The 57,671-nt window shown below is 34.4% G+C and carries 41 protein-coding genes (1 of these 41 running past the window's edge); 31 read left to right on the top strand and 10 right to left on the bottom strand.

Annotated features, from left to right (window positions below; all coding sequences use genetic code 11):
- Positions 1-143 carry the start of a helix-turn-helix domain-containing protein gene (locus DOK76_RS03485; protein ID WP_206965020.1) on the bottom strand. It extends 1,195 nt beyond the left edge of the window, so the window shows 143 of its 1,338 coding nt (coding positions 1-143); the start codon lies at positions 141-143; its stop codon lies beyond the left edge, outside the window.
- Between the two features lie 341 nt (positions 144-484).
- On the opposite strand from DOK76_RS03485, the gene DOK76_RS03480 reads away from it, so the two are divergent.
- The 5 genes from DOK76_RS03480 to DOK76_RS03460 all read left to right on the top strand — a co-directional run bounded on the left by DOK76_RS03480 (position 485) and on the right by DOK76_RS03460 (position 8,220).
- Positions 485-3,232, top strand: a complete 2,748-nt coding sequence (locus DOK76_RS03480; RefSeq protein WP_206965019.1) for a SpaA isopeptide-forming pilin-related protein — start codon at positions 485-487, stop codon at positions 3,230-3,232.
- On the top strand, positions 3,233-4,294 hold the full coding sequence (locus DOK76_RS03475) for a SpaA isopeptide-forming pilin-related protein (RefSeq protein WP_206965148.1): 1,062 nt from the start codon (positions 3,233-3,235) through the stop codon (positions 4,292-4,294).
- Positions 4,287-5,792: a SpaH/EbpB family LPXTG-anchored major pilin gene (locus DOK76_RS03470; RefSeq protein ID WP_206965018.1), complete on the top strand. Its 1,506-nt coding sequence runs from the start codon at positions 4,287-4,289 to the stop codon at positions 5,790-5,792. Before DOK76_RS03475 ends, DOK76_RS03470 begins: the two co-directional genes overlap by 8 nt.
- Positions 5,793-5,863: 71 nt before the next feature.
- Positions 5,864-7,036, top strand: coding sequence for a class C sortase (locus tag DOK76_RS03465; protein ID WP_206965017.1), 1,173 nt, complete (start codon positions 5,864-5,866; stop codon positions 7,034-7,036).
- Complete coding sequence (locus DOK76_RS03460; protein ID WP_206965016.1) at positions 7,033-8,220, top strand: class C sortase; 1,188 nt, start codon at positions 7,033-7,035, stop codon at positions 8,218-8,220. Before DOK76_RS03465 ends, DOK76_RS03460 begins: the two co-directional genes overlap by 4 nt.
- A 222-nt stretch (positions 8,221-8,442) precedes the next feature.
- On the opposite strand, the gene DOK76_RS03455 is transcribed toward DOK76_RS03460, so the two are convergent.
- Positions 8,443-9,168: an epoxyqueuosine reductase QueH gene (locus DOK76_RS03455; protein ID WP_206965015.1), complete on the bottom strand. Its 726-nt coding sequence runs from the start codon at positions 9,166-9,168 to the stop codon at positions 8,443-8,445.
- Positions 9,169-9,479: 311 nt separating this feature from the next.
- On the opposite strand from DOK76_RS03455, the gene guaD reads away from it, so the two are divergent.
- The 5 genes from guaD to DOK76_RS03430 all read left to right on the top strand — a co-directional run bounded on the left by guaD (position 9,480) and on the right by DOK76_RS03430 (position 17,745).
- Positions 9,480-10,832, top strand: coding sequence for a guanine deaminase (gene guaD / locus DOK76_RS03450; protein ID WP_206965014.1), 1,353 nt, complete (start codon positions 9,480-9,482; stop codon positions 10,830-10,832).
- A gap of 17 nt (positions 10,833-10,849) precedes the next feature.
- A complete protein-coding gene (locus DOK76_RS03445) occupies positions 10,850-12,169 on the top strand; it encodes a uracil-xanthine permease family protein (RefSeq protein WP_206965013.1) in 1,320 nt (439 codons plus the stop codon).
- A 331-nt stretch (positions 12,170-12,500) separates the two neighbouring features.
- The gene (locus DOK76_RS03440; RefSeq protein ID WP_206965012.1) at positions 12,501-15,152 is read left to right on the top strand and encodes a SpaA isopeptide-forming pilin-related protein; all 2,652 of its coding nucleotides are present in this window, start codon (positions 12,501-12,503) and stop codon (positions 15,150-15,152) included.
- A gap of 3 nt (positions 15,153-15,155) precedes the next feature.
- On the top strand, positions 15,156-16,244 hold the full coding sequence (locus tag DOK76_RS03435) for a SpaA isopeptide-forming pilin-related protein (protein WP_206965011.1): 1,089 nt from the start codon (positions 15,156-15,158) through the stop codon (positions 16,242-16,244).
- Positions 16,225-17,745: a SpaH/EbpB family LPXTG-anchored major pilin gene (locus tag DOK76_RS03430; protein ID WP_206965010.1), complete on the top strand. Its 1,521-nt coding sequence runs from the start codon at positions 16,225-16,227 to the stop codon at positions 17,743-17,745. Before DOK76_RS03435 ends, DOK76_RS03430 begins: the two co-directional genes overlap by 20 nt.
- A 63-nt stretch (positions 17,746-17,808) precedes the next feature.
- On the opposite strand, the gene DOK76_RS03425 is transcribed toward DOK76_RS03430, so the two are convergent.
- Together DOK76_RS03425 and DOK76_RS03420 are read right to left on the bottom strand one after the other, a co-directional pair.
- Complete coding sequence (locus DOK76_RS03425; RefSeq protein WP_206965009.1) at positions 17,809-19,233, bottom strand: AcpB/EbpR/MafR family transcriptional regulator; 1,425 nt, start codon at positions 19,231-19,233, stop codon at positions 17,809-17,811.
- Positions 19,234-19,276: 43 nt separating this feature from the next.
- On the bottom strand, positions 19,277-20,614 hold the full coding sequence (locus tag DOK76_RS03420) for a helix-turn-helix domain-containing protein (RefSeq protein ID WP_206965008.1): 1,338 nt from the start codon (positions 20,612-20,614) through the stop codon (positions 19,277-19,279).
- A gap of 306 nt (positions 20,615-20,920) precedes the next feature.
- On the opposite strand from DOK76_RS03420, the gene DOK76_RS03415 reads away from it, so the two are divergent.
- From DOK76_RS03415 to DOK76_RS03405, 3 genes are all read left to right on the top strand, one after another.
- Positions 20,921-21,568 carry a trimeric intracellular cation channel family protein gene (locus tag DOK76_RS03415; RefSeq protein WP_206965007.1) on the top strand — a complete coding sequence of 216 codons (648 nt, stop codon included), beginning with the start codon at positions 20,921-20,923 and terminating at the stop codon, positions 21,566-21,568.
- 96 nt (positions 21,569-21,664) lie between these two features.
- Complete coding sequence (gene recQ, locus DOK76_RS03410) at positions 21,665-23,428, top strand: DNA helicase RecQ (protein ID WP_206965006.1); 1,764 nt, start codon at positions 21,665-21,667, stop codon at positions 23,426-23,428.
- A gap of 97 nt (positions 23,429-23,525) precedes the next feature.
- Positions 23,526-24,704, top strand: coding sequence for an iron-containing alcohol dehydrogenase (locus DOK76_RS03405; protein ID WP_206965005.1), 1,179 nt, complete (start codon positions 23,526-23,528; stop codon positions 24,702-24,704).
- Between the two features lie 62 nt (positions 24,705-24,766).
- Here DOK76_RS03405 and DOK76_RS03400 read toward each other — a convergent pair whose 3' ends face one another.
- Entirely contained in the window at positions 24,767-26,149 is a 1,383-nt protein-coding gene (locus tag DOK76_RS03400) for a pyridoxal phosphate-dependent decarboxylase family protein (protein WP_206965004.1), read from the bottom strand.
- 123 nt (positions 26,150-26,272) lie between these two features.
- Between DOK76_RS03400 and DOK76_RS03395 the strand changes: the two genes are divergently transcribed.
- Positions 26,273-27,169, top strand: a complete 897-nt coding sequence (locus DOK76_RS03395) for a LysR family transcriptional regulator (protein WP_206965003.1) — start codon at positions 26,273-26,275, stop codon at positions 27,167-27,169.
- A gap of 23 nt (positions 27,170-27,192) precedes the next feature.
- On the opposite strand, the gene DOK76_RS03390 is transcribed toward DOK76_RS03395, so the two are convergent.
- On the bottom strand, positions 27,193-28,533 hold the full coding sequence (locus tag DOK76_RS03390) for an LPXTG cell wall anchor domain-containing protein (protein WP_206965001.1): 1,341 nt from the start codon (positions 28,531-28,533) through the stop codon (positions 27,193-27,195).
- A 95-nt stretch (positions 28,534-28,628) separates the two neighbouring features.
- A complete protein-coding gene (locus DOK76_RS03385; RefSeq protein WP_206965000.1) occupies positions 28,629-29,522 on the bottom strand; it encodes a LysR family transcriptional regulator in 894 nt (297 codons plus the stop codon).
- Positions 29,523-29,641: 119 nt separating this feature from the next.
- On the opposite strand from DOK76_RS03385, the gene DOK76_RS03380 reads away from it, so the two are divergent.
- Positions 29,642-30,832, top strand: a complete 1,191-nt coding sequence (locus DOK76_RS03380; protein ID WP_206964998.1) for a coenzyme F420-0:L-glutamate ligase — start codon at positions 29,642-29,644, stop codon at positions 30,830-30,832.
- Between the two features lie 238 nt (positions 30,833-31,070).
- Complete coding sequence (gene yjeM, locus DOK76_RS03375) at positions 31,071-32,576, top strand: glutamate/gamma-aminobutyrate family transporter YjeM (protein WP_206964997.1); 1,506 nt, start codon at positions 31,071-31,073, stop codon at positions 32,574-32,576.
- 77 nt (positions 32,577-32,653) lie between these two features.
- On the opposite strand, the gene DOK76_RS03370 is transcribed toward yjeM, so the two are convergent.
- Positions 32,654-33,280: a FusB/FusC family EF-G-binding protein gene (locus DOK76_RS03370; protein ID WP_206964996.1), complete on the bottom strand. Its 627-nt coding sequence runs from the start codon at positions 33,278-33,280 to the stop codon at positions 32,654-32,656.
- A 219-nt stretch (positions 33,281-33,499) separates the two neighbouring features.
- Between DOK76_RS03370 and DOK76_RS03365 the strand changes: the two genes are divergently transcribed.
- Complete coding sequence (locus tag DOK76_RS03365; RefSeq protein ID WP_206964995.1) at positions 33,500-34,009, top strand: GNAT family N-acetyltransferase; 510 nt, start codon at positions 33,500-33,502, stop codon at positions 34,007-34,009.
- 45 nt (positions 34,010-34,054) lie between these two features.
- Here DOK76_RS03365 and DOK76_RS03360 read toward each other — a convergent pair whose 3' ends face one another.
- Positions 34,055-34,753, bottom strand: coding sequence for a DsbA family oxidoreductase (locus tag DOK76_RS03360; protein ID WP_206964994.1), 699 nt, complete (start codon positions 34,751-34,753; stop codon positions 34,055-34,057).
- Between the two features lie 319 nt (positions 34,754-35,072).
- On the opposite strand from DOK76_RS03360, the gene DOK76_RS03355 reads away from it, so the two are divergent.
- The 5 genes from DOK76_RS03355 (at position 35,073) to DOK76_RS03335 (ending at position 45,428) form a co-directional block, all read left to right on the top strand.
- A complete protein-coding gene (locus DOK76_RS03355) occupies positions 35,073-41,261 on the top strand; it encodes a 5'-nucleotidase C-terminal domain-containing protein (RefSeq protein WP_206964993.1) in 6,189 nt (2,062 codons plus the stop codon).
- A 335-nt stretch (positions 41,262-41,596) separates the two neighbouring features.
- On the top strand, positions 41,597-42,190 hold the full coding sequence (locus DOK76_RS03350; RefSeq protein WP_206964992.1) for an MptD family putative ECF transporter S component: 594 nt from the start codon (positions 41,597-41,599) through the stop codon (positions 42,188-42,190).
- 4 nt (positions 42,191-42,194) lie between these two features.
- The gene (locus DOK76_RS03345; RefSeq protein ID WP_206964990.1) at positions 42,195-42,890 is read left to right on the top strand and encodes an energy-coupling factor transporter transmembrane component T; all 696 of its coding nucleotides are present in this window, start codon (positions 42,195-42,197) and stop codon (positions 42,888-42,890) included.
- Positions 42,890-44,284: an ABC transporter ATP-binding protein gene (locus DOK76_RS03340; RefSeq protein WP_206964989.1), complete on the top strand. Its 1,395-nt coding sequence runs from the start codon at positions 42,890-42,892 to the stop codon at positions 44,282-44,284. The genes DOK76_RS03345 and DOK76_RS03340 overlap by 1 nt, the downstream gene beginning before the upstream one ends.
- A gap of 79 nt (positions 44,285-44,363) precedes the next feature.
- Positions 44,364-45,428, top strand: a complete 1,065-nt coding sequence (locus tag DOK76_RS03335; RefSeq protein WP_206964988.1) for a YdcF family protein — start codon at positions 44,364-44,366, stop codon at positions 45,426-45,428.
- A 40-nt stretch (positions 45,429-45,468) separates the two neighbouring features.
- Here the strand turns inward: DOK76_RS03335 and DOK76_RS03330 are convergent, their stop codons facing one another.
- A complete protein-coding gene (locus DOK76_RS03330) occupies positions 45,469-46,251 on the bottom strand; it encodes a PHP domain-containing protein (protein WP_206964987.1) in 783 nt (260 codons plus the stop codon).
- 166 nt (positions 46,252-46,417) lie between these two features.
- On the opposite strand from DOK76_RS03330, the gene DOK76_RS03325 reads away from it, so the two are divergent.
- The 9 genes from DOK76_RS03325 to fic all read left to right on the top strand — a co-directional run bounded on the left by DOK76_RS03325 (position 46,418) and on the right by fic (position 57,609).
- Entirely contained in the window at positions 46,418-47,854 is a 1,437-nt protein-coding gene (locus tag DOK76_RS03325; RefSeq protein WP_206964986.1) for a DUF1958 domain-containing protein, read from the top strand.
- 14 nt (positions 47,855-47,868) lie between these two features.
- The gene (locus tag DOK76_RS03320) at positions 47,869-48,714 is read left to right on the top strand and encodes an aldo/keto reductase (protein ID WP_370590089.1); all 846 of its coding nucleotides are present in this window, start codon (positions 47,869-47,871) and stop codon (positions 48,712-48,714) included.
- 104 nt (positions 48,715-48,818) lie between these two features.
- Positions 48,819-50,351, top strand: coding sequence for a cardiolipin synthase (gene cls / locus DOK76_RS03315; protein ID WP_206964985.1), 1,533 nt, complete (start codon positions 48,819-48,821; stop codon positions 50,349-50,351).
- Positions 50,352-50,468: 117 nt separating this feature from the next.
- Positions 50,469-51,617, top strand: coding sequence for a cysteine desulfurase family protein (locus tag DOK76_RS03310; protein ID WP_206964984.1), 1,149 nt, complete (start codon positions 50,469-50,471; stop codon positions 51,615-51,617).
- Positions 51,618-51,678: 61 nt separating this feature from the next.
- Positions 51,679-52,023, top strand: a complete 345-nt coding sequence (locus DOK76_RS03305; RefSeq protein ID WP_206964983.1) for a cysteine desulfurase — start codon at positions 51,679-51,681, stop codon at positions 52,021-52,023.
- Between the two features lie 72 nt (positions 52,024-52,095).
- Positions 52,096-54,624 carry a DEAD/DEAH box helicase gene (locus DOK76_RS03300; protein ID WP_370590086.1) on the top strand — a complete coding sequence of 843 codons (2,529 nt, stop codon included), beginning with the start codon at positions 52,096-52,098 and terminating at the stop codon, positions 54,622-54,624.
- Positions 54,625-54,626: 2 nt separating this feature from the next.
- On the top strand, positions 54,627-55,208 hold the full coding sequence (locus DOK76_RS03295; RefSeq protein WP_206964981.1) for an SWIM zinc finger family protein: 582 nt from the start codon (positions 54,627-54,629) through the stop codon (positions 55,206-55,208).
- Between the two features lie 149 nt (positions 55,209-55,357).
- Positions 55,358-56,950 (top strand): type I restriction-modification system subunit M, encoded by a 1,593-nt coding sequence (locus DOK76_RS03290; RefSeq protein ID WP_206964979.1) that lies wholly within the window; start codon positions 55,358-55,360, stop codon positions 56,948-56,950.
- Between the two features lie 20 nt (positions 56,951-56,970).
- The gene (gene fic / locus DOK76_RS03285; protein ID WP_206964977.1) at positions 56,971-57,609 is read left to right on the top strand and encodes a protein adenylyltransferase Fic; all 639 of its coding nucleotides are present in this window, start codon (positions 56,971-56,973) and stop codon (positions 57,607-57,609) included.
- Positions 57,610-57,671 lie beyond the last annotated feature (62 nt).

Here is a 57,671-nt window from a genome sequence, read left to right as displayed (position 1 = left end):
AGCTCAATATCACGTTGAAGAGTAGACTTAGAAATGTCTAAAAACTTGGTTAGGTCATCAAGTGATAGGGAGTCATCTGAATGGAGCAAACTATCAACTAATTGTATTTTACGACGGATACTATCTTCAATAATAGGCATCATAATAAAAAAACCCCTTTCATAACATAGTGAATAATAAATAGTTTAAAGGAAAAAAAATCATACGTCAATTTTCTCATGAAATCAAAATAAAAACAAAAAAAATTAAAAACTAAGGTTATTTGAAAATGCTATTCTCATAATTAATCATAGAAACAACGATTCTCCTTAATTTTCAAGTTTTTTCAGAAAATTTCACAATTTCCTTTAAAATTTAAAATGATTTTTTTTATTTATTATGACATGAGTAATGAAAATCAATAGCGTATAGAATACAGTTATTGACATGAAAAAAGAATACAAATTTGTATTCTTTTTTAACTTTGTGAAAAGGTGGGGAGAAGATGAATCGTAAAAGAATAGTTAGCTTGATTAGTGTATTAGGGTTGTTAGTTTACTTTTGTTATCCTTCTGTTTCCTTCGCACCTGAGAGTGCTTATCAAGATCCTTTTGATTACTCAGAAGACGGTACACCTGGTTCATCGTATCCAACGAATTGGACTAATTACTTTAGTAATCGAAACGATAAACAAAGTGTTAAAAACTTTAATTTTAGTGTGCCACAAAATGGAGGGACAGACGTTGTTACAGGTGCAACTTTACCTAAAACAAGTCAAATTCTTAGATCAAGCTCTTTTGAAGGTGGGTATCATGAATATCGTGATGACAATCGAAAATCTAGTGTATATACGAAAAAAATTGTTAAGCCAACTCAAAATCCAAATGTCTTTGATGTTCAATTAGACGTGATTGGTGGCAAAAAAGAAACGAAAGAAAAAATAGATGTAGCTTTTGTTTTTGATAAATCAGGCAGTATGAATTTTGGTATTAATAAACATATTGACCGATATGGACGAGTTAGTTATAGCGGACCTTCTAGATGGGCTGTGTTAAATGACTCATTTGATTATTTTACAAGTAGTTTTTTAGAGAATCCTAATTATGATGTGAACTTTGCCTTATCATCGTTCTCTTCAACACCGGAATTAAATCGATGGGGTCGACCAACTGGTAAACATTTACCAATTTTAGATTTTGCTCAATATAGAGATGGTACTTATTTTACTAATAATCAGTCATTAATGACAACGCACCCGATTCTTAGGAATTCTCCCGATGGTGGGACACCAACCTTTCTTGGTGTGGAAGCTGGTATGGAGCTTCTAACGAATCAAAAGTATCAATCGCGTCCTGATGCGAATAAATTTATTATTTTCATCACCGATGGTTCACCAAGTTTTGATTTAGTGAATAATTGGAATCAGCGATTTAACGGAATAGGTGATATGAATTTAACTGCTCAACAAGTTGGTGGACTTCATCAATATGAATTAAGTAATAAGGCGAAATTTGAAGGGACTGGGGTAGAAGGTAGTACAAGGTATCCTAACCTTAATGGCTTTACAGAGTCTAAATACAACCAAGATCCTAAAATAAAAAAATATGCAATCGGTATTGGTGATCAAGTGGACAGCTATGAAAATGTGTTAAAAACAGTTGGTCCTAATGGCCCTTATAAAGTGAAAGATAATGTTGAAGCTGAACTGAACCAGGTAATGATGGAAATACAATCACAAATTAAAGATTCGGTTTCTTCCATTAGTAATGGAACAATTGTTGATGAGATGAGTGAGTATGTCACCTTAAAACCTGACTCAGTTAAAAATTATCAATTGAAACTTTCTAATAATAATTTAGTAAGTACGGCAGTTAGTAGTGGCGCAGTAGATGATTACGCCAAAAAAGCGCAAATAGATACAAGCAATAATCAAGTACGTGTTAGCAATTTAAGTTTAGCTGGTGATCAATATACTAGTAATGGTTACCGAGTGACCTATCAGGTTGAATTAAAGCCGCAATACAGAGATGGTCATTTTTACCCAGCTAACAAACCAACTTATATAGTTGATGCGAATAATCCAGAGGGAATAGGTTTTGCAGTTCCTTCTATTAAAAGTAATAGTCGAGACATTCCTGTAGAGAAAGTTTGGTTAGGAGATGAAGCTCAAAAACCAGATATTACGTTTAGCTTACTTGCTAATGGCAAAAAAGTAGATGAATTGACTTTAAAAGATCCTCAAAGAGAAGCTTCTTTTAAAGCAAAACCTGTTTTAGATGAGGCAGGTAAAACGATTGACTACAAAATAGAAGAAACCATTCATTACCGAGAGACACCACCTAATTATCAGTATGAAACAATCATTGAGGGTGATGCATTTAATGGATTTAAGGTAACTAATACCCCTAAGGGAGATTTTAAGGCAACAAAAAAGGCAAGTAAAACAGATTTGAAACCTGGGGAAACCTTTAGTTATGAGATTAATGTGACGAATACTGTAAAGGACAGTCTGATTAAAGAAATCGATGTATCAGATACGATGCCTGAAGGAATTGATATCGTAGGTAATCTTCGTTTGAATGACAAGCCGGCAGGGACGATTAAAGGAAATTCATTCTCTTTAAAAATTCCCAACTTAAAAAGTGGAGAACAAGGAAAGATAACTATTGATGTCAAAGTAAATGAAAAAGCTGGTGAAGGTAAGAAAATTAATAAAGCTCTTGTGACTAATCCAGAAGAGCCAGATAAACCTCAAGAGCCGACTGCAGAAGTAACTGTGAGACGGGAAACTAAATTGTTAGTCTCAAAAATTGATGGTTCTGATCGAACGGGGCTACAAGATGTCGAGTTTGAATTAAGAAGAATAGATAAAACACCTCAGCAAAAAAGAACAATAACAAGTAATACTCAAGGAAAAATTCCGTTGACATTTACAGAGGCAGGGAAATATGAGTTGGAAGAAATAACTCCTCCTGCGGGGTATAAAAAATTACACGGGATCATAGAGTTTGAAATCTCGCCAAAAGGTGATATGACGCTAAAAGATTCTCTTGATAATATGGTCAGTTTATCTGAAGGATCTTCTGGCTATCAGTTCCATTTGATTATTAAGAATCAACCTCAAGGAGGTCTGTTACCTGAAACAGGTGGTTTTGGATCTGGTAAAACATTCTTAATCGGTACAATTTTCATTAGCTGCTCTCTTTTACTAAGTGGGTATTATCTCCTTCAACGTCGAAGGGGGTGGAAGTAGATGAAACGAGCATGTCTGTTTTTTATCAGTCTTTGTATTGGGCTGCTTTACTTTATACCAGTGGAGACTCAGGCAATTTCACCAAATGAAGTCAAGGTACAATTAACCCATGAGAGCCACTCACAAGAAGGAACAGCCTTTTCAATTTATGGTATTTCTCGGAGTGATTACGAAAAAGCCTTGAATTTAGGAATAGAGCTATCCATTGAAAAGACTAAAGAATGGCTTTCGACAAAGAAAACCCCCAAAGTAAAGCAAGTTATTGTTGATGCAAGTCAAAAGGCTGAATTTACATTACCAAGACATAATGCTTTAGGTGAACAGATGTATTATGTATTGGTTCAAAATCAACCAGATAGAGAAGGTGTGAATGGTAAAGATATTTATCAAGTCTCACCAAGCTTTATTTCGTTTGATGATTTAGAAGAGCCTACATTAGATATTTATACGAAACGTGTTTTCATGGCTCAACTACCTTACTTTTTCAAATACAGTGAAAAAGAGGCAAAACCCTTAGCTAACGCTGAATTTGCTTTCTATCAATTTAATGAGTCACATGAAAAAGTTTACTTAACTAATTTAGACCCACTTGAATGGCAAGTTCTAAGAGATGGGAGTCAGGCTTATTCATTTAAATCAGATGATCAAGGGCTTGTTATGATGCCTGACATTGGTTTAGAAGAAGGAACCTATTATTTTGAAGAGACGAAGGCACCAGTTGGCTACAAAATTTCAAAAGAGTCGACTCAAATTACTCTAGTTATTCAAGATAATGAAGAGGGAAGAGTTATGACCCTAAATAATCACATTCTACATGCAACGGAGGCTGGTGTCTTACCTGAAGATATTATCAAAAAAGGTGAGCCTCGAGTTATTAATGAGTTAGAAACAGATCCACCTGAAACATCAACACCTAAGACACAAACAACGATAAAAGAAACACCGAAAGGTTCTAGCTTTTTACCCAAAACAGGTGAGAAGGTCTGGTCCTATGGATTAGTTGGTTTGGTTTTAATGAGCGTTGCTATTCTATTATTAAAGAGGAGAAAAGAAAATGAATAAAAAAATCTATCAATTATTATCAGTATTAGTATTAATGTTCCCATTATTAATTAGTTTATTACCAGCAGAAGTATCTGCAGAAGAGGCGTCAACTGTCTCAGTTAATTTACACAAACGAGTATTCGATGAAGGACAACGCCCTGAAGATAAACAAAATACAGGAGAAGAAATGTCAGATTTTGGTGGTAAAGCATTAGCTAACGTTACCTTTGAAGTGTATGATGTTTCTGAGCAATATTTAGAAAACTTAAAAGATCAATCAGCTGAAGATGCTACTCAAATGATTATTGATGATACAGTAGCTTCTTCAAAAGTACCAGGCTACGCTGTAGAAGTACCAAATAACAAACAAGTAACAAATGAAGATGGCTTAGCAACTTTTTCAAACTTACCAATTAAACATGGTGATAAATATGCAACTTATTTATTTGTTGAAACAAATTCACCTGCTAATATTAAAGAAAAAGCAGCACCAATTGTTTTAACAATGCCAATATACAAAGAAAATACAAATGAAATTAATACATCTATCCATATTTACCCTAAAAATGAACAACAAACAATGTTAACAAAAGACTTAACAGAAAAAGCTAAAAAAGACTTAGCAGTTACAATTAATGGTCAAACAATCTATAATGTAGAAAAAGGACAACGTTTTGATTACACAGTTTCAGCTTCATTACCTTGGAACATTCAAGACAAAGATTTCTTCCGAGTAATTGATACACCAAACATTGGTATGAAAGCATTTGCCGATACAATCAAAATTGAAGGCTTAGCTCTTAACACAGACTATACAGTCAAAGAAGATTCATCTGGTCGAGGTTTTGTAGTTGAATTTAATACAAAATCTGATAAAGTAAAGGCATTAGCAAAACAAAAAGTAACAATTACCTATGAAGCAATGCTAACAGAAGATGCGCCATTAGATACTGGTATTGGAAATGAAGCTAAAATAGAAGTGGGTAACGGTGTAACACCTGAACCATCTGATCCAAGCATTGAAGGACCTAAAGTGTATACTGGTGGAAAGAAATTCAAAAAAGTAGATGATAAAAGTGGAAAAGATTTAGCAGGTGCTAAATTCCATTTAGTTAAATTAGATGCAGCTGGTAAAGTGTCAGAGTATGCAACTTATAAAAATGGTGCTTATACTTGGACAGCTAATAAAACAGAAGCAACTTCTTATGAATCAAATGCAAAAGGTGAGTTTGAGGTATTAGGATTAACTTATTCAGAAAAATTACCAACTGGTTTCTCATATGCAGTAGAAGAGTATGAAGCTCCAGAAGGATATGCGTTATTAAATGAGCCGGTTAAATTTAATGTGACTAAAGGTGAATTTGAAGACGTTGTATTATCCATTACAAATATTAAAAAAGGGTTATTACCTTCAACAGGTGGTAACGGAATTTATATGTTCTTAGTAGTAGGTAGTGTGTTAATGATGGGTGCTCTAGTTTGGTACCGTCGCACAAAAGTAGACGCTGAAGTTTAGAACAAGTGAAAAGGCTGGAGCAATAGTTTCAGTCTTTTTGACTATTTAGTTGATTAAAAGGAGGTGGCAACATGAAATCAGATAAAACAGGTATTTGGCTAAAAATTGCTATTACACTAACGTTTGTATTAGGAGCATTAATCTTTTTGTATCCCTTTGTAGCCAATATTATCAATACACAAGTTGATAAGCACCGAATTGAAGCACTGCAACAACAGACGAAACAAGAGGAAGAGGTACAACTCGCAGAGAAAAAAAGACGAGAGGAAGAGATCAAAAAGAATCCTCATTTAGGTATGAAACTAGAAGAAGATTTGTTTGATGAGGTGGATCAAAGTAGCCAACTAGGTTTGGCAGAGATTAAGAAACATTTAATTGGCTCAATCAGTATTCCTAAAATCAATAGTGAATTACCTATTTTTGATGTGACAACACCCTCTTTTCTTCAAGAAGGTGTCACTCTGTTGCCAGGAGCCTCCTATCCATCTGGTGGTAAAGGTACTCATGCTGTCCTAACGGGACATACGGGGTTACCTAATAAAAAGCTATTTACTGATTTAAAAGATGTTGTTGAAGGGGATAAAATCTATCTTAAAGTCTTAGGTGAGACCCTTGCTTATGAAGTAGATCAGATTAAAGTGGTATTACCTGATCAATTAGATGATTTGAATGTGGAGAAAGATAAGGATTATTTAACATTAGTGACGTGTACACCTTATATGGTAAATACTCACCGCTTACTGGTGAGAGGAAAGCGAGTGCCGATTAACCTACAAGAAGTCAAGAGAGCAGATAAGCAAATTGATCAAAAGAATAAACGCCTCCTTGCGTTTTATGGTTTACTTATTGCCTTATTGATTGGCTTATTAATCGCAGTTATGTATCGTCAATACTTGAACTATATGATAATGAGAAAGAGGTATCGTATTAGCTTTACTTGCTACAAAAATGGTAAGCCTCTAAAGAATAAAACCTTTGTTTTAATGGATCGTTCAAAACGTCATAAGGTAAAAAGAGGAAAACGACGTATTAAAGGAACGAGTAATAGTCGAGGTAAAGTAGTCATGAAGGGGATTCGTGGCGGACATTACTGGTTAGTAGCGACTGACTCAGGCAAGAAAGAGCCGATTGTTATTAAATGTTGGGTGAAACGACCAACTGATCGACGTTTCCGAGTGAAACTTAGTCCAAAATCATCAACTATGGTAAGTATTAAAGAAAGTCAGGGGAAAAGAAGAATATGACAAAAAGAACTGGACAACAGATTTTTTTAACCCTAATCTTTATTATTGGTGGTTTAATTTTTACTTATCCATTTTACAGTAATGGAATAAACTATTTGGTGGATCAATATCGAATGAAAGATATGGCTCAAAAGATGGCTGATGACCAAGAAAAACTCGAAGAAAAAATGAAACAAAGCAATGAAAAACTCCGAGTTAATGGTATTGTCATTGAGCATGATCCTTTTGATGCCAAACAACAAGCAACAGCTCCTGTGGCACTGAATAACCATCTGATTGGTTCTGTGACGATTCCTAAAATTAACATGACGACTCCATTATATGACACGATAACGAATCAAATCTTAGAAAATGGAGCAGGAGTTTTACCAGGGACATCTATGCCTACAGGTGAGGTAGGTAGTCATTCTGTTATTTCAGCTCATAGAGGACTAGCAGAACGACAACTATTTCGTAACCTTGATAAATTAGCCATTGGGGACGTCTTTGTCGTTGATTCTCTAGGAAAGACTTATGCTTATGAAGTTATTGACACAAAAACGCTCAAACCAGAAGAAACAGACATCATTAAGTTACAACCGGAAGAAGATCTGGTTTCTTTATTAACTTGTACGCCTTATATGATTAACAGTCATCGTTTAATAGTGACTGGAAAGCGAACAGAGATGACCAAAGTGATTAACGATCAAGTTAAAAAAAGTGAAAAAACTCGTCAGTGGCAACAAATCGGAACCCTTGTTTTAATTATCTTAGGTTTGATAGCTTCCCTGTATCTACTATACCGATTAATCAAGAGATTTTTACTACAAAGAAGGCGTTATGACTTTACTTTCTATTTAAGGGATAAGAAAAATCAACCTATTATAGGTCAATCATTTTTAGTTTATCGTAAAGGTAAAAAACAACCTTTAAGAAGAGATGGACAGTTACTAATACCAGTTAGTTCAGAAAAAGGTAAGGTAGTGATTACTAACTTACCAGGTGATGTATATGATATTGCTCTTGAAGAACAGTCGATACAAAAATTAGGTCAATTTGGTATTAAGAAAGTAACTAACGATAAAATGGAATGGCTAAAATCAAATGATGCAGTTGCAAGCTCACGCTATCGTAAAAAACGAATTTATGTGAAATTAATTAAAAAGTCGAGTAAAAGAGGAGAAGTTAAAAGTCAGCATTCTTAGCGCAACTAATCTTCTCTGTTGATATAGTTTTATGTATTAATCAATATAGTAGCGATTTTGATTGATTATTGCTTTTTCTATTTGTTTTATCAAAATTTGAGTCATAAATAAAATAAAAACACCCCGATTATCCTATAGCGACCTCTAAAAGTTAGACCGAAAAATCTAGCTTTTGGGGGTTGCTATACAATTAAGTGGGTGTTTTTTTTATAATCATTTACATTAGCTTTCCTCTTTTAAAAACTGACGAGCTTTTTTAGTCACTTGTTTCAAGTCAACACCTTGTTGCTTGGCAGCAAAAATACAGCCACAGTAACATTGACGATAAATATTATATTCTTTACACATCTCAATAGAACGCTCGTAACCTTTATTCTTTTTGAAATCACTAGGTAGATAGTTTACATCATAAAATTTTTGGATATCCATCCCTATCTGATTGATTAACTGACTATTTTTTTTAGGTGAAATCGTTAGAGCACTGCCAAAATAATCAAATCCTAGTTCTTGAGCTTTTTCTGCTACTAAATCTAGTCGCATATTGAAGCATGCACTACAGCGTTTACCACCTTCTCTTTCTTCTGTAAGTTCTTTTTCCTTCACCATACGAACGAATTTACTTGGCTCGTATTCTCCAGCTAAAAAACCAACTTGTTGATTAGTTAGTTCATTAAAATCCGCTACAAATTTTTGTTGTACTAATAAACGTCTTTGATATTCTTCTCTTGGATGAATATTGGAGTTAGCAAAATAAATGGTGATATCAGCAAATTTTGTCATGTACTCTAACGTATAAGTGCTACAAGGGGCACAACAACTATGTAATAAGATCGTAGGTTTGGTAGCTGATTTCTCCCATTCTTCAATCATTTTACTCAAGGTTTTATCATAATTTACTTTTTGATTAGGTGATAACCTACTCAATATATCATTTACATTTATTGCCATCGGTAACTCCTCAACTCCCCAAAAATTTCTATACTTTCTTTATACACCTTAATTTTATTATAGAGTATTTACCTGCTCATTATCAACAAAGGATGAATTGATAGATAGCTACATTGGTCCTGTCAGCTATTTGTGCTTGAGCACAAATAAAGTAGAGTTATTCAAAAAAGGTGATGCTATAGGAGCTACTTACCATCGGAGAAAAAATGATATGGAACTAGGCTTTTTATTTTGAAAAAAAGGAAATAGGACTAGAAACATCAGATGAAAACTGGTATTATATGCGTACGATGAAGAAAGAAGGTTTTTTAATGTTCGGTTTTTACAAAGTTGTGAAAGGGACAGCTTTTACAAGTCAATCCATAACTGAGGTTGCCATACTTGAAGATTATCTCTTTTGTTTAAATCAAGAAGGGTTAATTGAAAAGCTTATTGCACCAACAGATGATATATATGAGGCTACTTTGGTTGAGTATCAAGAAACAACTCATTACACTGAAATTCCTAAAGGGCACTTTATTTTACCTGGATTTATAGATTTACATGTTCATGCTCCTCAATGGCCACAATCAGGTTTGGCTTTAGACAAACCCTTATATGACTGGTTAAATACTTATACATTTCCTTTAGAAGCAAAATATGGAGATGTGACGTTTGCTAAACAAGTGTATGAACATTTAGTCGATGAGCTTTTATCCTTAGGAACAACGACTGTTCTTTACTTTGGAACGATTCATAAAAAGGCTAATTTAGTACTAGCTGAAGTATGTGCAACTAAGGGACAACGAGGCTTAGTGGGGAAAGTGGTGATGGACGACCCAGAGGCCAATCCTGATTATTACCGCGATAGTTCAACGGAAAAGGCTTTAAAAGATACAGAAGATTTTATTAAAGAGATTAAAGAATTATCAAAACACACGAAACAAGGTGTTTATCCAGTTGTCACACCGCGTTTTATTCCAAGTTGTACAGAAGAGGGACTACGTGGGTTAGGAGACTTAGCTCAAAAGTACGATGTTCATGTGCAATCTCATTGTAGTGAGAGTGATTGGGCTCATCAATTTGTCTATGATAAATTTGGTCAAAGTGACACGCATAGCTTAAAGGAGTTTGGTCTATTAACAGATAAGTCGGTCATGGCTCACTGTGGCTTTTTATCTGATGACGACGCGACTACTTTTAGAGAAACAGGAACTGCAGTTGCTCATTGTCCTATTTCAAATGCTTATTTTGGAAATACAGTTACGCGAGTTAAACAATTACTCCATGATTTTCAAGTTGATGTTGGCTTAGGGACAGATATTTCAGGTGGTTTTTCACCGAGTCTTTATGACAATATGAAACAAGCAGTCATGTCATCTCGAATGTTAAATGATGGTGTTGATTTTGAACAAGCGCCTGAAAATAGAGGTGTATCGGGAAGTAATATCACGTTAAATGAAGCCTTCTACTTAGCAACAAGTGGTGGAGGAAAAGCATTATCATTACCAATTGGTGAATTAAAAGAAGGATATTCTTGGGACATTCAAGTAGTCTCAACGGAGCATTTACCTATTTTCGGTATAGAAACATTAGAAGAAACATTTCAAAAGTTGATCTATTTAATGAAACCTGAGCAAATTAGAGAAGTTTGGGTGCAAGATCAATTAGTTTATAAACAATAAGGGGAGAACGACAAACAATGAGTCAAAAAAGTCACTTAACAGTTGGCGTGGACGAGCCACTTTCACTGTCACAATCAATTTTATTAGGAATTCAACATGTTTTAGCCATGGATGTTTACGTGGTGCCATTTATTATTGCTTCAGCCATCGGATTAACTACAGAAGCTAGTGCTGGGTTAATCCAAGCGACCTTTTTAGCAGCAGGTATTGGAACAATTATTCAAACCTTTATTTTCATGAAGATTCCTATTGCTCAAGGACCTTCATTTATTCCTATTGGAGCTATCGCAGGTATTTACTTTGCTAATGAAGCAGGGGGAAATGGTTGGAGTACAGTCCTAGGAGCTAGTTTAATCGGTGCGATTGTTGTGATTCTACTTGGTTTAACGGGAACATTTCATAAGTTAGTGAATTATTTAGTCCCACCTATAGTAGGTGGAACGATTATCTATGTGGTTGGTTTATCGTTAATGCCAACAGCTTTAACAAGTAATGTATTTGGTGCTCCAGGTGAGATTACTGATAATTTATTACTTGCCACAGTGACATCGGTGACTTTAATTGCCTGTACAATGATTGGTTCTAAATTTCCTAATAAAGGACGTTGGTTCAGAGTTTCTTCAGTCATTATGGCTTTATTAGTTGGCTGTATCACAGCACAGTTCATTGGAGTTCTGGATTTAAGTGCTGTTAAGAACGCGTCGTTGTTCACTCTACCTAAATTAGCGATTACAGGTGGTGGACTACATTTTGAACTTTCTTCTATTATTACGATGATTATTATTTATATGGTTCTTTTAGCTGAAACAACAGGTACTTGGTTTGCTATTAGTAACGTGACTGAGACTCCTTTAACAGATGAAACAATCAACAAAGGCGTTATTGGAGAAGGTATTAGCTGTTTGATTTCTGCTTTAGTGGGCTCAACACCAGTAACAGGATACTCAACTAATGCAGGTATTATTACTATTACAGGAGTTGCGAGTCGTCGTGTTTTTGCAGCTGCCGGTGTTTGGTTTATCGTTTTTGGTTTTTCAGGAAAATTAGCGACATTAATTTCCTCAATTCCATCTGCAGTTATTGGTGGTGTGTTTGTAGTTGTTTGTGGTATTATCGCAATCAGTGGGATGCAAGTGATTAAGGAAGTACCTATTGGTGAAAAAGAGATGTACGTTATCTCTATTCCGATGATTATTGCTTTAGGACTTATTTTAATTCCAAAAGAATTCATTCAAACATTACCGAACTTTTTACAATATTTATTCAGTTCACCGATTGCTACAGCTTCTATTGCAGCAATGGTATTAAATAAAATACTTCCAAGTGAAGCTAAATAACAAATTACAGCCAGTTAACTTATTACAAGTTAGCTGGTTTTTTTGTGTTTTCATGGGTTTATTGTCACGTATTATTTAGAGAAAGTTTTATTTAAAGATAAAAAAAGAAATATTTTATTTTTAATAAAGGATATTATTTGAAACGAGAACGATAAAAAATGTGAAAAGTCTAATAAAAAGATCAAAAAGAACTTATAAAATTATCTTTATTGTCTAGAAAATGGAAAAACAGAAACATTTCAAACCATGCGAACGTTGTAAAATATAGATAAGAATAAGTCTTAAGTAAGAATCGATGTTTTTTGAAAATTTATTTGGAAAGGAGATTGTTATGAAAGATAAGAAGAAGTTTGGGATAGTCCTGATTTTAGTTGTCATCATAAATCTCTTTACCTCTGTTATAGCTAGCGCCAATACCTCTTTAATGGAGGAACGCACACTTTTTGAATATACCCAAGATGGTAATCGTGGTGGTCTATATCCAACTAATGGGACACATATTTATCAAGGAGTGACAGAAAAGGACACGGTAAAGAATTTTGATTTCACAAATACAAGGTATCCTTACTATCCTTATACGAAAAGTGTGGCATCTTCAATGGAAGTGTTTGACTCAGGCTATCATGCGTACCGAGATAAGACAGGGCAAATGGACGTTTATGCAAAAAAAATAGTAAAACCAACAGATGATCCGACTAAATTTGAAGTAACTTTAGATGTCCTCAGTGGTTTTAGGGAAACAAAGAGTCCAATCGATATTGCTTTTGTAATCGATAAATCAGGAAGTATGAATGAATGGATTAACTCAACGGATACAAGATGGACAGCTTTAAAAAAATCTATTTCCTATTTTGTTGATAATTTTCCTCAAACTATCTATGATACTCGTTATGCGTTGAGTTCGTTTGCTTCTTACTCACAATGGGGAGGTAATTATCCTTATTTTGATCTAGGCCAGCATCAAGATGGTAGTTTCTTTACTGGTAATACACAATACGTTAAGAATAATCAATTGTTATCAGTGAATCCAGCAGGTGGAACCCCAACATTTGTTGGGGTGGAAGCAGGAGTTGTTCTTTTGACTCAACCTAGTCTTGGTGTTCGAGCCGATGCTAATAAGTATTTGATTTACATCACAGATGGTGGTCCAACATTTGATGGTGTTTATGAGCCAGCATTTAATAAAAGAGTTTATACAGGAATTGAAAATCACACTCAAAATGGAATAAGATTTTCTCTTCCTCAATCGTACTATTATGGTAACGGGACGCAACCACCAAGTAGTGTAACTGGATTAGAAAACTTTATTGGAAGAAAATATAACTCGGTACCTTCAGCTTACAAGTATTCAATTGGAATTGGTTCTGATTTAGTTGGTTTTCCAAATAATCGAGTTCTTCAAGCATTAGGACCTGATGGACGTTACACAGTTGTTAATAATGTTGAAGCTGACTTGAAAGAAGCGCTTCAAAGTATTCAAGATCATATCATGAATTCTCTCTCATCCATAACAGAAGCAACAATTGTTGATCCTATGAGTGATTTTGTTGAGTTAGATCAAGATTCTGTTAAGACTTATCAATTAACTTTAGATAAAAATACGATTCATTCATTAAGTACAACAGATCAAAATGCTGAGAAGTATGCTAAAGAAGCTCTTGTAGACATTTATGATAATGAAATAAATGTTAAAAATTTAACACTAAAAGGAGATTTTGATAAAGCTCAAGGTTACCGGGTGACTTATCAAGTGACATTAAAAGAGCCATATCAAGAAGGACGTTTCTATCCAACTAATAACCGAACTTATTTATTAGATAAGGATCCAAATTATGCAATTGATTTTGCAGTTCCAGCTGTTAAACACCGTAAGACAACAGAAGTTAAAGTCGATAAGATTTGGAAGGGTGACAATGAGAATCACCCAGCTATTAAGATTGCCTTATTAGCCAACAACCAAGAAGTATCAACGGTCACATTAAATAAAGGAGAGCTGTCTCATGTATTTAAAGAGCTGCCTTTTTATGATGATGATGGGAAAAAGATAGAGTATACAATCAAGGAGTATCCAGTTGAGGGATATGAGTCAACACTTAAGAGAGATACAGATGGCTCCTTTATCTTAACGAACTATCCTAAAGGAAAATTTGAAGCAAACAAGCTTTCTGATAAAGACAAACTTAAACCAGGGGAAGAATTTACCTACACCATAAAGGTTGATAATATAGTGACAGACAGTACAATCAAACAACTTAGAGTAGTAGATGATATACCAAATGAGTTAGAAACCATAGGGGACGTTTTTCTAAATGGGGTAAATTTAGGAGGAATTGTCAATAACAAACTAGATGTTACAATTCCGACATTAAAAGGCAATGAAAGTGCATTAATCACCTTTAAAGTAAGAGTCAAAGTAAAAGCGCCAGAAGGAAAAATTCTGAATACGGCGATTGTCACAGATCCTGAAAAACCAGATGAGCCTGAGAAGCCGACAACAGAGGTTGAGGTAATCAGAAAAACGCCTATTAAATTAGTGAAAACAGATATTGATGGAAAGACACTACTACCAGATGCAGAATTTGCACTATATTCTATCAAAAATGGTAAAGAAGAATTGATTGAAACCAAGATAAGTAATCAGTCAGGTGTGATTATGTTTGAAGAACTAGCTAGTGGAGATTATCGTTTAGTAGAAACTAAAGCGCCTGAGAATTATCAAAAACTATCTATTGAAGTCTTGTTTACTATTGATAAATATGGTGATGTCACAGTGACCGATGCTAATTCAGAGTATGTCACTTATGATGTTGTGAATAATCAATTTGAGTTTCTAGTAAAAAATGAGCCAATACCGCCTGGAGGCATATTACCTGAAACAGGTGGTAGGGGAACGTTTACGATTCAACCAGTTGCTGTACTATTGCTATCGGTTTCATTAATCCTATCTGCCTATGCTTTGTATCGTAGAAGGAAGGGGTGGTGACAGATGAAAAAATTTTTTTTGGGAATTGTCCTACTTAGTGCCTGTTGGTTTGGCTTGATGACTCCTTCGTATGCAGAAGGTCTTGACGATACTAGTGAGAGCGTAACAATTGAGCTTTCCTATGATACAGAATCAGAGGTAGGAACACGTTTTTCTATATTTGGTCTTACGTATGAAGAGTATGATTATGCGTTAAAAAAAGGATATGAGATGTCTATTGAGCAGACTAAAAACTGGCTAAAGCACAATGGAATGGAAAAGATAAAGGAAATACTCATCAGCCATACGTTAACAGATACATTTACTTTACAAAAATACAATGAGAAAAAAGAAAAAATGTATTATGTTATCGTCCAAAATGTACCTGATTATCTGAATGAGAAGCATTTGAAGTATTACACATCGTTTCCGATCTTTCTATCCTTAGATGATGTGGAAAGTAATTATTTAATAGTCGAAACGAAACGAGTATTTATGATACAGACACCTTATTTCTTTAAATACAGTAGTGGCACAAATCAACAGCCATTAAAAGATGCTGAATTTGCATTTTATAGAAAAAATGCATTTGATGAGAAAGAGTATTTACTAACTGTTGATCCTATTAATTGGGGGAAACGAGCAACTGGTAAAGAAGGTTGGCAGTTTATATCAGACGCTAAGGGATTGGTTCAACTACCAGATTTAGATTTAGGGGTCGGAACCTATTACTTTGAAGAAACAAGAGCGCCAACAGGTTATGAGATATCTCAAACATCTAAAGAAATTTTACTAGAAATAAAAGAAACAGCAAATGGGTTGGTTATGTTGTTGAATGGAGAGACACTGTATCCAATGCAAGCAGGGGAGTTGCCTCACAACATTACGGATTTAGGAGAGCCGAGAATTTTAAATAAACCTACTGATAAACCAAAAGATCCTAAAGTTCCCAAGGACCCGAAACCTCCAAAACCACCTTTAGTTGATTTGCCTAAAACAGGTGAAGCAGCATGGAAAGTATCAGGTATTGGCTTACTTATTATGGTGATAACATTTTTTTACATAAAAAGGAATAAAGAAAGGGAGAGAAAAAATGAAAAAGAAAATTATTAAGTTAATATCTTTATTAGTCTTATTAGTACCAATCGTCACAAGTAGCTTTTCGCTAAAAGTTGAGGCAGCAGAAGGAGATGACGCTATTGAAAAAGTAGATGTTATCTTGCATAAACAAGTTTTTGATGCAGGAAAAATTCCTGTCATTGAAAATACGGGTGAAGAATTAGATATGAATCAGTACGGAGGGGAGCCATTAGAGGGTGTGACCTTTGAAGCATTCGATATTACAGATAAATTTATCGAATTGTTAAAAGCGGGTTCTTCTGCTGAAGAAGCAACTAAAACAATTGTTGACTTAGCAAAAAACTATAATGAAGCTGTTAAGTTAGGTGATTCTGTTAAAACGATGGTAACTGATGCTGCTGGTATGGCACCATTTGCTGACTTGGCAATGAAAAAAGGAAAAGAGTATGCGACTTATCTATTTGTCGAAACAAACTCAGCAGCTAACATCAAAGAAAAAGCAGCTCCAATTGTTGTCACAATGCCAATTTACTTAGTAGGCACAAACGATGTTAACAAAAATGTTCATATTTATCCAAAGAATGAGCGAGACAAAATGCTAGAAAAAGATTTGACTGAGGAAACTAAAAAAGAACTTGAAATAACGATTAATGGGGAAGTTATTAACAATATCGAGATTGGTAAGCCATTTGAGTACGGATTATCAGCGTTACTTCCTTGGAATCTTTCAGACAAAGCATTTTACCGTATCATTGATACTCCAAGTGCTGGAATGAAAGTATTAGTTGATACTATTGAGATACCTGGTTTAGAAAAAGGTGTTGATTACACTGTAGAGGCAAAAGGAGATGGCTTTGTTTTAAGCTTAGATACTAAGTCAGAAAAAGTACTAGCTCTTGCAGGAAAACGCCTTGGTATTACGTATAAAGCGATTTTAACAGAAGATATACAGATTGATTTTGGTGCTAATAACACGGCTAATGTTGAAGTAGGGACAGATGTAACTGGAGAACCAGAAGATCCAACTGATCCACCAACAGTAGGTCCAGATATCTATACGGGTGGTAAACAATTTAAAAAAGTCGACAACAATAGTGGTAAAACATTAGCTGGAGCTAAATTTGATTTAGTGAAGTTAGATAAAGATGATAATATTGTTGCTTATGCATACTATGCAGATGGTAAATACGAATGGAAGACTGAAAAACCAACAGAAAGTATTTATGTATCTGATAATGACGGTCTCGTTAAAATTAATGGATTGGAATATTCAGAAAAATTAGAGGCAGGACAAACATATGCTTTAATTGAAACGGAAGCTCCAACAGGTTATGCTAAACTTGAAAAACCTGTTAAGTTTGAAGTGATTAAAGGAGATTATGCAACAGTATTCCTAGACGTTAAAAACGTTAAAAAAGGTATTTTACCATCAACAGGAGGTAGTGGTATTTACTTATTCCTTGTGATTGGTAGTTTACTAATGACTGGAGCCTTCGTTTGGTACCGTCGTACACATACTGAAGTAGAAGTATAGAAACTAAAAAAGAGATAGAAAAGACATTCATTTCAAAAATGAATGTCTTTTTAGCTTTGTTTCTTAATCCAGAATATATTTTTTTATAACATCGATGTCATAATCAGATGGGAAGCTATTAACGAGGATAGCTTTATAATTTTGATGAATAGAAGTAGAGTTTGTGATGATTAACGAATAGAGATTGATATCAACGGTCTCTATAGACGCCTCATCGATGCAGTGAACATGGTCAAATGAGATAGACTCAGTTGTTAGCTCCCCTTTGATACATCTCAATAGAAATTCAGCATGCTTTTTTGAATTTTCACTGACAATTAGGACGTGTTGTCGATACTTGTTTTCCATGATTTCAGGTAATTGAGTGACTAACATAAAAATAATGTGATGTAAGTATTCCGAAAAATCTTGTCCAGTATTGATTGAGAGATCAGCGACTAAAAAGGTAATCTCAGAGATAGTCCACTTGTTATTCTTTCTAGCTTCATGAGAAAAATAAGCATAATTGTTATGAATCAAAAAGTATGGAACTCCTACAAATAACTTGTTGATATAAAGATCTTTGATATAGGTTAACAAGAAAGAAAACTCTTCTCTGCTTTTATCAAGCTGGAAATTATCAAAAATAGACTCTAAGAAAAATGGAATCGTTTTTTCTAAATGACTATCTATGTAACCATTTAAACTATGTCGTAAGGATAAAATAGACTCTTCAATAGATTTAATATGAGTCATAGTCAAATTAGGATAAAATTGACTAAACAAAGCAGTTTCTTCAGATGTTAAAGGTACTGTTTTACCGATGAAGCTTGAGGCATCATCGATGTGAAATCCTTGTGACTCTCTTTCAAGAGAAATTAGATACATCTTTGAATAAAAGGCAATATTCACCTGTGTGGTGGATTCATTATTAAAGGAATAGTTATCTATGATTCTATTTCTTAGTAAGCGATTCTTTTGATTTTCTAAAAAAAGTTTTGTTGAATAACCAGATACTTCTAAAAAGAAGATAGCAACAAACTGTCGAACGCTCATTTCTTTTTTACTGTAAATAAAATAGTTGGATTGTTCATTTTTGATTTCGATATTATAAGATGCCATTCTCTCGTTTAAAAGATGTAGGTATTTGTAAAAGGTTGATGTACTAATGTGTAGCTGTTCCGTGTAAAAACCTATTTTCTGATAGGGATGAAAAAATAGGGTTTTAAAAAATTTAATAGAGACTGAGTTGATTAATATTTTTGGCTGTAGTTTAGAAAAACTGCTAATTGAAATTCTAGGAGCACTGATTTCCCCAGTGTCAGAAATATCAATTTGAAAAATATAACCCCAGTTCTCGTTGATAAATGTAATATCTTCACGCAGTGTTTTTTCAGAAATATCTAATAAACCAAGAACAGTTTTGATGTCAGTTTTACCATCAGATGTTAGTAAAATATCAGAAAGGCGATGGAGCCTCTCTGAAAAATTATCTAAAATTTTAAACATAGTACATTTCTCCTCGATAAAATAAAAGTGGTATCTATAATATTTATTGCGTTAATTTAGCTTGATGGAACTGTGTTAACTTGTTTCCTAAATTAATCAAATCAATTTTTTTAGGATAATCATTAATAATAAAATTATTTTCTGATTTGAAGTAACCATCATTTGTTACAAAAAGATGATTGTTTTGATTTTCTAGAATAAAAAAATGATCTTTCACAATGATGAATTCATAAAAGTTTTCAAATTGTCTGGTTAAAATTTTTTGTAGAAAATAAGCATGGGAAGTTGATAATTTACTGTAGACAAAAACAGTTGGTTTTTGTCTTTTCCCTAAAATTTCTGGGAAATAGACGACTAAAAAATAGCTTAAAAAAACTTTGTATTCCTTTAAATCTAAGTTAAGAATATTGGAAAAAATAGTAATAATCTCCTCAACAGGTTGATTCAAATACTCTTTTTTTACTAAAGAGGAATAAAAATTGTTTAATCTACTAATAAAAATAGAACATGGAACTTGATCAGAACATTCATTGTGGTAAATATGCAAAATCAAAACATACAGTATCTCAGATTTTTGAGAGTCTGGGATAGTGGCGTCTAAAAATTCTTTAAGTCGATATAATCTACGACTATAAAACATAGGGTCATTTAAAAAAGGACTTGTTGTTAGACTATCAATGATTATCTGAGTCGGATCATAATCACTCTCTTTCTTGATTAGCCCATTTTCTAAGTGAAATCCTTGGGTTTCTCTGAGGTGAGATAAATAGATAAACGCTGTATAGTAAGTTCTTATTAAGGACATATCATTGAATAAGTTATTGTCTAACTTATCAATAATAGCCATGACCTCAACTGATTCTTCAAAGTTGTCAATTTGATAATAGTTTATTTCAATTAAACAAATTGAAAAGAGTCTTCTTAAAGTAATTTCTGAGTGAGCGTTCAAAAAGTATTTACTGTTAACATTTTTGATTTCAATTTGGTATGCGTCGAGTGACGTATTGATATGTTTAATCATTTTGTAAATGTTTGAAGAACTAATTTGAAGTTTGCTCGAATAGAATTTTATTTTTTCGAAGGGGTGTAGCAAGAAGGTGGTGAGTAGTTTTAGATTCAAAGAATCTTTAATAATTAAAAACTGTAGATAAGTCATTTCATCTTTATTCATTTGATCAATATAGTATTCATTTGATTCTAGCGTAATTGAAAAGTGATTGTTAAAATGTTTATTTAAATAATCAATATCTCGTTGAATCGTAGGTTTGGAAATATCTAACTTCGTCGAAAGTGAGTCGATTGTCTGTTTTTCTTCTGAAGTGGTTAATAAATTAATCAATTGTAATTTACGCTGGAGTTTATCTTCCAAAATGTTATCCAATGTGAACACATCCTCTTGAAAATATAATTCAATTATATAACATTATTTGTAAAAAAACACAAAATAACCAACATTTAATATATTTATTATGATTATCGATTAATAAATGAACATCTTGTTTTATAGGCTAAAGGTAGTATAAAAAAACAATGTTTTGTTATTTTTTAGAAAAATGGACTAGACAATGAGACCTCTTTTTTGATACATTATTAACGGTCAACAAATCAATAGAAAATATGACGAAAATTTGATAGTCGTCCGATATGATGATATTAGAATAAATCGGCCGTAAGAGGTGAAAGTTTTATGGATATATTAATGATTACAAGTATTATTGGCACTGTTGCTTTCTCATTATCAGGAGCGATTGTCGCCATTGAAGAGCATTATGATATGTTAGGTATTACTGTATTAGGATTAGTAACAGCGTTTGGTGGGGGAGTCTTGCGAAATCTGATGCTTGATTTACCTATGTCCATTTTTTGGGAGCAAACAAATTTATTTTACGTTTCTTTTGGCACTATTTTACTTGTTTATTTATTCCCAGATAAAGCAACAAAGTGGAAAAAATTAGAAATCACTTCAGATGCCATAGGTCTAGCCGCTTTTAGTATTTCTGGAGCTATGTATGGCATGGAGGCATTTCATCATTTAGGTCCTGCTGTCGTGGCTGCTATTCTAACTGGAACAGGTGGAGGCGTTATTCGTGATTTACTTGCTGGTAAAAAGCCAAGTGTTCTATGTGCTGAAGTATACGGTAGTTGGTCTATCTTAATTGCGGTAGTCATTTACTACACAAAACCAGTTCATCCTTCTTTTTATTTAATCATTATTGGTTTAACTATTGTATTAAGGTTAGCTGGATTAACATACAATTGGAATTTACCTAAGTCCTCTATATTTATTAAACAAGGTATACCATCTATCAAACGAAATATGAATGAAAATGAGTAACAGGTTATCTACTTACCTTGTTACTCATTTTTTATTTGAAGGAAGAAGTTTTGTTTCTTTTCAGTTATAATAGACCCAAGGAAGTAGAGGGATAGAATGAATCAACTATTGTCAGTTTTAGAAAATACCTTTGGCTATAAGTCTTTTAGAACAGGCCAAGCAGAAATAATTCAAAATATTATGTTAGAAAAAGATTCTCTAGGCATTATGCCAACTGGAGGAGGGAAATCAATCTGTTACCAATTACCAGCTTTGCTACTGGATGGACTAACGATTGTTGTCTCACCTTTAATTTCATTAATGAAAGATCAAGTAGATGCCTTAAATGATATGGGCATAGCAGCTAGCTACATCAATAGTACGTTAACCTATCCAGAAATTAAACAACGATTAGGTGAAGTAGCTAGGGGAGAAGTGAAATTACTTTATGTAGCTCCTGAACGACTTGAAACAGCAGATTTTTTAGAACTTCTTCGTCATGTACGAGTTGATTTGATAGCAGTCGATGAAGCTCACTGTATTTCACAGTGGGGACATGATTTTAGACCAAGCTACTTAAAATTAGCTGAAACCATTCAAGGGTTTTACCCACGACCACGAATAATCGCCTTAACGGCAACAGCAACACCTGAAGTCGCAAAAGATATTTGTGATTTATTATCAATTCCTGATGAGCATGTCATTCAAACAGGCTTTGCTCGGGAAAATCTGTCTTTTAGAGTGATGAAGGATCAAACTGATGTGTATTTATTAGAATACTTAAAGACAAATAAAGGGCAATCGGGAATCATTTATGCAAGTACTCGAAAAGAAGTGGAGCGATTGTATCGTTTAGCTTCTCATCAAAAATTGTCAGTCGGAATGTATCATGCGGGGATGTCAGAGCAAGCTCGTATAGATAATCAAGAAGCTTTTTCTTATGACCGAATTGATGTGATTATCGCTACTAATGCTTTTGGTATGGGAATCAATAAAAGTAATGTGCGATTTGTGATTCATGCTCAAATGCCAGGAAATCTTGAATCTTATTATCAAGAGGCAGGACGTGCTGGACGAGACGGACTAGATAGTGAAGCCGTGTTACTTTTTAGTCCTAAAGATGCCCAAATCCAGCAGTACTTCATTGAGCAGTCAGAGGCGGATATTACGTATCAACAAAGTGAGTATTTAAAATTACGCGAAATGACTCAATACGCCCACACAGAAGGGTGTTTACAACGATTTATTTTGCGGTATTTTGGAGAAGAAGGTGTTGATTGTGATCGCTGTAGTAATTGTTTGGACACAAGAGAATCCGTTGATATTACTGTTGAAGCTCAAAAAGTATTGTCTTGTGTGAAGCGTATGAATGAATCCTTTGGGAAATCATTGGTAGGTAAAGTTTTGACTGGATCGAAAGATCAAAAAGTTTTGCAGTGGAAATTTGAACAATTATCTACTTATGGCTTGATGAAAGAATGGAGCCTAAAAGAAGTGATTCAATTGATTGATTTCTTGACAGCTGAAGAGTACCTTTTAGCATCAAAAGGTCAATTTCCATTGCTCTCTCTGTCCCCAACAGGTATTGATGTTTTATTAGGAAAGAAAAAAGTGTGGCGAAAACAACTGATAGTTAAACAAATTGTTGAAGATGATGAGTTATTTAATAAGTTAAGAGAGCTACGCTCAGATTTAGCTGATGAAAAGAATTTACCACCTTATGTGATTTTCTCTGATCAGACTTTAAAAGAGATGGTCGAGAAACAGCCAAATAATTCGTTAGAATTTCTACAGATAAAAGGCGTAGGTCAAAACAAATTGGATAAGTACGGTGAGTTATTTATGACAACGATAAAAAGACATAATGAGTCAAACAAATAGAATAGAAGAGTTCAATAAGAATTGTTATTAATTTGTTGACAGGTGATGTCTTTCATCAGAAAATGGGATTAGAAAAGTTGAAGGGAGTTTCAATCGAATGAAAAATTTTAATTTTCAAGCACCAACATCAATCTTTTTTGGTGAAGGTCAAATCAACAAACTATCTCGATTGCTAAAAGAACACGGAAATAATGTGTTGCTAACATATGGTGGTGGGAGTATTAAGAAAAATGGTGTCTATGATGCCATCTATCAAGAATTAAATAATGAATTTAATGTGGTAGAATTATCAGGTGTTGAACCAAACCCGAGACTAGATACAGTTATAAAAGGAGCACAATTGTGCCGTGAAAATAATATTGACGTGATTTTAGCTGTAGGTGGAGGCTCTACGATTGACTGTGCTAAAGCTGTAGCTGCTGCGCGTTTTTATGATGGGAATCCATGGGATTTTACAGCAAATAGTGGGTTAGTAAAAGAGGCATTACCTATTGTTAGTATTCTAACCATTGCTGCAACAGGTTCAGAAATGAATGGAGGCTCAGTAATAACTAACTTAGAAACAAAAGAAAAATTAAGTTTTGGCTCTCGATTTGTGATACCAAAAGCTTCTATCTTAGATCCAACTTATACATTTTCTGTTCCGTCATACCAAACAATGGCAGGTTCAGCAGATATTTTAAGTCATTTATTTGAAAATTACTTTAATAAAACAAATGATACGATGGTTCAAGATGGTATTGCCGAAGGGTTAATGCGAACTGTGTATCACTATACTCCAATTGTATTAAAAGACCCATCAAACTATGAAGCACGTGCTAACCTGATGTGGGCAAGTTCACTAGCTTTAAATGGTTTAACTGGATCTGGAAAAGACGGTAGCTGGTCATGTCACGGAATGGAGCATGAGTTAAGTGCTTATTACGATATTACTCATGGTATTGGTCTAGCGATTATTACACCAAGATGGATGGCTCATGTTTTAAGTGATGAAACAGCTGGTAAATTTGCTGAATTTGGTCGTCGTGTGTTTGATTTACCAAAAGAATCATCAAAAATTATGGCAGAAAAAGCTATTAAATTAACATATGATAGCTTTAAAGCTTGGGGAATTCCAATGACTTTAGGTGAAGTGGGAATTGATGATAGCTTATTAGAAGAAATGGCAGAACAAGCTGTTGCTCATCGTCCAGCAGGAAGTGTTCCTTTTGCTCCATTAGCGAAAGAGGATGTTTTAACTATTTTTAAAGCGTCTCTTGAAGAAATGACATTTTAATAAAAAACTCAATTGATATACGTTAGTTTATATCAATTGAGTTTTTTTATTTATAGAATATTTTAATTGTCCTTGGCGAAATCAGATAATCTCTCAATGGTTTCTTCAATATCTTGATGTGTTGTATTAGGTGAGATGGTACACATTCTAAGAACGACCATGCCGTTTAGTTTAGTGGTAATAACTTGAGAGAAACCTGTCGCAATCATTTTTTCAGAAATTTTTGTGTTGATGTGATTTAGTGTTTCTGTATCAAGACCTTCTTTTTGATATCTAAAATTAATGATACCTGCTTGAGCAGGGGTAATAACTTCAAAAAGAGGATTTCCTTCAATGACAGATTGCGTAAACTCAGCTAGTTTGACACCAGCATCAATTTGTTCACCAATTTTTTCTGTTCCAAGTGTTTGAAGAGTTAACCAAAGTTTCACGCCACGAGCTGGACGAGATAACTCAATACCCAAGTCCCAGAAATCAGTGCGGTCTGCTTGGTGAGCGTCTTCTAAATACTCAGGTTGTTCGCTAAAGCTATTAAGTAAACTACTACGGTGTTTGACAAGTAACATGGCACATGAATAAGTTTGGAATAACCATTTGTGAGCGTCCCAAGTAATGCTATCAGCTTCTTCAATCCCTTTAAGTAAATGAGAATAACTTTTAGATAACAGAAGGGAAGCTCCGAATGCACCGTCAACATGGAACCAAACTTGATTTCTTTTTGCCACATCTGCAATTTCAGCAAGTGGGTCAATAACGCCGGCATTAGTTGTACCAGCAGTAGCCATAATAATAAAAGGTTTTAAGCCTTTTTCTTTGTCTAACTTGATTTGTTCTTCTAACGCAATAGGATCAATTTTTAGAAGGGCATCTGTTTTAATTCGACGAATGCGACTTTCAGGAATACCTACAACATGAAGAGCTTTATTGATGCTATGATGTGCTTGATTTGAGATATAGGCTACCCCAAAAGGAATTTCTTCAGGTGTCAATAGTCCGTCTCGGGCAGCGATTGCAGCTGTTAAATTAGCTGTAGAACCTCCTGAAACAAAAATACCAGTACCGTCTTCTGTATAGCCAGCTTGTTGACAAAGCCAGTTGATTAGTGAATGCTCAATCGTAGCTGTTCCAGAGCTTGGATACCAGCCACAAGCATTAGGATTGTGCATTAGATTAATTAAATCACCTAACTTTGAGATTTCCTCAATTGGAGCAGGTATGAAGGCAAAGTTTCTTGGGTGCTCTCCAATTAAACGATTCGGATAAACTTTTTCTTGTAAGACCTGAATCATGTCTTCAACATTGCGACCAGTTGATAAAATATCTAATTCTGACAACTCACTAAAATCATTGTGTTCAATTAATTCAATCGTTTTTTTGCTTCTTAAATCTTCATTTTCTTCGTAATAATCATCAATAAATTGTTTCATGTAGTCTTTGATTTCCATTATTAATCCCCCAAACGATAAGTTGCTTAGTACTTATCTTTAGTGTAGCATGGAGTTAGTATTTTAATAATTCAACATTTTGATGATTACTATTAAAAATATTAATTTGAAAAGGTGAACTCAATGGAATTTGTTCAGTTAAAGTCATTTATCAAAGTGGCTCAGCTACTTAATTTTTCAAATGCAGCAGAAGCTTTGGGTTATTCTCAATCAGCTGTGACAATTCATATCCAACAACTTGAAAAAGAGCTAGGGGTCAAACTATTTGAAAGAATTGGGAGAAAAGTGTATTTGTCTGAGTCTGGTAGTCTTTTTTTAGAAGACGCCATGGGTTTAATTAATCAAGCTGAGGCGGCCATGATGAAAATTAAAACCCGAGAAGTCATCTCAGGTGAATTACGAATAGGGACAGTGGAGTCTCTTGCGACAACGATTTTGACAAGTATCTTATTAGAGATGCATCAAGAATACCCAGAAGTGCATACAGTTGTGACGATTGGGACTACCAAAAGTTTGCAAAAACAATTAAAGAATCATGAAATAGACTTGATGCTAACTCTTGATTATCCAATTTACGGAAGAGAGTGGATTAAATTATTTGAAAGAGTAGAAGAGAGTGCTTTTGTGGGGAGTAAGCAAGTTGTTAGAAGTTTACCTAACATACCGAACTTAAAGGAGATTATCTCCCATTCCTTTATCTTAACTCAAGGAGGGGCTAGTTATCGAAATGAGCTTGAAGGTATGTTGGCAAATGAAAACCTGACTTTAATTCCTAAACTAGAAATTTCAAACCCTGATATTATTATTGATTTGGTTAGTCAAGGTTACGGGCTATCATTTTTACCTGTCTTTGTGATTGATGAAAATTATCATGCAAAGGAATTAGAGAAGGTTGCTTATCCTGTTCCAACTTCTAATATTCAGATACAATTGATTCAACATAAAAATAAACAAAGTCTGTCAGTCATGCAGCTGTTTACGGAGAAAATTCATGATTTTTTTAATCAAAAAAAAGGCTAACCTTATTAGGCTAGCCTTTTTAGTTATTCTTCTTTATTTTTGTTCTTTTTAACAAGGAATAAAACGACTGCTAAACCAATGACAACGACACCAATGATTCCGGCAAAACGTAATTTTTCCTCACCTGTTTGTGGTAGATTTTTAACAGGTGCATATTGTTTGTTGTTACTGCCACTACCACTACCGCCAGCACCAGAGGCTTTAATAGAAACATTAATTTCTTCAGCAATAATATTTAAATCATAATCGGTATTTTTTTCTTCTAATTTAGCAAGGGTTGTTTTATCTAAATTTACTGCAGGAATTAATGGACCAGAGCCTTGTTTTAAAGCTTTCCAGTTTCCTAATTCATCAATTGATAAAAACTCATTGCTTGTTAGTGGAGCAAAACGAATGTTTGTCATTTCTTCATCACTTAGTTTTAAACCATCAATAGTATCTTCTAATAATAAACGACCTTGACCACCAACTGTTGTATCAATACGTTTGTTCTTAAATTGAAGGACAATATCTTTTTGTGCTTTTTTTGTAAGTGTTACTTCAGAAGATGGTTCGATTTCTTTATCTTTATAAGCATCCTGTGTTGCTAACTTATCAATTGATGCTTGACTTAAATTAAAGGTTACTTTTTGATTTAATTTCTCGTAGCGAGCTTTTTTACCAATTTTATAATTACCATCTTTATCGATTGAGAATGGTTCATTGTCTTTTTCTTCCATTGGTTTAAAAGTACCTGTAACTGTTTCTCCATTTGTCACTTTTACTTCAACTTTACCTTCAACTGCTTTTAAAGAGCCACCAACAACTTCTAAAGGAATAGCCACTTTTTCTTTTTTAGGTTCTTCTTTTTTAGTGAAGTTAAGAGTGATTTCTTCTGTTTTGAATGGTTTTGAGAAATCTTCATCAGGATAAATTTCTTTTAATTTTTTTTGAGTTTCTTCAGAAAGAACATACTCAAGAGTTATTTTTTCATTTTTTGTTTCTTTTAAGGCTTTAAATGTCCCATCTTTTTCAACCGTAATTGATTTGTTTTCGAATGGTTTGAATTCGCCTGTAATAGCAACCTTTTTAAAGGCATCATCTTGCTTGTTAGCTAACTCAATTTTACCTTTTTCATCAACTGTAGCTTTATAAGTATTTGTTTTTAATGATAAAGCAATTTTATCAAATGCCACTACTTCTGATGTATCTTCTTTTTCTGTTAATAGAGGGGTAGAACTTTCAGTTGTTTCTTCAGTTGCAACAATCTCAGTAGTTGCCTCTGTTGATTCTATTTCTTCTCCGTGAACTAGTGTGGCACTAGCCATTAAGAACGGCACACATAAAAGGGTGAAAAGAGTAAAACGCGTGCTATGTTTTTTCATAAATATCGCTCCTTTTGTATAATCAGTAGATCTCATATTTATTATACACTGAAATAATAAAAAGTTAAATATATTTTTGAAGAGTCGATTAATCCTTAAAATGATTGACTTGTATTAATAATATCCACGAATTTTTGCGTAGCAAGAGAAAGAGATACATTTTTCAAATAACAAATACCAATACTTCGCTTTGGAATCTTTTCTGTTAAGGTAACTTCTTTTAGTAAGCCTTGCTCAATATAAGAAAGAGAGAATTCTTTGGTGACGCAGGCAACGCCCAGATTTATCTTAGCAAAATCTAAAAGTAAATCATGAGAGCCTAATTCAAATTCAGGATTGAGAGAAAGTTTTTTTTCGCTTAATAAGTTATCCATGAAATGTCTTGAAATAGAATCTTGATCCAAACAAATAATGGGGTATTTTAAAACTTTTTCAATAGGTGTTGGCTGATCAAATTCGCCTTCAAACTTACTACCATAAACAAAGGTGTCTTGGATATGTTTACAAACAATTTTTTCTAAACGATCATCTTCCACAGGAAAATGACAAATAGCAATATCAATTTTTCCTTGTTTTAAGGTTTCAATGAGCTCAAATGTGGTTCCGTTGACTAATTTAAAGGAAATATCCGGGTAATCCTGGTGAAAACTCTCTAAATAAGGAAGTAAAAAATAGCGAGAAATTGTGTCTCCAACACCGATAGCAATTTTTCCACCTTGAAGATTTTTAAATTCTTCCATTTTATTCTCTCCAGAGTTGAGTAAATTGAGAGCCGAGTGAACGTAATCGTATAAAAGTTTACCTTCCTCTGTTAGCATAACTCCTTGAGGTGTTCGGTTAAAGAGTCGCACATCTAGTTCTGTTTCTAGTTGTGAGATAGATTGACTGACAGCAGGTTGTGTTAAATACAGACTTTTAGCTGCTTTTGAGAAGCTTTTGTGTTGTGATACTTCATAAAAAACTTGGTATAAATCAAGTTTGTTAACCATATAAATTCTCCTTATGACTGATATAGAATATATTAATTTTACTTATATCATAAAACCATGTATAGTACAAGGGTATAAAATTTAAAGAATGCACAAGTGGCATAAAGGAGCGAGCTTTATTGGAACGCACAGTAGGAACAGTGACAAGAGGTTTACGTTGTCCCATTATTAACGAAGGTGACAGCATTGAAACAATCGTAGTTGAGAGTGTTTTAAATGCATCAAAAGCAGAAGGATTTACTATTCAAGATAAAGATATTATTGCTGTGACAGAATCAATCGTGGCAAGAGCACAAGGTAACTATGCGTCAATCGATCAAATCGCAAAAGACGTAACAAGTAAATTTGGTGAGTCAACAGTAGGTGTTATCTTCCCAATCTTTAGTCGTAATCGTTTTTCTAACCTGTTAAAAGGGATTGCACGAGGCACTAAAAAAGTTGTTTTAATGATGAGCTATCCATCAGATGAAGTGGGTAACCACATCGTTTCTTTAGACGCTTTAGATGAAAAAGGTATCAACCCTTGGACAGATACATTAACTGAAAGTGAATTTAGAGAGTTATTTGGCTACAGCAAACATACCTTTACAGGTGTTGATTACATTGAATACTATAAAGAATTAATTGTTGCTGAAGGCGCTGAGTGTGAAGTTATCTTCTCTCAAAAACCTAAAACAATTTTAGATTATACAAAAAATGTCTTAACATGTGATATTCATACACGTTACCGTACAAAACGTATTTTAGAAAACAACGGTGCTGAAAAAGTCTATACATTAGATGATATTTTATCTGAATCAGTAGACGGAAGTGGTTTTAATGAAAACTATGGTTTATTAGGATCAAACAAATCAACTGAAGAAGGGGTTAAACTCTTCCCAAGAAATTGCCAACCAGTTGTTGAGAAAATTCAAGAATTAATTAACGAAGAAACAGGTAAATTAGTTGAAGTTATGGTTTATGGCGATGGAGCGTTCAAAGATCCAGTTGGAAAAATTTGGGAATTAGCTGATCCAGTTGTTTCTCCAGCTTTCACATCTGGCTTAGAAGGAACACCTAACGAAGTTAAACTTAAATACTTAGCTGATAATAACTTCTCTGACTTACGTGGAGCAGATTTAGAAGCGGCAATTAAAAAACATATTAACGAAAAAGCTGAAGATTTAACTGGCTCAATGGAAGCGCAAGGAACAACGCCTCGTCAGTTAACAGACTTAATTGGTTCATTAGCCGATTTAACATCAGGTAGTGGCGATAAAGGAACACCAATTGTCTTTATTCAAGGTTATTTCGATAACTTCACAAAATAAGTTGTCATCAATTGATTTATATAGAAAGAACAATCATCTGGGATTGTTCTTTTTTAGTTAAAGTAGAATGGTAGACATAGGAAATTCTCCATGAGGAGTTTATAAAGATATGATTAGAATCAACTGAAAAAAGTATCACATGAGGATTCTAGAGGCAAAACTATTCTAAAATGTAACTAGAGTTATTCTTGTAAAAAATAAGTGGATAGAATAACAAAAAAATTGAGGAGTTATCAAAATGGATGATCAACAGAATAACAAGAAGAAATTGTCGCTAACGGCCTTAATACTGATGATTTTTACATCAGTATTCGGATTTGCCAACATTGTTAGGGCTTACTATTTAATGGGGTATGCATCTATTATCTGGTATGTGCTAGCTGCGATTACGTTCTTCTTACCCTTTGCTTTTATGCTATCGGAGTTTGGGGCAGCATTTAAAGACAGAAAGGGAGGGATTTACTCGTGGATGGCAGAATCTGTCAATCCCAAGTTTTCTTTTGTTGGAACAGTGATGTGGTATGCGTCCAATATTATTTGGATGGTAAGTACAGGAATTTCCATCTGGATTCCATTATCAAACGGAATTTTTGGGGTAGATAAAACCCAACAGTGGTCGTTTTTTGGACTAGACAGTGTACAAAGTTTAGGGGTTTTAGGAGTCCTTTGGATTTTGTTTATTACTTTCGTTTCTAGTAAAGGACTAGATAAAATTGAGAAAGTAACCAATGTGGGTGGTGTGGCTGTTGCCTTACTGAATGTGGTATTAATTTTTGTCGGCATTGTTATTTTGTTTTTAAATAATGGTCAAATGGCCGAACCTGTTACAATGAGTGGTTTTGTTCACTCGCCAAACCCAGATTATGGGTCAATGATTTCTGTTTTTAGTTTTCTAGTGTTTGCTATTTTTGCTTATGGTGGCTTAGAGATTATCGGTGGGCTAGTAGACGAGACAGAAAATGCGGAAGTTAACTTCCCTAAAGGGATTAAAATTTCAGCAATTGTGATAACTGTTGGATACGGAATCGGAATCTTTGTTATGGGTATTTTTACTAACTGGACTTTTGCCTTTACACAGTTCTCATCAGCGGACATCACACTTGGAAACGTAGCCTATGTAGCAATGAACAACATGGGATATCAATTAGGACTAGCATTAAACTTATCTGAATCAGTGGCCATGGAAATTGGTGTCTGGATGGGTCGCTACATTGGAATCTCAATGTTCTTAGCCTTAACAGGATCTTTCTTTACTTTAGCTTTTTCACCACTTAAACAGTTAATTGAAGGAACACCTAAAGAAATTTGGCCTAAAAAATGGACAAAAACAAAAAACGGGTTACCTGTTTATGCGATGTATGTTCAAGCAGCAGTCGTTATTGCTATTATTTTATTTGTATCATTTGGTGGTAAAGGAGCGAAAGAATTCTTTGAAATTATTATTTCAATGACTAACGTTGCAGTAAGTATTCCTTATATGTTTATTGTCATCGCCTTTTACGGATTCAAGAAAAACGAATCAATTAATAAGCCTTTCGTTATTTACAAATCAAACACGCATTATAAATGGATCGTTGTGATGGTGACATTTGTCATTGGGTTTGCTAACGTCTTTACGATTATCGAACCAGCCTTACATGGTCGCTACACAGAAACATTCTTTTCTATTATAGGGCCAATTTTCTTCGGTGGAGTTGCTTTGTATCTCTATAACCGATACGAAAAGAAAATGGGTATTAAGTAAAAAATAATAAAGGACTATGACGTAAGTTGTTAAACTCACGTCATAGTCCTTTTTTTGTATTGTTATGTGCTCATTGGTTATTTTGAGACAGTCTCGTAAAAAGAATGAAGGTGCTTTAGAGTCTCCATTTGTCGGTTACATTTTTGACTATCTTTACAAATGTAATTTCCTTTTTTGGTGTAAGTTTCATCACCAGAACGTTTGGTTGTCGCCATAAATAGAGCGACATTATCAATTTTTTGACAAATCGCGCAGACATTTTTAATCACGTTATTAGACATAACCCCATAAACACTGACCAGTTTGTCTTCGGAATAGAAAGATAGGTACTTGCGCTGAGTTCCAATATCGTCCCAAGCCAAGTAATTAGTTTCTTTCAAATCATAGTCAGCTAACTGTGGGAATTTTAATTTTTTTACCTTTTTAAATGATTTTTCAATCTGTTTATCTGAGACATCTTTAAAAGGGATCACTTCTTCCTTAATACGCTCAAAAATCGGTAGAGCTTTCTGATTGGTTAAGCGAACATCTAGGTAAGCTACTCGAATACTTTCGTGTAACTCTTCTCCCAAGATAGGTAAGATGTGGTTAGTGGTGATTGCTTGACTTGTCATGATGGTATCTTTATCGTTTACAGTTTTATATATATCAATTAATTGGGTTATTTGCTTTTTGACGTCGTTAAATTCGTATGGTTGTATCATAAGTTTGTTCCTTCTCTCTAGTAAAGTTAGATACTTTGAAGAAAAAAGGATGCCTTTACTCAAAGTATCATTAAATGAATGAAACTTTGCTTGTCATTAAAGATGATGGTGTCATCTCAATCACCTCCTAAGTGATGGTTCTATTTTATTATGTTGACTTAAAGATGTAAAGTCATTTACTATGGGAGGACTACTAGGTTAAGTAAGGGAGCTGACTACATGGACTACAGTGTTAGACTAGGGAAAGAAAATGATTTGGAACAAATATTAGCAGTCATTGACAGTGGGAGAAAACAACTAGCTTCACGGAATATCCCTCAGTGGCGCAATAATGAGGGACCCAATAAAGCAGTTATCATGACTGATTTACAATTAGAAGAAGGGTATGTGTTACTTGAAGATAAGGAAATAGTGGGTTACGGCACTATTACAAAAGGGAAGCAAGAAGGTTATGAACCAATAAAAAATGGGGAGTGGCTAGGAGAAGAGGCGTATGTGTCTTTACACCGGATTGCGATAAAAGAGACAATAAAAGAAAGAGGCAAGGGACAGTTTTTATTGTCCTATCTGATTTTAGAAGCTCAAAAACAAGGTTATACAGATATCCGAATAGATACGCATCCCCTTAATATCCCGATGCAAAAAGTGATTCAAAAAGCAGGCTTTAACTTTCGCGGAGAGATTGTCTTACCTGTGACAGCTGGGGAACGTTTAGGCTATCAACTATAAAAAGAAAAGGTTGTGACTTCAATAATCGCAACCTTTTTTTACTATTTAGTCACATGTCCAAGTTCCGTTTGTATCTAAATGGCATGACTCGCCATTTTCAATTAAAGTAAGAGGCTCGTGAGCTTCTACAGCGATTTTTTCGATGGTTTCCTCAATGACTTCTAGAGGTTGTGCGCCATTAATACCGTATTTTTCGTTGATAACTAAGAAAGGGACTCCTTGGATACCGTATTGGTAAGCAAGTTTCAAATCTTCATTAACAGCTTCCAATGTTTCTTCTGCTAAAAGGACAGGTTCAAAGGTTTCCCATGAAATACCTGTATTAACGAGAGCTTTTTTGATAACGTCTAAAGATTCAATGTCTTCATTTTTGACAAAAAGTAACTCTTGTATGTTTTCAAAAATTTGCCAGTAGGCTTCTTCACCACCAATTATTTTTCCAGCTTTAGCAGCTAATAAACCGTTTTTAGAAGTTGGAAATAAAAAGTCTGCTTCTTCCATCCCTTCAATATTAAAACGGTGTAAGTCATCATTTTGATTGGCATGTGCCCAATGTGACATGATTTCTTGTTTTGCATTTTCACGAGAACCAAACATTTTTTCAAAATCACTGGCATCCCAAGCTAGGGCATAAGAGCGATGAATAATCTCAACATTTGGATATTTTGCTTGAATTTTTCGCATGCGGTAAGACATGGGAAAACAAAAACTACAAATTACATCGTGGAAAAATTCTATTTTCATAATTAAATACCACCAATCATTTTACTAGTTGTATCATAGCTACAATAATTAAAAAAAACAAACCATATGCTCAGTTGCTTATTTATAATAAGTAACATAACAAATGATCTAATTCTTAATTTATGGAATGGAATTAGGGGAAAAAAACAAGAATTGGAACATATAGGTTATAAATAACTAAGTAAATTTAAGGTGGCAATATTTTGGTATTTTGATACAATAAATAGGAAGCGTTTTTATTGAAATAAGGGAGAATGGTATAGTCACATCTTATTTTAATAAATAGAATGAAAGCGTTTAAATATAAGGAGGAGAAGGATTGAAAAAGGTTAATTGGTTTAAGAAACTTAATGTTGCAATGTTAATGTTTCTAACGGTTGGTGCAATAAGCCCTAGTGTGTCTGTGTTGGCAGAAACACAACAAGGAGCTACAGAAGTTGTTGCGACAGAAACATCACCAGAAACAATGGGTGATACAGTCTCAACTAGTTCAGAAGAAGTGACAAAAGAAGTATCTAAGGAAGAGGTAGTTAAAGAAGAGACACAACATTCTGGTCTACCTGAGACATCGGATTCTGTTGGTGAATCTGTTTCAAAAGAAGTAGAGAAGAAAGAACCAGCAAAAAAAGAAGTTGAATCAACAACTGATAAGAAAGTTGAAAAGAAAAATTTAACCATTTTAGGTACATCAGATGTTCATGGAAATGTCTGGGATTGGTCCTATGAAGATGGGAAAGAAGCAGATTTAGGGTTTGCTAAAATTGGTACAATTGTTAAAAATGAACGTGCTAATAATCCGAATACTCTTTTAGTAGATGCTGGAGATAATTTGCAAGGAACGTTGTTAACAGATGATTTATACAGTTCACAACCAGATCTTCAAGGAGTAACTCATCCAGTGATCGCTGCGATGAATACAATCGGTTATGACGCAATGGCCCTTGGAAATCATGAGTTTAACTTTGGTACAGATTTAATTAAAAAAGTTGAACAAGATGCGCAGTTCCCGTTATTATCTGCCAATACCTATTTGAAAGGGACAGATACTAATTTTGTGAAAGCAACTGAAACAAAAATGATTGATGGCGTTAAAGTGTCTGTTATTGGTTTAACTATTCCTCATGTAGCACAATGGGATGGTGACAAAGTTAAAGGGTTAGATTTTAAACCATTAAATGAAGAAGCTAGAAAACAAGTTGACATCTTAAAAGTGACAGAGAAACCAGATGTGATTGTTGCAGCGATTCATGCTGGTTTAGATAACTCTGATCCAGGAGCAGCAGCTCGTAACGTTATTACGGAAGTTCCTGAAATTGATGCATTTGTGCTAGGTCATGATCATCGTGAATTTTCAGAGATGATTCCTGATAAAGACAACACACTAAAACCGGTCGCAGCTGTAAAAGATACTGGCTCAGGTGTGGTGAAAATTGATTTAGAATTAGAAAAAGAAGTAGCAGAGGAAGCTACAACTAAAGAGACTACATCAGATGAAGCAACTACAACAACTGAAGAACCAGAAAAAGCTGCTGATGAAAAAACATCAGAGTGGAAAGTTGCTAAAGCAACACCAAGCACTATTTCAGCTAAAGGCGTTGTTGGAGACGAAGCTGTGAAAGCAGCCACTCAAGAAGCCCATGAAAAAACAAAAGAATATGTTAACGGTGTTATCGGAGAAGCAACTGCTAACTTCTTACCAGAAGAACGCGTGCCTGGTATCCCAGAAGCACAATTACAACCAACAGCGATGATTTCATTAATCAACAACGTTCAAATGAAAGTAGCTGGAGCTGATTTAGGTTCTGCTGCCCTTTTTAAAGCGGATAGTAAATTAAACAAAGGACCGATTAAGTATTCTGATATTTTTAACATTTACAAATACCCAAATACCTTAGTTGGAACAGAGATGACTGGAGCGCAGTTAAAAACGTATTTGGAAAATCAAGGCGCTTATTACCAACAATATGAAGATGGAGACGTTACCATTGGATTTAACGAAAAAATTCGTGTCTATAACTATGACATGGTTTCTGGCGTTAAATACAAAATCGATATTTCAAAACCAGTTGGTTCACGCATTAAAGAGTTAACGTATCAAGGCAAACCAGTCTCAGATGAACAAGTCTTTAAAATTGCGATGAATAACTACCGATTTGAAGGAATGGCTAAAGAAGGTTTAGTTAATCCTGAGCCTTATTATGAATCTGATCCCGCAACGTTACGTGGGGAAATCGTGAAATATATTCAAGAAAAAGGAACTATTTCACCAGAAGAAGAGTTAGAATCTAATTTTGAAGTCATTGGTGCTGATTTAGAGCACCCAGCAAAAGACTACATCATTGAGCAAGTTAAAAAAGGAACGCCAGGATTTGAAATCGTGCCATCAAAAGATGGTAGAACACCGAATGTTAAGAAGCTAAATGTGTATCAATTAGCTGAACAAGGGTTGATTCCTGATGAGTACTTAGAAGATAAGAGCAGTGTTAAAATCATGCATACCAATGACATGCATGGCCGTATGGCGTATCAAGAAGACAAATATAGTCCTTCAATTGGTTTAGGTCGTGTGAAAACATTTAAAGACAATCAAAAACCAACTGTATTAGTAGATGCAGGGGACGCTATGCAAGGTTTACCTATTTCAAATTATTCTAAAGGATTAGACATGGTTAAAGCGATGAACGCTGTTGGCTATGATGCCATGACTTTAGGAAATCATGAATTTGACTTTGGGTTAGATCAAGCCTTAATGTATCAATCGAAATTAACTTTCCCAATCGTTTCTGCCAATGTTTATTATAAAGATGGAGAAACAAGACCATTTAAACCTTACACGATTGTTGAGAAAAAAGTGGACGGCAAGAAACAAAAATTCGCCTTAATTGGATTAACAACTCCTGAAACATCAGTCAAAACGCATCCTAACAATGTCGAAAAAGTGATGTTTAAAAAACCAGCACCAGTTGCGATTGAAACGATTAAAGAAATTAAAGCAAATGAAGGTGCAGACTACTTTGTCTTTATGACTCATTTAGGGATTGATGAGACAACAGTTGAAGATGAAACAAGTAAACATTTAGCAACTGAATTAGCTAAAGCTTATCCAAAAGAAAAGATTTTTATTGCCGATGGACACTCACATACAGCCTTACCTGAAGGGATTAAGACAGATAACGTATTGATTGGTCAAACAGGTAATCACTTAAACAATGTTGGAATGATGACAGCAGATTATTCAGGGGAAGCACCTAAATTAACTGCTAAATTACATCCTTTTAGTGAATTAAAAGGATTAACTCCAGATCCAAAAGTTGAAGAGATTGTGGCTAAAGCTCAGGCTAATTTTGATGCAGCCATGTCAGAAACAGTACTTGAAAACAACACAATTACCTTTAATGGTGAGCGTGAAAATGCTAGAACTCGTGAAACAAACTTAGGTAATGTGATTGGAGATGCATTACTCGCATACGGTAAAACAGGCTTTAAAGAGCCAACTGATTTCGCCATTATGAATGGTGGGGGAATGAGACAATCGATTAAACCTGGTAAAGTGACTAAAGGTGATATTGTTGGTGTTATGCCATTTGGTAACACAGTATCCCAAGTTAAAGTAACAGGAAATGAAATTTTTGCCATGTTTGAACACTCACTGCGCTCAATTCATGTGCTAGGTGAAGATGGCCAACCTGTTTTAGATGATAATGGCGTACCAAAATTGGGTGCTAACGGAGGCTTTTTACAAGTATCAGACTCGATTCAAGTAACTTATGATTCAAATCTGCAAGGAGCTGATACTGAAAAGAATATTCCAGGAAAACGTGTGACAAGCATTAAGATTAAAGATAAGTCAGGTAACTTTGTTGAGGTACCTAGAAAAGATGATGTCACTTACAACATGGCAACGAATGACTTTTTAGCAGCTGGTGGAGACGGCTATAGTATGTTAGTAGGCAAGCCAGTAGAAGAAGGGCCATCAATGGATGAGGTCTTTATGACTTATTTAACAGGTCTTTCTGAGAGTCAATTTGCTTCATACGAAAAAGAATTACCTTACACAAGAATTATCTCAAAATTATCAACAGCGACAGAAGACGAATTCAGCTTCACTATTATGCATACAAATGACATGCATGGACGTTTACAATATGAAAAAGATAAATCGATTGGTATGGCAAAACTAAAAACTTTTAAAGATGAGAAAAAACCAACACTTATGTTAGATGGTGGTGACTCACTACAAGGTTTAGCAATTTCTAACTTTAGTGAAGGAATGGATATGGCACGAGCTATGAGTTTACTTCCTTATGATGCTGTAGCAGCTGGTAACCATGAATTTGATTTTGGTTATGACCAAGCAATGCAATTTAAAAATGTCTTGCCAATGGTAGCAGCAAATGTGTACAAAGACGGCACACATTCATTCAAACCATATGACATTATTGAAAAAGAAGGCAAAAAATTTGCTGTTATTGGTTTATCTACACCAGAAACAGCCTTCAAAACACATCCGAAAAATGTAGAAGGTGTGACATTTGAAGAACCAATTCCAGTCGCAAAAGCAACTATCAATGAACTGCAAGGCCAAGCAGATGCCTTTATTTTTGTGACACATTTAGGAATTGATAAAACAACTCCTGAAGAATGGCGTGGCGATACATTAGCTAAGTCATTATCAGAAGAGTTTCCAACAGAAAAAATTATCGTGATTGATGGGCATTCACATAGTGCGTTAAGAGAAGGCCAACAATTTGGTAATGTATTACTTGCTCAAACAGGTAACTATCTAAACAATGTAGGGATGATTGATGTCACTTATAAAGGTGATACACCAACCTTCAACGCTCGTTTAGTACCTGCTTCGGAGTTTGCTGAAGTAACAGAAAACCCAGACGTTAAACAAATCGTTGATGAAACAGCGGCACGTTTTAAAGAAGAAATGAGTCAAATGGTCCTTGAAGATAACCCAGTTTATCTTGAAGGAGACGGTGCTTATGGTCGTACAAGAGAAACTAACTTAGGAAACTTAATTGCTGATTCTCTATATGACTATGGTCAAACAGGCTTCAAAGATGGTCAAACAGATTTAGCTGTTATTAATGGTGGTGGTATTCGTGTGAGTATCAATAAAGGTCCTGTGACAAAAGGTGATGTACTAGCTGTGTTGCCATTTGGTAATACGATTGCTCAAATCGATGTGACAGGTGCGCAGATTAAAGAGATGTTTGAGTACTCTTTACGTTCAGAAGTCCAAAAAGACAAAGACGGTCAACCGATTATTGATGAAACAACTAAGATGCCAGTACTTGGTAAAAATGGTGGTTTCCTTCAAGTGTCTGATTCTGTTAAGGTGAGTTTCAATCCTTACGAACAAGGTGCTGGTAATAAACCAGAAGACCAAATTAAAGGAAACAGAGTTTGGAAAATTGAAATTAGAAACCGTCAAACAGGTCAATTTGAATTATTACAAGACGATAAAGTCTATAAACTAGCGACAAATGATTTCCTTGCTGCTGGTGGTGATGGTTACACGATGTTAGGTGGTAAACGTGAAGAAGGACCATCTATGGATGTTATTTTCACTCAATTCTTACAAGATATTAATGTGAAACCAACTTCACGCGTTATGTCATTGAAAGCTGCTAAATACAACTTAAATGACTACGCAGAACCTTTCCCATATGGACGTATTGTTCCTAGTGAAAAAGTAGATACGACTCATCAAGATATCTTAAGAGAAACAATCGCTATGGTTAAAGGCTTAAACCCAGATGACTACACAGTAGCTACTTGGTTAGAAGTGGAAAAAGCGTTAGTTGAAGCAGAAACTACATTAACTAAAAAAGATGAAGCTCTAGCAGAAGCTGCTAATACTAAGTTACTTGAAGCTGTTAATAACTTGCTTCCTAGAGAAGTTATTGAACCAAATGATAATCAGTTAAAACTAGCAGAAGCTATTTTAGGTTATTACTTTGATGAAGGATTCTACACAGCGCATAGCTGGTCTAAATTTGAACCGGCTTTAGAAAAAGCAGCTGATGCGTTACTTGAAGAAGATGAAGACGTTGCTGCTGAAGCTTTAATAGAGTTAAATAAAGCTGCTAAAGAAACGTTGATTTCAATAGAGTCACTGATGGCTTTAGTAGAAGAGGCTAGTCGATTGAAAGAAGCAGATTACACACCTGAAAGTTGGAAAGTATTTATGAAAGAGCTTCGAGCTGCCGAAGAATTACTTGATAAAGCAGCGGATGTGAATCAAGCTATCTCAGAAGAAACTCTTGAAAAAGCTGAAGATGCTTTAGAAGGAGCAATCAAACAATTGAAACTTCGTAAAGCAGACCCAGGAAAAGGTAAAGATGATTCTGGTAAAGGTTCTCAAGGTGGTAAGAAAGATTCTATCTTACCTAAGACAGGTGAAGTATCAAGTAATGTGGCCTTTATTGGTGTAGCATTCTTGAGTTTATCTGGTGCTTATATTTGGTTAAGACGCAAAGATAAAGATGTAGCTTAATGAAGTAAAGAAAGAGGTTGACTAATGTGTCAGCCTCTATTCTTTTTCTCTTTTTTGAGTCAATGAGTCTAAAAGGAGAGCTAAAAAAGGGCTTTCTAAAACTTTAACCTATTTTTAAATAAAGAGATGACAAATGAGTGAAGTTAGGGTACGATAAATAGGAATAGTTATTGATTTAGAGAGTTACTTGAGACAACTTTTCTAAACGCGAAGAAAGAGTAAGATGAAAATCTTATTCTTTTTTTGTTAAACTACGATGATAAAAATTATGTTATACTATGTGAGTCGTTTAACTTTCGACAAAGATGTCAATTTAATAATTAAGGAGAGTCTTCATGAAAGGTTTAAAAATTCAAGATTTGATCTCATCAGGGGTGTATGCCACTGTTTACTTTTTCGTTGTTTTTCTAGCAACGTTGATTTTAAGATTTACCATTCCAACATTGAATTCCCTATTAATTCCAGGTTTATCAGCTTTATTATCTGGTGTGGTGTATTTAATGGTTATTAATCGCGTACCAAAATTCGGTGCGATTACAATAGTTGGTTCAATTATGGCGATTTTCTTTTTAATTTTTGGTTATTTCCCGTTAGCTTTTGTCCCGAGTTTATTATTTCCTTTATTAGGTGACTGGGTTCAAACAAAAACCAATATTAATGAGAAAGTGAGAGTTTACTTAAGTTATACGTTATTTAGTTTTGGGCTAACTGGTCCGATTCTTCCATTATGGTTTATGAAAGAGGCTTATATTGACTCTTTATTGAGCCGAGGAAAAGACATGACGTATATTAATAGTGTTTTTGAACCTATTTCAACAGTATCTTTCTTTGTTTCAATGGGCTTAACGATTTTATTTAGTATCATCGGTTTAATGATCGGCCAAAAAATTTATAATAAACACTTTGCTAAGAAGTCTAATCAGGTGTAAGTGTATGAAAAAACAATATATAACCTTTGATCCAAGGAGTAAACTAGCCACAATTTTGTGTGCTAGTTTTCTTTTAATGCTAAGAGTCAATCCGCTTATTGAAACTTTTTTTGTGTTGTTTTTATTGTTTCTGTTAGGGTTAGTTGGAGGGCTAAAAAAAGGGTTAGTATTAAGTGGTATTTATGTGGGAATGTTTGTAATTGAGAGATTCTTTTTTCAAGAAATAACAGGACCATTTAGTGCGTTGGTCTCTTTTGTCTTAGTAGCTAATCGTTTATTGATTCCACCTATTATGAGTGGGACCTTTGCTATGACAAATACTAAAATGAGCGAATGGATTGCAGCGATGAAAAAGATGAAGTTACCTGCTGTTGTCATTATTCCTTTTGCCGTTGTGTGCCGCTTTTTTCCTGTCTTGATTCAAGATTTTAAAGAAATTAGACGAGCTATGAAGTTTAGAGGGATTGGACTTAATTCATGGGACTTGGTTAGGCATCCGATTTTGACTTTAGAGTATATTATTGTGCCGATTTTAGTCTCAGTTGAAAACACTGCAGTTGAGTTGTCAGCGGCATCTCTTGTTAGAGGTCTCGGAAATGAGAGTCAAGGAACTAGTTTGTATGAGATTACATTTTCAGCTAGAGATTGGTGTTTAGTTCTTTGTTTAAGTGGTTTTATTGTAATGGGGGTGCTTATTTAATGATTAACATAAAAAAGGGTAGTCTTCATTACGGGCAAACTGAGGTGTTAAAAGAACTTGATTTAACTGTTAGTAATGGCGAGTTCGTGGTTATTTGTGGGCCAAGTGGTTGTGGTAAGTCTTCTTTAATTCGTGTCCTAAATAGTTTGGTTCCTGAGTTATATGAAGGTCAGTTAAGTGGTGAGTTCCAAGTACTTGATCATGAGCTACCAACAGAGAATTTTAGTGATTATGTGAAGCAAATTGGTGTTGTTTTTCAAAATCCTAAAACCCAATTTTTTATGAATGACGTTTATTCTGAATTAGGCTTTGAAATGGAAAATTATGGTATAAATAGAGAAGAGATGGAGCGAACGATTCAAGAGGTTGTTCGTCTGTTTGATCTGAGAGGTTATTTAGAAAAAAGTATGCATGAATTATCAGGTGGAGAGAAGCAACGGATTGCCTTTGCTTCGTCATCTACTATGCCTCATGAGTTATTTTTACTAGATGAACCTTCAAGTAACTTAGATGAAACACATATTGAGTTAATTCAGCGTTATCTAGAGTATTTAAAAGAAGAAGGTCATACAATTGTTGTTGCCGAACACCGCTTGTATTATCTGCTACCATTAGCAGATAGGTTTATTTTTATGAAGAATGGGCGTATCATCCATGACTTTACAAAGGAACAAGTTGAAGGGATTTCTGCTAAAGAGGTCAAAAATCGCGGATTGAGATCATTAAAGAAACCCACTCTTGATGTAGAGCAACAAGCAAGTTTATTCATTGATGAAACACAAGGATTAACGTGTCGCAATCTGTCTTTTCATTACAAAAATAGTGAAGGTGTTACAGTTGAAAAGGCACATTTTTCACCACAGACCATTACAGGGATCATTGGAGAAAATGGTGCAGGAAAGACGACTTTTTCTCAACTTATGACAGGTCTTTTAAAACCTCAAGCAGGGGAAATAGTCTTTAATGGTAAGAAGCAATCACCTAAAGACTTAATCAAAAAAAGCTTTATGGTGATGCAAGATGTCAACTTACAATTGTTTTTTGAATCAGTAGAAAAAGAAATCACGGCGAAAGCTAAACGATTAGATATCTATGAAGAAGTATTAGATTTATTAGATCTAAGGGAGTTGTTAGATCGCCATCCTCAAACCTTATCTGGAGGTCAAAAACAACGAGTGGCCATTGCTTCAGCGGTTCTTTCTGGTAAAGAAATTTTAATATTAGATGAGCCAACAAGTGGATTAGATTTAAAACACATGATTGAAGTGAGTCACATGATGTTAAAGTTAAAAGAATTTCGAGTGATCCTTTTAATAGTGTCTCATGATAAAGAATTTTTAAGTTTATGTTGTGATCATATTTTAGAAATAAAAAAGGGACAACCAATAAGATAATTTGTTTTCTAACGCTCTTTTTAATCTTCAACTATGATAGAATAGTGTTATAAAATTATAGAAAAGGAGGCTACGAAAGTTGGGATTAACTTGGTTTATTATAATGATCCTGATTCCACTGATTTGTTTTTCTTATTTTATCTTTTTTCGTCCAACAAGTCTGTGGACAGGATTTTTCTTTATGGCTTTAACAGGTTCCCTTTATCTGACGTTAATCCTTCAGATTGAGAAGGTAAATCAGCAAATAGCTAGTATTATTGCTTTACCAGTCGTCATAGTTGTAGCTCTAGTTGGTTTGTTTGGTATGTTAACTGGAGTGATTGCATTATTTTGGAATGAAGGCATATTACTTAAAAGAGAGGGCTTTTCTATAGCTAATTTATTACCAGTAATTGTGGCAGTTGGCCTTGTACTCTTTCAAGTACTCCTTTTAATATTTGCATATTATGTTGGTAATCCATGGTTGAGTCTACTTTCCTTTTTCATCACGACTTGTTTTGCTTATACAATTGGGACGTTTTTCTTTTATCTTGTGACATCTATTTTATACAATCATTACCCATTTTTTGGGAAAGTTGATTATATTATTGTCCTAGGTGCAGGATTAATTGATGGGGAAAGAGTAACACCACTTTTAGCAAGTCGTATTGACGTGGCTGTTAAACTATTTAACAAGCAAAAGAAACGAAAAAATCATGAGCCAACGATTATTCTTTCAGGTGGACAGGGTCCAGATGAAAAAATATCAGAATCAAAAGCCATGCATAATTATTTGCTAGAAAAAGGATATGAACTAGGTAATGTTTACCTAGAAGAAAAATCAACGAATACGAAGGAAAATTTACAATTTTCTGAAACGATTATTTATCAAAAAGATAACATTAAAAATTTAAACAAAAAAAATATCGTAATTGCCTCTAATAATTACCATGTCTTAAGAGCAGGCAAGTTGGCTAGTAAATTAGGTATATTTGCAAGGGGAATAGGTTCGAAAACAAAGGCGTATTATTTACCTACTGCCTTTATTCGTGAATATATTGGCTACTTAGCAATAACTAAAAAACGTCATATGTGGTTCTTTGGTATTGTCTTATCAGGTGTATTATTATTAGGTGTTTTACAATTTTTAATCATGAATGTATAAAAAAACAGATCTTCCTAAATGAAGGAAGGTCTGTTTTTTGTTAAAAATCAACTAATTGAAGTTGTTGTTTGTTAAACGTTGCTAATTGAGTCACACCATTTTCTTTTAATAGACTGCCCATTTCATTAAACCCTAATTCATAATCTTCTGACACATGAGCATCTGATCCTAAAGTAAATAAGGAACCACCTAGAGAAATATACAAAGGAATCGCATATTGGTATAAGTGCCCATTGCCATATTTCACAAAGCTTTTGGCGTTTAATTCCACAGCTAAACCTGCATCAATCGTCTTCTTGAACAGTTCGATGAGTAGAGGTTCGGCTAGTTTTTGGTACTCTTCGGCTGTGATATCTAATTGACGCATGCCATAGTCAAAATGAGTTAAGATATTTGCGTGAGACATATTTTCAACAGATTGAATCATTTGTTCGTAGTATTCAGTGATTAATCGTTTTTGCTCCATTTTTCTGACAATCGGATCCATGAAATCAATGGCACCATTTTGATGAGTACTCAAAAGTAGAACGTCATAAGGAGATGCTGAGACGAAATCTTTGATTTGACTGTCTTGGCTAGGGACATAACCAATTTCAACACCTCTTAAAATAGGGCGTTCAAACGTAGCTTCTAATTGAGCAATTTCTTCGTTATAAACTTGAAATACAGGGATACTATCCTTGAACTCATCTGCTGGATTTTTGAAATCAAGATGTTCAGTAGAGACTAGTTGCTTATCTGTTTTGTTAAGGTAATTTTCGAAAGACTCAGTGGAGTCAAAAGAGTGATGTGTATGGAGATGTTGATCATAATACTGTGTCATATGTTTTCCTACTTTCCCTTAGTTAATCCTAGTCTAGTGTACCATGAATTGGGATGAAAATGGATTTCTTAAAATTTTCTGATTATTTAGATAAACCTACAAATTACTTCTGTTTTTTGGTATAGTTAGGATATTGATTTTTTAATGACATAAAAGGGGTTTATGAATGAAAAAGTTTAGCTTAATTTTTATGACAGTTTTTACAATGGTAATGATGATGTTTGGAAGTTTTTCACCAGTTGTTTTTGCTGAGGGCGAACCAACTATGATGGATTTGATTAAGGAATCTGGCTATCATGTCGTAGAGTCTGATAAACCAAAATCCGCTGTGTTGATTGATGCCAATACAGGAAAATTATTATGGTCGGAAAATCCAGATCAAGCACACAATCCAGCAAGTATTATGAAATTAATGACAATTTATTTAACCTATGAAGCAATGGCTCAAGGGAAGTTTGATTTAGATACAAAAATCAAAGCAACACCACGCCATGCACAAATGGCTAATATTTATGAAATTAGTAACAACAAAATAACAGCGGATGTAGAGTATCCAGTTAGAGATTTAATTCCAATGGCTTTGGTCCCATCATCTAATGTAGCCACGATGATGTTAGCTGAATTAGTAGAACCAAATGCCGTTACTTTCTTGAAAATGATGAATGATAAAGCACAAGAATTAGGCATGACTAACACAAAAATAGTCAATGCTACAGGAGCCGAAATTTCAGCCTTTCAAGGGCTATATGCTCAAGAAGGCGTAGATACAAGTAGTCTAAGTGTGACTGGTTCGAATGTAACAACAGCACGAGATTTTTCAATTTTTACGTATAACTTATTAAAGAATTACCCACAAATATTAGAGTATACCTCAACACCTAAAGTAACAACGATGAAAGGCACACCTTACGAGGAAACTTTTACGACTTATAATTATTCAGTTCCAGGATCAGAGCCAGACGAGCGTGATCCTAATGTGAATTACTACTATGAAGGTGTCGATGGGTTGAAGACTGGTTCAAGTCCTTCAGGAGCCTTTAACATCGATATGACGGCTAAAAGAGATGATTTACGATTAATTGCGATTGTATTTGGTGTAGGTGATTGGGCAGATCAAACAGGTGAGTTTAAGCGTCATCCCTTTGCTAATGCCATGCTAGATTATGGCTTCAAAAACTTTGAAGTAAAAGAAGTGTTACCAGCTGGTGAACATGAAGTTGATGGCAAAAAAATCATCACAAAAGAGCCCTTTGTTGATGTGATTAAAAAAGGTGAGACACCTGCATTCATGTTAACTGATAAAAACACGGTTCAAGTTAAACCAGTCATCCCTCGTGTATCTGAAAAGATTCCACCAATGGAAGTGACTTATGATGAGGAACAAAAAAATGCTATCGAAAAAATAATATCTGATGACACTGGCAAGTTTTTAGATACCATTGATTTATCTAATCCAATCACTAAGTGGTTGTTAATTATTGTCGGAACGATCCTTTTCATTATCTTGTTATTAATCATTTTTTTAGTAAGAGATAATAGCCGACGTAAAAAAGCGCGTCAAAAGAGAATGTCTAGTCAAAAAGATATAACAAACAACGATTAATAATTAAGGAGGAGATTAATGTGTTAAATTACAAGTTAAACAATGGAATGAGTATTCCTCAAATAGGGTTTGGGACATGGCAAACACCTGATGGAGATGTGGCAGAGAGTTCAGTGTTACATGCTTTAGAAGCAGGCTATCGCCATATTGACACAGCAGCTATTTATGGTAATGAAGAAAGTGTTGGCCGTGCCATTAAAAAAAGTGGCATTAACCGTGAGGAATTATTTATCACAACAAAATTATGGAACAATAATCATTCATATGAAAAAGCTAAAGCTGCTATTGATGAGTCTTTAAAAAAATTAGACTTGGATTATGTGGACTTGTATTTAATTCACTGGCCGAATCCTTTAGAGATTAGAGAAACGTATGTGGAGGGAAATGCTGAAAGTTGGCGTGCCATGGAAGAGGCAGTTGCTGAAGGTAAAGTCAAAGCAATTGGCGTGTCAAACTTCCATCCACATCATTTAGATGAGTTATTAAAAACAGCTAAGATTAAACCAGCAATCAATCAGATTTTTCTAAACCCAAGCGATAGTCAACCAGAGATTGTTGCTTATTGTCAGAAAAAGGATATCTTACTAGAAGCATATAGCCCTTTAGGCACAGGAAGAATTTTTGAAATAACTGAGTTACAAGAAATAGCAGCACGTTATAACAAAACCGTGGCACAAGTTGTTATTAGATGGTCATTACAACATGGTTTCTTACCTTTACCTAAGTCAGTGACAGAATCAAGAATCAAAGAAAATCTTGATGTATTTGATTTTGAATTAACAGAAGCTGATATGGAAAAAATTAACGGTTTGACTTCTCAAGCCGGATCAGCTTTAAATCCTGATGAAACAACGTTTTAGATAGCAAAAAAGAGCGATACTTGAAAAAAGTATCGCTTTTTGATTTTCTTAGTTGAAAGTTGTTATTGTTTCCTATAATATTTAGGAAGAAAGAAGGTGACCAGATGAAGAATTTAATGAAAATTATTTCTAATCGAGCAATTATTATTGGTTTGTTAATTCTTTTTCAACTAGTACTGTTATTTGCTATTATATTTAAATTTCAAGAGTACTTTGTTTATTTTTATGGGACATATATTGCGGTCTCAGCAGCAGTTATTATAAAAATTGTTAATAGTCGCAGTAACCCAGCCTACAAAATTGCTTGGATTATTCCGATTATGTTAATTCCCATTTTTGGAACAGTGATTTATCTTGTCTTTGGACGTGTGAGATTTTCAAAAGACGATAAAGAAATGATGGCTCGTATTCAAGAAAAAGAAAAAGAAGCCAATTTAGATACAGTAAAAGGTGTAACCATTGATGATGGAAACATGGATGCGATTATCCAGTCTAACTACTTAAGCCAGTTTGGTGAGGGAGCTTTATTCAATAACACATCCAGTGAGTATTTTCCACTAGGTGAAGATGCTTTTAAAGCCATGTTAGTTGAGCTTGAAAAAGCCGAGAAGTATATTTTTATGGAGTACTTTATTGTTGAAGAAGGTAAGATGTGGAACACGTTACTTGAAGTCTTAGAAAGAAAAGCTAAAGAAGGCTTAGATGTTCGTTTTATCTATGATGACTTTGGTTGTTTAACAACACTACCACATCATTACTACCGTCAAATTGAAGATAAAGGCATTAAATGTTGTGTCTTCAATCCCTTTATCCCAGTGCTATCGCCAATTTTTAACAACCGTAACCACCGTAAAATCACCGTGATTGATGGAAAAGTTGCCTTTACAGGTGGGATTAACTTAGCTGACGAGTATATCAACGAAGTGGATCGTTTTGGCCACTGGAAAGATAACTCAATTATGGTTAAAGGAAAAGCTGCTTGGGGCTTTACCTTACTATTCTTATCTTTATGGGAATTTGTTTACAAAGCAGATGATAATTTAGAAGATTTCTATCCTGAGTTCAAAGAAGATGAGTTACCAGAAAGTGAAGGATATTATCAACCTTATGTTGACTCACCATTTGATAACGAAACAGTGGGAATGAACGTCTACTTGAACTTGATTAGTCGCGCTAAAGAGACTGTCTTTATTACGACTCCTTACTTGATCATTGATAATTTGATCATGGAAGCATTATGTAATGCTGCTAAGGGAGGCGTTGATGTTCGTATTATCGTGCCTCATAACCCTGACAAGTGGTACGTTCATGCAGTAACTCGTTCTAACTATGCTCAATTAATTGAAGCAGGAGTTAAAATTTATGAGTACACACCAGGTTTCATTCATTCGAAAACTTTTGTTGTAGATGGTATTTATGCAACTGTAGGAACAGTTAACTTAGATTATCGTAGTCTATTCCTTCACTTTGAGTGTGGTATTTGGATGTACAAAACATCAACTGTTGCTGACGTTTTAAGAGATCATTTAGAGACAGAAGCTAAAAGTCAGTTGATTACTTTGGAAGAAGCTAAAAACGTTAAATGGTTTGTTCGCTTAGGCAGAGCTATTTTATCTGTTTTCTCACCATTACTTTAATCAAAACGAACGAACTCTTTAACTGGAGTTCGTTTTTTTGTAAACTAAATTAACAAGAAAAAAGGAATTTTATGTTATGATACTCCATATAAGATTAGGTGAAAGAAGAGTGGAATTATGGTAGAAGTATATTTAGATCATGCAGCAACGACCCCTATGCATCCAGAAGTCATTCAAGAAATGACCCGTATCATGTCGGAGGTTTATGGTAACCCATCAAGTATTCATGGATTTGGGCGTAAAGCGTCCTTTGAATTAGAGATGGCTAGAGAAGAGATTGCTAAATCGATTAATGCTCACTCAACAGAAATTGTTTTTAATAGTGGCGGAACAGAAGGGGATAACACAGCCATTATCCAAACCGCACTTACCCAACAAGGTAAAGGAAAACATGTCATTACAACAACGATTGAACACAGCGCAGTAACACACTCCATGGATTATTTGGAACAACTGGGCTTTGAAATTACTCGTTTAGAGGTAGATGAAACAGGTCAAATCACCGTTGAACAAGTGGAAGAAGCTTTAAGAGATGACACCATTTTAGTAACGGTGATGTATGGTAATAATGAAGTTGGAACCATTAATCCAATCGCTGACATTGGAGCTCTTTTAGAGGATCATCAAGCTCTTTTTCATACAGATGCGGTCCAAGCTTTTGGTTCTGAAATTTTGGATACGAAAGCATTAAAGGTTGATTATTTAAGTATTTCAGGTCATAAAATTAATGGACCAAAAGGAATTGGTTTTCTGTATGTCAAACAAGGTCGACCTGTGCCAGTGATGATGCATGGCGGTGATCAAGAAGAGAAAAAACGAGCAGGAACTGAAAATTTAGCAGCTATTGTTGGATTAAAAACAGCTATTAAAATATTGAGCGAAGAACAAAAACGTGTCAACAAAATGAAATATGAAGGCTTTAAACAAATCATCATAACTGAACTAGAATCATCAGGGATTGCCTTTGAATTAAATGGACACCCAGAAAATCATTTAGCTCATATTTTAAACATTTGGTTTAAAGGGGCTAAAAGTAATTTGATTTTATCAAAACTTGATTTACTAGGTTTTGCCGTGTCAAGTGGCTCAGCTTGTAGTGCTGGGACTGTGTCACCATCTCCTGTTATTTTAGCCATGAGAAGTGAAGCAGAAAAGTCAGCTGCTTCAGAATCTATTCGTATAAGTTTTGGTTACGGGTTAACAGAAGAAAACATCAGAGATTTTTCAAGTGCCTTAGTGAAAACGATTCAAAGCTTATCAAAATAATGGTGTATTTTCAGGTGCTCTTTGTTATAATTGAGTGTAAGAACACTTAAGGAGGAGTCCCATGTCTTTTTTAGATAAAGCAACAGTTGAAGGCGCAACAACTTATTACAAAGTGAGTGAGAAAGCTAGACCTTATGCCTTTAAAGACTACGGTTTTAAAGAAACAGCATCAGGTAACTTTCAATTAGCAAGACCACTTGATACAAACCCACAAAACAAACAAAGTCCAAAGCTTAAAATTACAGTAGCTAAAGACTTAAAAACTTTAAAAATGTCAATCACTACAGCTAATGGCTTGAAGAGTTTAAACATTTTTAACGGTGAACAACACAAAGAAAAACAAGATCAATTCAGATATATTATGGCTGATATGATTCATTATGGATGTTTAGAAGAAGTGAAATAAAAATTTGAGAAGTGAGTTTGAGTGATAAGCTCGAACTCTTTTTTTTGGTAAAGAAAAGTGGGGTAGAGTAATGTGACTATCTATTTTGTACAAAATGGCTTTAAAATAGAACATCCTGAAAGTGAGTTAGAGAGGCAGTTATCTAAAGCACCTTATCTTTTTTTGTATAATGAAGCCCTTAATAAAACTAACATTGAGTTTGGTGAAGAGATACTCTATTTACTTAGTATTGCCAACTTGTTTTTCGATGAATTGGGTCATAATGGAGAAATAGAAGTGACACGAAAGTTTAAAGAAGCTTCGGTTGAAACTTACCAAAAAATAGCTAATCAAGTACCTTTTGTAAAGGGTTCTGAATATGTAAACAGTCAGTGGGTTCGACGTATTTACCTTAGCATTGGAGAACTGTTTAACGAAGAAATGAGTCAGATAGAAGGAAGTATCGAAGACTATTTATTAGCTAAAAATAAGCAGTTACAACTGGCAAGTAGGGTTTATTTCCATTTGGTTGAAAGTAAAGACGAGGCTTTTCCCTTTTTATTCTTGGCAACCTATGCGGAAGGTAATTCAAAAAAAGTAAACCATTTACCTTTAAAAAATGCTCTTTCAGAGTTAGATTCGTCGACTAATATGTTGACTTTATTAGGAGCGGTTAGCAAGGTGAGTGACATATCATCTTTTATTTCTAGATTAGTTGAGTCTGGCGAGTTATTTCATCCCTTAAAATTCACTTCTCAGGAAGCCTATCAATTTTTAACTGAAACGAGCATTTATGAAAACTGTGGCATCATTTGTCGAATTCCTGATTTTTGGAAGAAAGAAAACGGTAGACGTGTTAGTTTATCTGTTGGAAATGATCATCCAAGTAAACTAGGCTTAGATAGTTTGATTTCATGTCAGCCTAAATTAATGATTGAAGGCGAAGTATTTACTAAATTAGAAATTGAAGCCTTATTGAGAGAAACAGAAGGTCTTTCATTTTTAAAAGGTAAGTGGATCGAAATCAATCATCAAAAATTAAAAGATTTATTAGTTTCTTATGAAAATTTAAGTGACATGGATTTATCTTTATTAGACTTTATCAAAATGGATGAATCATTGGTGATAAATGAGGAAGTTATCCCAGTTGAGTTAGAAGTAGGTAGTTGGTTGTCTGATTTCAGACGAAAGCTAGTTAATGGTACAGATATTTCAACTATCCCTGTTGATAAAAGCTTTAAAGCTAACTTGCGAGCATATCAACAAGATGGACTTAATTGGCTATCATTTATGATGAAGCATCAATTGGGAGCTCTTCTAGCTGATGATATGGGGCTAGGAAAAACGATACAAATACTAGCATTAATCAATCAGATGCGACTCACTGGCTTAAAGACATTGTTAATTGTCCCAGCGTCTTTATTAGATAATTGGGGCAAAGAAGCAAAGGTGTTTACTCCAGATTTACGGCTTAAAAAAATGTATCAATCAAAAGAAGTTTTTGAGCTTTCAGAAGCAGATGCATTTATAACCACTTATGGAATGGTTTCTAAAATTGAACAGCTGATGGAAACTCCTTTTGATTTAATTGTGCTAGATGAGGCACAAGTGATAAAAAATCCGAAAACAAAACAAACAAAAAATATAAAGCAACTTATTTCTAAAAATCGAATAGCTTTAACTGGTACCCCAATTGAAAATAATATTTCTGATTTATGGAGTATTTATGATTTCTTAAATCCAGGTTTATTAGGAACTCACAAGGATTTCACCTCTTTTATAAAGCAGAAAAAAGAATACGAAAAAGTAAGGAAAATGATTAGCCCGTTTATGTTGAGACGTTTAAAAACAGATAAAAGAATCATTTCTGATTTACCTAATAAATATGAGCATAGAGAGTATATTGGGCTATCAAATAAGCAGATTGTTTTATACAAACAACTGCAAAAATCAGTTCAACAAGCAGTCGAAGAGTCAGAAGGAATTAAGAAAAAAGGAATTGTTTTATCAGCTATTACCAAGTTTAAACAAATATGTAATCATCCTGATCAATATCTAGGAAATCAGGCATATAAAGAAAAACAAAGTGGTAAGTTTGAGTATCTTAAATCAATTGCTGAAACAATTAGTGAGAAACATGAAAAAATGATTGTTTTTACTCAATTTAAAGAAATGTGTGAACCTTTAAATGATTTCTTGTCAGATGTTTTTGGTTCTGAGGGACTTGTTTTAAATGGTAGCACGCCAGTCAAAAAACGTAGTGACTTAGTCGCTCAATTTAATGATGAAGCTAACTATATTCCTTATATGATACTCTCATTAAAGGCTGGAGGAGTTGGACTGAACCTAACATCAGCTAATCACGTGATTCATTTTGATCGTTGGTGGAATCCGGCGACTGAAAATCAAGCGACTGATCGAGCCTTTAGAATAGGTCAAGAAAAGCATGTATTTGTGTACAAATTCATAACTAGAGGAACGATTGAAGAAAAGATTGATGAAATGCTAGCTGAAAAAGTAGCCCTTTCTGAGACCATTATAACGGTTTCTGCTAATGAAAATTGGCTAATGTCAATGTCTGATAGTGAGCTACAACAGTTATTCTCATTGGAGGTAGATTAATCATGGGATATTATGGTTTTCCAGTCCGTGAAACAGTAGCGGAGAAAAGAGCAAGAAATGCCAGAGCTTTACAGAATTTTAAAAAATTGAACCCTCAAGTGACGATTAAGCAAATTCAAGTAAAAGGGAATCGAATTGGAACTTCTTTCTGGGGAAAGGCGTGGTGTGATAATTTAAGCCACTATGCTGACTACGGTAATCGCATTTGTCGTGGTAAATCCTATTTAAAAGAAGGGGCTGTGTTTGATTTAAACATTCAAAAAGGGACGGTAACGGGATTAGTTGCAGGAAGTAATATTACCCCATATCATGTCACAATTACTATCAGACCACTAACTAATAATCGACTAGTTAAAAAGATTGACGGAAATATTGAAAGCTTAGAAGAATTAGCAGAAGGCAAATTTCCAATCGAGTTTGGACATATATTTTTAACTAGAAATCATGGTTTATTTCCAACAAGTAAGGAAATAACATTTAAATGTACGTGTCCTGATTCGGCTAAAATGTGTAAACATATTTCCGCGTGCTTTTATGCAATTGGGTTAAACTTGATGAAGAACCACTCCTCTTATTTGAGTTAAGAGGAATTGATACAAAAGAGTTAATCAAAAAAACTGCTGAAGAAAAAATGGCTTTATTACTTTCAAATGCAGATAAAACAAATTCAACAAGAATCATCTCATTTGATGAGGTGGGACATTTGTTTGAATTATAAAAAAGGGGAATGACATTGGGAGCAGGATTACACCAAAAATTATTTAGTGCAGCAGACAATTTAAGAAGTAAAATGGATGCATCTGAATACAAAAACTATTTATTAGGTTTAATTTTTTACAAGTATTTGTCAGATAAGCTACTTGTAGAAGTGGTAGAACAAGCAGGAGAAAGTCTAGAAGAGTACCCAACAGCAACAGAACAAACAAAATTGTATCTAAGTTTATTAGAAGATGAAGAAACTAAAAACGATTTAATTGAGACGTTGAATAATATGTTGAATTATGTCATTGAACCAGCTTACTTGTTTAATACTTTAGCTGATGAGGCAAAATCTCAAATCTTTCAATTAAATGATTTGAAAAAAGCATTTGCCAACCTTTCGAATAATTATGACCAATTCGTTGGTTTGTTTGACGATGTTGATTTATCATCGAGAAAACTTGGAAATGATGAGCAACAACAAAATATTACAATTAGTGAAGTATTGAAGAAGTTAGATGAAGTTGACGTTTTAGGACATGACGGAGATGTTATTGGGGATGCATATGAGTTTTTAATCGGCCAATTTGCTTCAGAAGCTGGAAAAAAAGCAGGTGAGTTTTACACGCCAAAAGAAGTTTCTGTGATGATGGCAAGAATTGCTGCTATCGGTCAAGAAGATAAAAATTTATTTAGTGTATATGATCCTACAATGGGTTCAGGATCATTGATGCTACATATCAGAGACTATATTGAACAACCTGATAACGTGAAATATCATGGACAAGAGTTGAATACAACAACGTATAATCTAGCTAAAATGAATTTAATTTTGCATGGTGTTGAAAAAGAAGACATGTATTTAAATAATGGAGATACTTTAAATAAAGACTGGCCATCTGACGAACCTTACACCTTTGATTCAGTCGTAATGAATCCTCCCTACTCAGCTAAATGGTCAGCTGACAACACATTTTTAGATGATTCTCGTTTTAATCGTTACGGAAAACTGGCGCCAAAATCAAAAGCTGATTTTGCCTTTCTACTACATGGTTTCTATCACTTAAAAGAAACAGGAACAATGGCGATTGTTTTGCCACACGGTGTGTTATTTAGGGGAGCAGCAGAAGGTGTGATTCGTAAGAAATTATTAGAGGATGGTAGTATTGATGCAGTTATTGGTATGCCAGCTAATTTATTTTACGGGACATCAATCCCGACAACGGTGATTATCTTGAAGAAAAATCGGACAACAAGAGATGTCCTTTTTATTGATGCCAGTCAAGATTTTGAAAAGAATAAAAATCAAAACAAGTTATCATTAGAAAACATTGATAAAGTAGTGGAAACGTATATTGCCAGAGAGAATATTGAAAAATATGCTCATGTAGCAAGTTTTGATGAGGTTAAAGAGAATGATTACAACTTGAATATTCCTCGTTACGTAGATACATTTGAAGAAGAAGAACCAGTTGATATGGCAGCGATTGGTCGAGAAATGAAAGAGATAAGAGCTAAGAAAAAAGCTTTAAATAAAGATATTTTAAGTATGTTAAACGAATTAACGTACAGTGAAGAAGATGCTGAATGGATGCAAGGTGCATTTGATGTCTTTTCTGAAGAGTAATTTGTAAAGGGGGCGACAATATGATTGACAACTTATTAGGAATTACGAATCAATTAGAACTAAATAACGCTGAAGAAAAGCTCAGTAAAATGAGAGCTAGAGAAATGTTTGAGTCAGAAAAAATTAACCAGTTTGACGTGGGAACATATAAAGGCTTAAAAGCGATTCATTACTATTTATTTCAAGATATTTATGCTTTTGCAGGTAAAAAAAGAGATGTTAATATCTCAAAAGGTAACTTTCGCTTTGCACCAGTCATGTATTTAGAACCATCGCTTACCCACATCGACAAAATGCCAACAACGACCTTTGATGAAATAGTAGAAAAATATGTAGAGATGAATATTGCTCATCCTTTTAGAGAAGGCAATGGCAGAAGTATGCGTATTTGGTTAGATTTAATATTGAAGAAAAGTATTGGGAAAGTAATAGATTGGAATTCAGTGGATAAAGAAGACTATCTACTTGCTATGGAAAGAAGTCCGATTAAAGATATTGAAATCAAATATTTACTAAAAAAAGCATTAACTGATAAAATCCACGATCGAGAAGTTTACATGAAAGGGATAGATATCAGTTATTACTACGAAGGTTACACCGAATATTTAATTGAAGAATTAACCTATCCAAAAGAAAAAGGAGAGGTAGAGAATGACTAAAAAAAATCAACCTTCGATACGGTTTGAAGGGTATGTAGACGCTTGGGAACAGCGTAAGTTGG

This window comes from Candidatus Vagococcus giribetii (assembly GCF_017316185.1).
GTDB classification, from domain to species: domain Bacteria; phylum Bacillota; class Bacilli; order Lactobacillales; family Vagococcaceae; genus Vagococcus; species Vagococcus giribetii.
Note: the sequence above shows the minus strand (reverse complement) of the source record. Positions and strands in the feature narration are given on the sequence as shown.

Excerpts from the sequence above, each read along its gene's own strand:
- DOK76_RS03480 (WP_206965019.1), top strand. The coding sequence starts at position 485 with ATGAATCGTAAAAGAATAGTTAGCTTGATTAGTGTATTAGGGTTGTTA.
- DOK76_RS03475 (WP_206965148.1), top strand. The coding sequence starts at position 3,233 with ATGAAACGAGCATGTCTGTTTTTTATCAGTCTTTGTATTGGGCTGCTT.
- DOK76_RS03470 (WP_206965018.1), top strand. The coding sequence starts at position 4,287 with ATGAATAAAAAAATCTATCAATTATTATCAGTATTAGTATTAATGTTC.
- DOK76_RS03465 (WP_206965017.1), top strand. The coding sequence starts at position 5,864 with ATGAAATCAGATAAAACAGGTATTTGGCTAAAAATTGCTATTACACTA.
- DOK76_RS03460 (WP_206965016.1), top strand. The coding sequence starts at position 7,033 with ATGACAAAAAGAACTGGACAACAGATTTTTTTAACCCTAATCTTTATT.
- DOK76_RS03455 (WP_206965015.1), bottom strand. The coding sequence starts at position 9,168 with ATGGCAATAAATGTAAATGATATATTGAGTAGGTTATCACCTAATCAA.
- guaD (WP_206965014.1), top strand. The coding sequence starts at position 9,480 with ATGTTCGGTTTTTACAAAGTTGTGAAAGGGACAGCTTTTACAAGTCAA.
- DOK76_RS03445 (WP_206965013.1), top strand. The coding sequence starts at position 10,850 with ATGAGTCAAAAAAGTCACTTAACAGTTGGCGTGGACGAGCCACTTTCA.
- DOK76_RS03440 (WP_206965012.1), top strand. The coding sequence starts at position 12,501 with ATGAAAGATAAGAAGAAGTTTGGGATAGTCCTGATTTTAGTTGTCATC.
- DOK76_RS03435 (WP_206965011.1), top strand. The coding sequence starts at position 15,156 with ATGAAAAAATTTTTTTTGGGAATTGTCCTACTTAGTGCCTGTTGGTTT.
- DOK76_RS03430 (WP_206965010.1), top strand. The coding sequence starts at position 16,225 with ATGAAAAAGAAAATTATTAAGTTAATATCTTTATTAGTCTTATTAGTA.
- DOK76_RS03425 (WP_206965009.1), bottom strand. The coding sequence starts at position 19,233 with ATGTTTAAAATTTTAGATAATTTTTCAGAGAGGCTCCATCGCCTTTCT.
- DOK76_RS03415 (WP_206965007.1), top strand. The coding sequence starts at position 20,921 with ATGGATATATTAATGATTACAAGTATTATTGGCACTGTTGCTTTCTCA.
- recQ (WP_206965006.1), top strand. The coding sequence starts at position 21,665 with ATGAATCAACTATTGTCAGTTTTAGAAAATACCTTTGGCTATAAGTCT.
- DOK76_RS03405 (WP_206965005.1), top strand. The coding sequence starts at position 23,526 with ATGAAAAATTTTAATTTTCAAGCACCAACATCAATCTTTTTTGGTGAA.
- DOK76_RS03400 (WP_206965004.1), bottom strand. The coding sequence starts at position 26,149 with ATGGAAATCAAAGACTACATGAAACAATTTATTGATGATTATTACGAA.
- DOK76_RS03395 (WP_206965003.1), top strand. The coding sequence starts at position 26,273 with ATGGAATTTGTTCAGTTAAAGTCATTTATCAAAGTGGCTCAGCTACTT.
- DOK76_RS03390 (WP_206965001.1), bottom strand. The coding sequence starts at position 28,533 with ATGAAAAAACATAGCACGCGTTTTACTCTTTTCACCCTTTTATGTGTG.
- DOK76_RS03385 (WP_206965000.1), bottom strand. The coding sequence starts at position 29,522 with ATGGTTAACAAACTTGATTTATACCAAGTTTTTTATGAAGTATCACAA.
- yjeM (WP_206964997.1), top strand. The coding sequence starts at position 31,071 with ATGGATGATCAACAGAATAACAAGAAGAAATTGTCGCTAACGGCCTTA.
- DOK76_RS03370 (WP_206964996.1), bottom strand. The coding sequence starts at position 33,280 with ATGATACAACCATACGAATTTAACGACGTCAAAAAGCAAATAACCCAA.
- DOK76_RS03365 (WP_206964995.1), top strand. The coding sequence starts at position 33,500 with ATGGACTACAGTGTTAGACTAGGGAAAGAAAATGATTTGGAACAAATA.
- DOK76_RS03360 (WP_206964994.1), bottom strand. The coding sequence starts at position 34,753 with ATGAAAATAGAATTTTTCCACGATGTAATTTGTAGTTTTTGTTTTCCC.
- DOK76_RS03350 (WP_206964992.1), top strand. The coding sequence starts at position 41,597 with ATGAAAGGTTTAAAAATTCAAGATTTGATCTCATCAGGGGTGTATGCC.
- DOK76_RS03345 (WP_206964990.1), top strand. The coding sequence starts at position 42,195 with ATGAAAAAACAATATATAACCTTTGATCCAAGGAGTAAACTAGCCACA.
- DOK76_RS03340 (WP_206964989.1), top strand. The coding sequence starts at position 42,890 with ATGATTAACATAAAAAAGGGTAGTCTTCATTACGGGCAAACTGAGGTG.
- DOK76_RS03330 (WP_206964987.1), bottom strand. The coding sequence starts at position 46,251 with ATGACACAGTATTATGATCAACATCTCCATACACATCACTCTTTTGAC.
- DOK76_RS03325 (WP_206964986.1), top strand. The coding sequence starts at position 46,418 with ATGAAAAAGTTTAGCTTAATTTTTATGACAGTTTTTACAATGGTAATG.
- cls (WP_206964985.1), top strand. The coding sequence starts at position 48,819 with ATGAAGAATTTAATGAAAATTATTTCTAATCGAGCAATTATTATTGGT.
- DOK76_RS03310 (WP_206964984.1), top strand. The coding sequence starts at position 50,469 with ATGGTAGAAGTATATTTAGATCATGCAGCAACGACCCCTATGCATCCA.
- DOK76_RS03305 (WP_206964983.1), top strand. The coding sequence starts at position 51,679 with ATGTCTTTTTTAGATAAAGCAACAGTTGAAGGCGCAACAACTTATTAC.
- DOK76_RS03295 (WP_206964981.1), top strand. The coding sequence starts at position 54,627 with ATGGGATATTATGGTTTTCCAGTCCGTGAAACAGTAGCGGAGAAAAGA.
- fic (WP_206964977.1), top strand. The coding sequence starts at position 56,971 with ATGATTGACAACTTATTAGGAATTACGAATCAATTAGAACTAAATAAC.